Origin of the sequence: Microbacterium sp. NPDC055988 (assembly GCF_042269505.1) — a bacterium.
In the GTDB taxonomy this organism is placed as follows: domain Bacteria; phylum Actinomycetota; class Actinomycetes; order Actinomycetales; family Microbacteriaceae; genus Microbacterium.
On record NZ_JBHJXY010000001.1, the window covers coordinates 2379901 to 2435288 of the forward strand.

Consider the following 55388-nt stretch of genomic DNA (forward strand, 5'->3'; position numbering starts at 1 on the left):
GCGGCGTGGACCAGACCGGCACGGCGAGCGTCGAGGCCTCCACCCAGGGCATCACGATCGGGATCTCGGCGCCCAGCGAGGGACTGATCGGTGTCTCCGCCGACGGCAAAGTCGAGCGCTGGCGTGGGACGAGCGGCGCGGCACCCATCGTTGCCGGAGTCGCCGCTCTCATCCGCTCCGCACACCCCGACATCAAGGCGATCGACGTCATCAACCGCATCATCAAGACCGCGATCCCTGTGCCGGACGCCACCAAGCCGCAGGATCCGCTCTACGGCTACGGGTTGGTGGATGCCGCTGCCGCGATCTCTGCAGACATCGCCCCGGTGAGCGTGAACCCCATGGGCGACCTTGCGGAATGGGTGCGCTACTTCCGCCGCGCGGAGTCGGAACCGCAGCCCGTTCCCTCGATGACGCCGGTCGCCGTGCCGCCTCTGCCCGCCGCCGATGCGCCGAGCGAAGCTGCTTCACCGTTGCTTCCCAGCGCCGATTCACTGCGCTACGGTACCCTGCCGCTCATTGCGCTCACAGTGCCTGGTATCCTGGTAGCGCTTGGCGTCACCGCAGCTGCCCGGCGCATCCGATCGGCGCGCGTTTCCGTACGCCAAATCCCCGACTCCGAGGAGTAGTTCTTCTGTGCCTCAGAACAGCACTGTGCCCAAGATTCTGATCGTCGGCGGAGGGTACGCAGGTTTCTACACCGCGTGGAAGCTCGAGAAGCACCTCCGCAAGGGTGAGGCCGACGTGACCATGGTCGACCCGCTGCCTTACATGACGTACCAGCCGTTCCTGCCTGAAGTCGCCGCCGGTTCCATCGAGGCGCGTCACTCGGTCGTCGCGCACCGTCGTCACCTCAAGCGCACCCACGTCCTCACCGCCAAGGTGACGAACATCAACCACGCCCAGAAGGTCGCGACGATCACGCCGCCCGTCGGCGAGCCTTACGAGTTCGCGTACGACCAGATCGTCGTCACCGCGGGAGCCGTCTCCCGCACCTTCCCGATCCCCGGCATCGCCGACAACGCGATCGGGCTGAAGACGATCGAGGAAGCCGTCGCGATCCGCGACAAGGTCATGTCCAACTTCGACAAGGCCGCGGCTCTTCCCGCCGGTCCCGAGCGTGACCGTCTGCTGTCGGTCGTCGTCGTCGGTGGCGGTTTCGCGGGTATCGAGGTCTTCGCCGAGCTGCGCTCGCTCGCCTCGTCGCTCGTCGGCAAGTACCCGCAGCTCAGCTTCGAGGACACGCACTTCCACCTCATCGAGGCTATGGGGCGCATCATGCCCGAGGTCTCGCTGAAGACCAGCGAGTGGGTGCTGAAGGATCTCGCCAAGCGCGGTGCCAACGTTCACCTCGACACCCAGGTCACCGGCGCCATCGACGGTAACGTCGAGCTCTCCACGGGCGAGGTCATCCCGACCGATGTCATCGTGTGGACCGCGGGTGTCATGGCGAACCCGACCGTGGTTCGTGGCGGAGACCTCCCGGTCGAGGAGCGCGGTCGCATCCAGACCCGTGCCGACCTGCGCGTCGGCACGCCCGAGGCCTTCGTTGAAGGCGCGTGGGCTGCGGGCGACGTGTCGGCTGTCCCCGACCTCTCGGGCGGCGGCGTCGGCGGCTTCTGCGTGCCGAACGCCCAGCACGCTGTTCGCCAGGCCAAGCTCCTCGCGAAGAACCTGGTCGCCGTGCTCCGTGGGGAGAACCCGAAGGAGTACTTCCACAAGAACCTCGGTGCTGTCGCGGGTCTCGGCCTGTACAACGGCGTCTTCCAGTCCGGCAAGATCGCACTCAAGGGCTTCGTGGCCTGGGTCGCGCACCGCGGCTACCACGGCCTCGCGATGCCCACGTGGGAGCGCAAGTTCCGTGTGATCTGGGGCTGGTGGAACAACCTGTGGCTCGGCCGCGACCTGGTGAACCTCGAGACGGTGCAGAACCCCCGTTACGTCTTCGAGGAGTTCGCCGCACGTCCGCGTCCGGCAGCTCCCGCGGCGCCTGTCGCGGACGCCGCTCCTGCGGCGAAGGCTGCTCCGGCGGCATCGGCTGAGGCACCGGAGGCGACTGCCGCCGCGAAGAAGCCCGCGGCCAAGAAGCCGGCCGCGAAGAAGCCTGCGGCGAAGAAGCCCGCCGCCGAGAAGGCTCCTGAGCCGGCCGAGGTTGCCGCCAAGTAGCTGACTCTCGAATCGATGGATCGGCCCCGCGCGCTCTGCGCCGGGGCCGATCTTCGTTTCTTCGGGGCGGCTCCGAGGCGGAGCACAGGTGCGGCCGCTAACGTGGGGGCAGCAAGGGGAGTACTCCCGTCTGCAGCGTCGTCGTCATTACGAGCACGAGATCGTGCTCCGGCCCGCTGGCCCGCGAGGGTGGAGGAGACCTTGGCACCCGCATCGCGGGGTGCCGAGAAACCCCTGCCGTCGCTTCGACGTGGGAATCCCCGGTGGCCCGCACCACGAAAGGGACACCCATGGGAAAGCTCTCCCGCTTGATCGGACTCGCCACCGACGCGCTCGACAAGAGTGCCGGGTCCGGACGCAACGACCATTCGGCGGGCGGATCCCGCTCGACGGACTGGGGTGGAATGCTCCGCGGAGCCGTGGACGCGGTCCGAGGCCCGGCCGACGGCGCCCCGCGAGCCGAGCAGAGCGCACCGCCCGCGGCTGCAGACCCCTATGCGCCGCCGGTATCCGGCGCTCGGAGCGGTGCGGCCGGTTCCCCTCGTCCGAAGGATGCATACGCACCCCCGGCTGCGCAGACTACCCGCTCATCGAACGTGGCCTCCGACGCCGACCGGGCAGCGATCGCCCGGTATGACTACCTGCTGCAGACGGCCGACCCGCAGCGCGTCGAGCAGATCCACCGGGAGGCATTCGCCCGTCTGACTCCCGAGCAGCGCACGCTCGTCGAGGCACGGATGCGGCAGGAGCTCGAGCCGGGGGAGCGTCCGAGGTCTTCGTCGCCGGACGACCTCGCCCGTGCTGCCGGACGTGCCGAGGCCATGAAGCCGGGGCGGATGCGCGGACTCCTGTCGCGGGTGCGTGGTGCCGGCGTCGGTGGTGCTGCGGTCGCCGCGGGCGGCGCGGCGGTGGGACTCCTCGGTGTGGTCGCCGGCGGTGCCGTGCTCAGCACCGTGGCAGGCCCGCTCCTGGAGCAGGCGGCCGACATCGGCGTCGACTTCGGTGCGCTGGCGGAGGGCATCGACCTCGAGTCACTCGCCGCCGGAATCGATGTCGAGTCGATCGCCGGCGGGGCAGGCGACCTGATGGGCTCCGCGGGGGAGGCGGCGTCCGGACTCGGCGAGGCGGCCACCGGATGGGGCGAGCGGCTCGGAGACCTGGGCATCCCGGGCATCGGCGATCTCTTCGGACGCTGAGCGCGGATGTTCTACGCGACCGAGGCCGAACACGGCTTCAGCGGCCTCACCGGATTCGCGGCCGATGTGCTCACCTCCCTCGGCGACGTCGGGGTCGGTGTGCTCGTGTTCCTCGAGGTGCTGATCCCGCCGATCCCGAGCGAGGTGATCCTGCCGTTCGCGGGCTACCTCAGCCAGAGCGGAGAGCTGAACCTGGGCTGGCTCATCTTCTGGAGCACCCTGGCCTCCTGGCTGGGAGCGCTGCTGCTCTACGGTCTGGGAGCGGCGATCGGCATGCAGCGCGCGGTGCGACTGCTGGCGTCGACTCGACTGGTGAGTCGCACGGATCTGGAACGCGGCGCGGACTGGTTCACGCGCAGCGGGGGCTGGACGGTGCTCGTGGGCCGAATGGTCCCGGGCGTGCGCAGCCTCATCTCGATCCCCGCCGGGGCGTCGCGCATGAATCTCGTCACGTTCAGCATCTACACGATCGTCGGCAGCGGCGCCTGGAACACTCTGCTCCTCGGCGTCGGCGCGGCGCTCGGCACGCAGCACGAGCAGCTGGAGGAGTACCTGGGATACCTCGACTACGCCGTCTACACGGCGATCGCGATCGCGCTCGTGGTGCTGGTGGCTCGGCGGGTGCGTGAGGCGGCGGGAGAGCGGAGGGCGGTTGCGGACGGCGAGGAGTGAGAAGCCGGAGTGCCCCCGCTGGGACTCGAACCCAGACTGAAGCGATTTTAAGTCGCCTGCCTCTGCCATTGGGCTACGGGGGCCGCGTCGTCAGCCTATCGCCGAGCGGCGGCTGCGACCGGGTGCCGCGGGGGATGATCCGGAGTATGGCGAGGCCTTAGGGTGGGGGAGTGCTCGACCTCATCGACGAACTGAGCCCCGTTCAGGGTGCGCCCGCGATCGCCCCCGAGTGGGAAGATCCGGCCCGGTACTGGCCACGCCTCTCCGCCGCGACCGGACACTTGCCGGCGCCAGTCGGGGTGATCGATCGAGAGGCGCTCCGCTACAACGCGATGGACCTGCTGGTGCGCGCAGGCGGACTCCCCATCCGTGTCGCCTCCAAGTCGGTGCGAGTGCGGGCCGTGCTCGACGCAGTGCTGAAACTCCCCGGATTCCGCGGCATCCTCGCGTTCACGCTCGAAGAGGCGCTGTGGCTGGCCGAGACGCACGACGACATCATGCTCGGCTATCCGACGGTGGATCGCGCGGGTCTGGAACGGCTCTTCGCCGACGAGCAGGCGGCGCAGCGCATCACGCTGATGGTCGACGATCTCGTCCACCTCGATCTGATCGACAGCGTCGCCGGTCCCGCAGCCCGCCCCGAGATCCGGGTCGCGATCGACGTCGACGCGTCCTGGCGATCCTCGATCCTCGGCCACATCGGCGTGCGCCGCTCGGCCCTCTTCACGCCGGGTGAGGTCGCCGGCTTCGCCCGCAAGGTCGTCGCTCGGCCCGGGTTCCGGCTCGTCGGACTGCAGATGTACGACGCGCAGATCGCGGGTCAGGGCGACGATGCCGGGCCCGACGCGCCGCTGATCCGCATGGTGCAGGCGCGCTCGAGGAACGAATTGCGGGAGCGTCGGGCGGCCATCGTCGCCGCCGTGGGGGCGATCGCTCCGCTGGAGATCCTCAACGGCGGCGGCACCGGCTCGCTCGAGTTCACGGGCAGCGACGAATCACTCACCGAGGCGAGCGCGGGGAGCGGGCTGCTGGGCGGCCATCTGTTCGACGGATACCGGTCGTTCCGCCCCGCCCCGGCCTCGGCCTTCGCGTTCGATGTGGTGCGCCGGCCGGCCGACGACATCGCCACGGTGCTGGGCGGAGGGTGGATCGCCTCCGGCCCTGCGCTCCCCTCCCGTCAGCCGCGCCCGGTGTGGCCCGAGGGACTCCGCACGCTCGGGCGTGAGGCCGCCGGCGAGGTGCAGACGCCGCTGCAGGGGCCTGCCGCGACGTCGCTGGGAGTGGGGGATCGCGTCTGGTTCCGGCATGCGAAGAGCGGAGAGCCCGCGGAGCGCATCGAGCGCTATCACCTGGTGTCGGGGGAGCAGGTCATCGACGAGCTTCCCACCTACCGCGGCGAGGGAAAGGCGTTCCTGTGACGAGAATCGGCGGCTCCTGGCAGAACTGGGGCCGGTCGGCCTCGGTGCGTCCCGTGCGCGTCGAACGCCCACGCAGTCCCGAGGGTGTGCAGCGTGCGGTGATCGCCGCGGTGAAGCACGGTCTCAGCGTGAAGGCCGTGGGAGCGGGGCACAGCTTCACCGGCATCGCCGTCGCACCCGGCGTCCTGCTGGAACTCGACGACCTGCAGGGTCTCGTCTCGGCGGATGCGGCCAGCGGGCGGGTCACCCTGCTCGCGGGCACGAGGCTGCATCGCATCCCCGGCCTGCTCGCCCCCTACGGGCTGGCCATGGAGAACCTCGGCGACATCGACCGTCAGTCCATCGCCGGAGCGATCTCCACCGGAACCCATGGCACCGGCGCGCAGTTCGGCGGCCTGGCGACTCAGGTCGTCGGCATCACCATGGTCACGGCCGAAGGAGAACTCCTCCGCATCGATGATCAGCATCAGAGCGAACTGCTGCCGGCCGTCGCGCTCGGGCTCGGTGCGCTCGGCATCATCGTCGAGGTCACGCTGCAGTGCGTCCCGGCTTTCGTCATGCACGCCATCGATGAGCCCGCCCCTCTCGACGACGTGCTCGCCACGCTCGATGAGCGCGTGGCCGCGTCGGATCACTTCGAGTTCTACTGGTTCCCGCACACCGACGTCGCGCTGACGAAGCGTCAGACACGGCTGCCGGAGTCGACGGTGCGCAAACCGCTCCCCGTGGTCGGCAGATGGATCGATGAGACGCTCCTCTCCAATGGCGTCTATCGTGTCGTGTGTGCCGCGGGGCAGGTCATTCCGGCGATGACGCCTCCGTTCAGCAGACTGGCCGTCAAGCTCACCGGAGACCGTGAGTACACCGAGCTGTCGCATCGAGTGCTCATCCAGAGCCGGACGGTGCGGTTCCGTGAGATGGAGTATGCGCTGCCGGCCGAGAATGTCGTGCCGGCGTTCCAAGCCGTCCGCGCCCTCATCGTTCAGCGCGGGTGGCGCATCGAATTCCCGATCGAGGTGCGCTTCGCGGCGGAGGACGACCGGTGGCTGTCGACGGCGCATGGGCGCTCGAGCGCCTACATCGCGGTGCACCGGTATTGGCGCGCCGACCCGTCGGAATACTTCAACGCGGTGGAGGAGATCATGCTCGAGTTCGGTGGCCGCCCGCACTGGGGCAAGCTGCACACTCTGACGGACGAGACGCTCAGCGAGCGCTATCCGCGATTCGACGACTTCGTCGCGCTCCGCGACCGCCTGGATCCGGAGCGGCGCTTCACGAATCGCTATCTCGATCGGGTGCTCGGAGCCTGACACGGTCCGGGACCGCGGCCCCGGCATGCGCCCAGTCCACGTGCAGGGTGCGCGTCTAGGATGAGAGAAACACGAGGAAGGGTGGGCCTCTGATGGAATGGCTCGTGCCGGTACTGATCGTTGTCGGAGTGATCCTGCTCGCCGGCATCTATCTGTGGGCCACGTACAACTCGCTGGTGCAGCTGAAGGTCCGCGTCGACGAGGCGTGGAGCGGCATCACGGTGCAGCTGAAGCGACGAGCCGACCTCATCCCCAACCTCATCGAGACGGTCAAGGGGTACGCCTCCCACGAGAAGGCCGTCTTCGAGAACGTCACGCGTGCCCGCGCCGAGACGCTGTCCGCCGGCGGGCCCGGTGAGGCCGGAATCGCCGAGGGACACCTCCAGCAGGCGCTTCGCAGCCTCTTCGCTGTCGCCGAGGCGTATCCGCAGCTGCAGGCGAGCACGAACTTCCTCCAGGTGCAGCAGGCGTTGGTCGATACGGAAGACAAGATCCAGGCCGCGCGTCGCTTCTACAACGGCGGCGTTCGCGAGCTCAACACCAAGATCAAGGTCTTCCCGAACAACCTGTTCGCCAAGGGACTCGGCTTCACCGAGCGCGAGTTCTTCGAGGTCGCCGACAACAGCGCGATCTCCGAACCGCCCCGCGTGCAGTTCTGATCCGACGCGCGCTCACCAGGCGGTCAGCACCACGTCGTCCGCGGTGAACGACACGTCGCCGCGCACGGCCCACGTGTCGGTCCGATAGGTGGCCTCGCGCTTCTCACCGTCTTGACCGGTTCCGGTGACGGTCGCGATGAGGATCCCGCCTTCTGCGCTGAACACGGTGGTCGACAACGTCGTGGTCGGCAACTCCTCCACGCGGTACCGGATGTCGGTGACCGCGCGGAACTCCGTGCCCCAGGGGATGCGGATGCCGCAACCGTCGGGCGGGGCCGCAGCACCCGGTTCCGTACAGGTCGCGAGGTGCTCGTCGAGCTGCTTCTGAGCCGCGCCCGCCGCCTCGGCGCGGACGGACACGTCGACATCGACGGCTGTCTCGTCGCCGGGGAGCACGGTCACCGACTTCTCGCCGTTGAGCAACGCCACCGGCGCGGCGGTGACGGTGTAGGTCGCCGGCAGCAGCGCCGTCGCCTCGCCGGCGGGCAGGATCTGCTCCCCGACGGCGACGAATGTGCCGACCGATGGAGTGGCGCTCACGCTGCCCCGCCCGGAATCGTCCACGACCCATCGTCCGTCGATGGGGGAGAGCGTCACCTCTGCCGTGTGCTCTTCATCGGCCAGGCGGAAGGAGATCTCGGCCACCGCCGTCGCTCCCCCGATCGGGGCGCTGTCATCGCCCGTGACGGAGGTCACCTCCGCATCCTCGACGAGTGCCGTCGCGCCGGAGAACGCCTCCAGGGTCTCCGGTGAGACCACGGCGCCGGTCTTCTCCACCGCTGCCGGGTCACCGGATTCGAGCGCGCGCAGGTACGCGACAGCGGCCTCCTGCGCAGTGGCAGGACGACTCGTCGCCTGCAAGATCCACACACCGGTGACGACGGCCGCGACGACTCCCGCAACGCTGCCGATCAGCCACCAACGGCGCCGACTCATGGGGCGCTCTCTCTGGCGTGCACGTGGCGATGCACACTGCCACCCGCCCCGGTCAGCGCGCCGTGCAGCGCCGAGGTGGCATCGCCCCAACCCGAGATCGAGACCCGTTCCAGGCCCTGCCAGGCGGCTGCCAGGGCCAGTTCCGCGGCGACGGGCTCGGCATCGCCGGGCCGAGCCTGCGGCTCCCACCACGCGGACTGCACCTGCAGAGTGGAGCTGGCGCGGTCGGCCTTGAGATCGACGCGCGCCACGATGCGGTCGCCGACGAGCACGGGTAGCGAGTAGTAGCCGAACCGACGCTTCTCGGCCGGCACGTAGATCTCGATGCGGTAGTCGAGATCGAAGATGCGGAGCGCCCTGTCGCGGAACCACACAACCGGATCGAACGGCGTCAGAACGGCCGCGGTGTCGACCTTGCGCGGCAACACGGCGTCGCGATGCCGCCACGCGGGCAGCGGACGGCCGCCGCGCTCCCACCCGCGCACCTGGACAGGGAGCAGTTCGCCGGCGTCGACGAGCTCGCTGATCGAGCGAGCGACTGCGGTCCGGTCGCGGATCCGGTAGTAGTCGGCGAGGTCGGACTGCGTCGCGACACCGCTCGAGCGGGCCGCACGTCGCGTCAATTCCAGGATCGCCTCGTCGCGGGAGATCTCCCGCGATCGGATCCCGTCGGGGATCACCTGCTCGGCCAGCGCGTATGTGCGCTCGAAGCCCCTGCGGCCGCTGACGGCGACATCCCCTGTGCGCCAGAGGTGTTCGAGTGCGAGCTTGGCCTCGTCCCAGTCCCACCAGGTGCCGCGCTCTCGAGGCGCGTCGTCACGCAGGTCGGCGGGACGCAGCGGCCCCCTGGCGCGCAGCTCGTCCTGCACCCACTGCACCGTGCGCGCGTTGTTGCTCATCCACGAATCTTCACCCGCCCACTTCCGCCGGAAGTCGTCCATGCGGAATCGCCACAGCGGCCAGTCCGCGACCGGGATGAACGTCGCCTCGTGGGCGAGGTACTCGACGTAGTGGGTGGTGCGCGAGAGGAAGACCCTGTCGAGGAGCGCCGGGTCGTACGAGCCCAGACGTGAGAACAGGGGCAGGTAGTGCGAGCGTGCGAACACGTTCACCGAGTCGATCTGAAGCACGCCCAGGCGGTCCATCACCCGGTGCACGTGGCGCGCGGCGACGGAGGCGGGCCTCGCGCGGGTGAACCCCTGCGCTGCGAGGGCGATTCGCCGGGCCTGCGTCGAACTGAGGGTCTCGGTCACGTCGCCAGCGTATCGCCGGACGCCGACATCGCTCCCGCTCGGCGATGGATGCGTCGAACGGCATACCGCTTGACCGTAGACTTGGGCGATGAGCGAGGACCAGCGCCCCCGGCTGCGAGATCTCTTCCGTCCGCGCCCGGTCTCCACAGACCGCACCGTGACGACCGATGCCGATGAGGCGGTGCCCTTGCCGCTGCGGATCACAGCGAGCTATTCGTGGCGGCTGCTGATCATCGCGGCCGCGATCGGCGTCTTCATCTGGCTGGTGATGCTGCTGAAGCTCCTGGTCATCCCGCTGATGGTCGGCATCCTCATCACGGCGCTCCTGTGGCCGGCCTTCTCGTTCATGCTGCGACACGGACTCCCTCGCTGGCTGGCGATCGCCATCTCGCTCATCGGAACGGCCGCCATCGTGACCGGGCTGATGTGGCTGGTCGTCTGGCAGGTTCGTGCCCAGCTGCCCGACGTGCAGGCTCGCTCGACCGAGGCGTTCGACCAGTTCCAGGTCTGGCTGCATGAAGGCCCCCTGAACCTCTCCGACACCCAGATCGCCGACTACCTGCAGCAGGGCCTCGACTTCCTCAATGAGCAGACGCAGGCCCTCTGGACGGGTGCGCTGGCCATCGGAACGACGGTGGGACACGTCGCCACCGGCGCGCTGCTGTCGCTGTTCATCCTCATCTGCCTGCTCGCCGACGGCGCAGGCATCTGGCGGTGGACCGTCAAGATCTTCCCGCGCAAGGCCCGCCCGGCGGTCGACGGGGCCGCGCGAAACGGCTGGGCGACGATCGTGAATTACGCCCGCACGCAGTTGTTCGTGGCCACCATCGACGCGATCGGCATCGGCCTCGGGGCCTTCCTGCTGCAGGTGCCGCTCGCGCTTCCGGTCGCCGTCCTGGTGTTCCTCGGCTCCTTCATCCCGATCGTGGGTGCGGTCGCGACCGGCGCTGTCGCCGTGTTCCTCGCCCTCGTCTACAACGGACCGTGGATCGCGCTGTGGATGCTCGTGGTCGTGCTGGCGGTGCAGCAGATCGAGGGGCACATCCTGCAGCCGATCATGATGGGCTCTGCGGTGAAGGTCCACCCGCTCGCCGTCGTCCTCGTCGTGGCGGGCGGCGCGATGATCGCCGGCATCCCCGGGGCGCTCTTCGCCGTTCCGTTGGCCGCTTTCGTCAACGTCGCGGCCGTGACCATCAGCTCCGGCTCCTGGCGCACCGGCGTCGGGCCCAGCGGAGACCTTATCTGGAGCACAGTACCGCGCGAGCGGAGACGGAGGAATCGATGAGCGAAGTCCCCAGCCTGACCGAGTTCGAGCTAGCGGCTCAGAGTCTGGCTGAGGTGATCTCGCACACGCCGACGCTGCCGTCGCGAGCCCTCTCCGACATCCACGGAGGCACCGTCCTGCTGAAGATGGAGAATCTTCAGCGCACCGGCTCGTTCAAGATCCGCGGTGCCGCGTATCGCCTGTCGCGGCTGAGCGCCGAGGAGCGCTCGCGGGGCGTCGTCGCCGCATCCGCGGGCAACCACGCCCAGGGCGTCGCACTCGCGGCTCAGGCGCTCGGCATCCCCGCGACGATCTTCATGCCGCTGGGGGTTCCGGTTCCCAAGCTCCTCGCCACCCGCGGGTACGGCGCAGAGGTCGTGCTGGAGGGCGAGACCGTGGCCACCTCGCTGCGGCTCGCAGCGGAGTTCTCCGAGCGCACCGGTGCCGTGCTGATCCACCCGTTCGACCACCGGGACATCGTGATCGGGCAGGGGACCCTCGGGCTCGAACTGCTCGATGATGCGCCGGACGTCGACACCGTGGTCCTCGGCATCGGCGGTGGAGGGCTGATCGCCGGAGTCGCCGCCGCGGTGAAGGCGCGTGCCGCCGAGCTCGGGCGCACCGTGCGCGTCATCGGCGTCCAGGCCGAGAACGCCGCCGCTGTGCCCCCGTCTCTCGCTGCGGGGGAGCCCGTCGACATCGTCACGCGACCGACCATCGCCGACGGCATCCTGGTCGCCCGTCCCGGCGCCATCCCGTTCGACATCATCAAGGACCTCGTCGATGAGGTCGTCACCGTGTCCGACGACGATCTCGCGCGGGCGATCCTGATCCTGCTGGAGCAGGCGAAGGTCGTGGTGGAGCCTGCCGGCGCGGCGGGCGTCGCGGCGATCCTGGCGGGCAAGGTCTCCGGCACCGGCACGACCATGGCGGTGCTCTCGGGCGGCAACATCGATCCGCTGCTGCTGCAGCGCGTGGTCTCGCACGGGCTCGCGGCCTCCGGGCGGTACCTCACCATCCGGGTCCCGCTGCCCGACCGTCCCGGCCAGCTGGCCCGGGTATCCGAGCTCATCGCCGAGGCAGGGGCGAACGTCATCGAAGCGATGCACACCCGTCACGGTCACGGTCTTCAGATCAGCGAGGTCATCCTCGAGCTCAGCGTCGAGACGCGAGGGCCCGAGCACTCCGAGCACACGCTCGACACATTGCGTCGCGCAGGCTTCGAGCCCATCCTCATCGCCGACTGACCGTCGAAACCACGTAGAAGCGCCCCCACGTCCGAGAGGATGCGGGGGCGCTTCTACGTGGCACGTCAGCCCGAGTAGGTCTCGACGTTCACGATCTCGACGCTGATGGAACGCCCGTTCGGTGCTTCGTACGCCGACTTCTCGCCGACCTTGAGGCCGAGGATGGCCTGACCGAGGGGGCTGGCCTCGCTGTAGACGTCGAGGTCGCTGCCGACGGCGATCTCGCGGCTGCCGAGGAGGAAGACCTCTTCGCCCCCGGCGACGAGCGCAGTGACGACGGTGCCCGGCTCGACGATCCCGCGGCTGGCGGGAGCCTCGCCGACCTTGGCGGTCTTCAGCAGAGCTTCGAGAGTGCGGATGCGGGCCTCCTGCTTGCCCTGTTCATCCTTCGCGGCGTGATAGCCGCCGTTCTCCTTGAGGTCACCCTCTTCGCGGGCCGCCTCGATGCGCTTGGCGATCTCATCGCGACCGACGGTGGACAGGTGCTCCAGCTCGGCGACGAGCCGGTCATACGCTTCCTGCGTGAGGAAGGGAACCTGAGCATCGGTGGACATGACGAAGCTCCTTCTTTCGGGATCCCTCCGGCGTGCTGCGGGGGATATGCCAAGACGCCCCGGCACGGTGCCGGGGCGTCGTCTGTCTGGCACGAGTCTAGGCGACCCAGCAGGTGTTCACCAAACCTGTGGTCGCCTCCGCCACGGTGGGAATGGTGACCGATCGGGTCTGCGAGTGGCTGTCTCCGGCGGGGATCTCGACGATCTTCCAGCCGACCACGCCGAACTCCTCATCGAGTGCTTCGAGCGCGCACACGACCTCTCGACCCTGTACGCCGGTCACCTGGAAGCTCACTTCCACCGAGTACTCGTCGACCAGCGTGAAGCCCAGATCGTCGGCGTCCACGGAGGCCATCGACTGCGCGACCGTCATCCAGCTGAAGGCACCGACGACGAGCAGCGCGAGGCCGCCGCCGACGATCCACGGCCATCGACGTCGTCGCGTTCGGCCGTAGCGTTCGTCGAGCTGTTGTGCGGTCGTCACAGGTGGGTCTTCCCGGTCGTTAGGCTGGTGATACCAGGTTATGCGACCTGCGTACGAAAGGCCGATTCATGCGCGCTCTGACCGAGACCCCGATGCCGACACCGTCGATGACGGTGGATCCGGAGGCTGTCTCTCCCGGGTTCGTCGGCTTCGCCGTGATCGTGGTGATCGTGCTCGCCGTGATCCTGCTGATCTGGGACATGAATCGTCGGATCCGCCGCGTCCGATACCGCGATGAGGTGCGCGAGGAACTCGACGCCGAGGATGCCGCACGCGCCGCCGCCGGAGCACAAGCCGGCACGAGCGTCACGGGAGCAGCCGAGGTCGACGGTGTGAGTGCACGCGACGAGGACGAAGAACCGCCTGCACGCTGAGCGACGCCGAGTTCCGGAGCGCGCGACGGCGGGCCGACGGAGACTACGGCGCGCCCAGTGAGGGAGACAGCGGTGCCAGGGCGATGAGCAGGCACGCGGTCCAGTGGCAAAGGAACGCGAGCACCGTGCACACGTGGAAGATCTCGTGGAAGCCGAAATGGCCGGGCCACGGGTTCGGCTTCTTGAGCGCGTAGACGACCGCGCCTCCCGTGTACAGAAGCCCGCCGACGATCACCAGCACCATCATCGCGAAGTTCGCGTTCATCAGGTCGACGATGTACATCACCGCCGCCCAGCCGAGCAGCAGGTAGAGGGCGACGTAGAGCCAGCGTGGAGCGTGGATCCAGAAGACGCGGAAAAGGATGCCCACGAGCGTGCCGCCCCAGACCAGGGAGAGCAGCAGCACGCCCTTCTCCGGCGGCAGCGCGAGCACCGCCAACGGGGTGTACGTCCCGGCGATCAGCAGCAGGATGTTGGCATGGTCGATGCGTTTCAGGACCACCTTGATCTTGGGGGACCAGTCGAACCGGTGGTAGAGCGCGGAGTTCCCGAACAGCAGCAGGGACGTGGTCATGAACACGGCGGCAGCCCACTTCGCGGGCGCGCCCTGGGCGACGAGGATCAGGACGACACCTGCCACGATGGCCACCGGGAAAGTCGCGGCATGGATCCATCCGCGCCAGGTGGGTTTGATCTCGACCGCGGCGTCCACGGCGGCGGCTTCGAGGAGCGGCAGCTGGGGGACATCGGGACCGGAGTGTTCGGGTGTGCTCACGTGCTCACTCTAGGCCGAGGCGCATACCCCGATGAGCACATATCCTCAGCATCCGCACACGGTGGCGAAAGCCTCGGCACGGTAGCGTAGGGAGGTGATATCACGCGAGAATCCGGTGAGAGGGCCGCTGTATCGGCTCTACACCAGTCGGCTGCGTCGACACCTCGATCCCGCTTCCGTCCCGCACCACATCGCGATGATGATCGACGGCAACAGGCGATGGGCGCGCCAACTCGGGTTCGACAGTGCAGCCGAGGGCCACCGGGCCGGGGCCGCGAAGATGCGTGAGTTCCTCGGATGGTGCGACGAGCTGGGCGTGCGCGTCGTGTCGCTGTATCTGCTCTCCAGCGACAATCTGCGCAAACGCGACTCTGCGGAGCTCGCCGACCTCATCGAGATCATCGCCGAACTGGCAGAGGCGTTGTCGCAGGAGGGCAACTGGCGGGTCAAGCACGTCGGGCGCTCCGACATCCTCCCGCCCGAACTAGCCAGAGTGCTCGCCGATGCCGAGGCGCGCACCAAGGACCACAGCGGACTGCATGTGAATCTCGCCGTCGGATACGGCGGCCGCAACGAGATCGTCGACGCCGTTCGCAGCATCATCGCCAAGCACGAGGCCTCGGGTGGAACCCTCGAGGACCTCGCCGCCCACCTCACGCCCGAGATGATCGGCGAGCACCTGTACACCGGGGGACAGCCGGATCCGGATCTCGTCATCCGCACGAGCGGTGAGCAGCGACTCAGCGACTTCCTGCTCTGGCAGAGCGCGCACAGCGAGTTCTATTTCGTCGAGGCTCTCGGTCCGGACCTGCGACAGGTCGACTTCCTCCGCGCGATCCGCGACTACACGGATCGCGAACGTCGGTTCGGCCGCTGACCAGGGGCGAGACGCGCGGCACCGTGCCACAATGACGCAGTGAGCACTTTCCAGGACTACGTCGACACGTTCGACAATGAGTCCGGCTACCTGAACTGGGCGGCTTTCGGCCCGTTGTCTCCGTCGGTACGCGAAGAGATCTTCGCCGATGCCGACCTCCTGGGAAGCGGACGCCCGTCCTCCCTGTCCCTGGTCGCCGAGCGCGTCGGACAGGCCCAGGAGCTTGTCGCAGAGCTGCTCAGTGGCGACCCCGATGACGTCACGCTGCAGCCCTCGTCGACGCACGGACTCATGCACGCGCTGTATGGCATCTCCGGGGCGGTGATCGCGAGCACGGCGGAGTTTCCCAGCGTCAGCTTGACGCTCGACCGGGCTGCGACGGCATCGGACCGCGCGGTCACGCCTCGGTGGATCACCCCCGACGACGGGCGGGTGACCCCGGACGCGGTCGCCGAGGCGCTCGATGACGACGTCGTCGCGCTCGCGGTGAGCCACGTCGACTTCCGCACCGGGTACCGTGCCGACCTCGCTGCACTACGCGATGTCATCGGCCCTGACCGCCTGCTGGTGGTCGACGCGGTGCAGTCGTTCGGCGTCATCGACGTCGACTACACGGCCGCCGACGTCGTGGTCGGGCACGGCTACAAATGGCTGCGCGCGGGACGAGGCAGCGCGTTCGCCTGGTTCGCACCGCGCGCACGAGAGCGGATCGTCCCCGTGCTCTCCGGGATCACCGGAACCACGGCGACCGATCTGTTCGTCGATGAGCTGCCCGCACCGGCCGCATCCGCCAGGGCCTTCACGGTCAGTCAGCCGGACACCCTCGCTGCGGGACGGCTCGCGATCGGCGTGCGCGATGTCCGCGACGCCGGCGTCGCACACATCGAGGAGCAACTCGCAGTGCGCGTCGACACCGTGATCGAGATCGCCGATCGCCACGGGATCGACGTGACCTCGCCACGCGAGCGCTCCCAGCGTGCCGGCATCGTCGCGCTGGCGCCGGAAGAACCCGCGCGGCTCGCGGCGGCGCTGGCGAACGCCGGAATCGTCGTGACGGCACGCGGCTCCTCCGTGCGCATCGCCCCGCACGCGGGCACGGACGCGGCGACCCTCGAACGACTGGATGAGACGCTGCACGCATTCGGCAACGAGACGTTCATCAGCGTGTAACGAATCCTGGCGTGTCGAAATCGGGTTAATCCACTCAGCGGTCGTACGTTCTAGGCATCGGGCAAGGCGCCCGCTCGAGTCGGCCTCAGGTTCGCGGCTCGTGACCCCCTGGTCGACTCGTTCGAATAGCCGGGATTCCCCGGGTCGGGAGTGGGTCGTGACCACACGTACAGCGCAGCAGGCCACCAGCACCGCGCAGCAGTCCACCCGTAAGACGTCGAGCCGGGCATCGTCCGCCGATCCGGATCAGGATCTGCGTACGTATGTGCTCGATACCTCCGTCCTGCTGAGCGATCCGCAGGCGTTCTTCCGGTTCGCCGAGCACTCGGTCGTCGTCCCGGTCGTCGTGATCACGGAGCTGGAGGGCAAGCGCCACGACCCCGAGATCGGCTACTTCGCACGGCAGGCGCTGCGGCATCTCGACGACCTGCGCATCGAGCACGGACGCCTGGACTTCCCGGTCGAGGTCGGGGAGGGCGGCACACTCCGTGTCGAACTCGCGAACACCGACTCCTCGGTGCTCCCGGCCGGTATCCGGCTCAGCGACAACGACACCCGCATCCTCTCCGTCGCGATGCACCTCGCACAGGACGGCCAGGACGTCACGATCGTCTCGAAGGACCTGCCGATGCGTGTGAAGGCCGCATCGCTGGGACTCCGCGCCGAGGAGTACCTCGCTGAGCAGGCGGTGGACTCCGGATGGACCGGCATCTCGACCCTCGACCTCTCCGGCGACGACATCAGCGACCTCTACGAGAGCGAAGTCGGCATCAGCGAGCAGGCTCGAGGGCTCCCGGTCAACACAGGGCTGATCATCCACTCCGAGCGCGGTTCCGCTCTCGGGCGGGTCACGGGTGACGGCGAGTACCGCCTGGTTCGCGGCGACCGTGACATCTTCGGGATGCACGGACGCTCGGCCGAGCAGCGGATCGCGATCGACCTGCTGCTCGACCCGGAGGTCGGCATCGTCTCGCTCGGCGGTCGCGCGGGGACCGGCAAGTCGGCGCTCGCCCTGTGCGCGGGGCTCGAGGCCGTACTCGAGCGCCAGCAGCAGAAGAAGATCATCGTGTTCCGGCCGCTGTTCGCGGTCGGCGGCCAGGAGCTCGGCTACCTCCCCGGCGACCAGGGCGAGAAGATGGGCCCCTGGGGGCAAGCGGTGTTCGACACGCTCGGCTCGGTCGTCTCCGGCAACGTCATCGAAGAGGTCGTCGAGCGCGGACTGCTCGAAGTGCTGCCGCTCACGCACATCCGTGGACGCTCCCTGCACGATGCCTTCGTGATCGTCGACGAGGCGCAATCGCTCGAGCGGAACGTTCTGCTCACGGTGCTGAGCCGCATGGGGCAGAACTCGCGCGTCATCCTCACCCATGACGTCGGTCAGCGGGACAACCTCCGCGTCGGTCGGCACGACGGGATCGCCAGCGTGATCGAGACCCTGAAGGGGCACGACCTCTTCGGTCACGTCACCCTGACACGCTCCGAGCGCTCGGCCATCGCCGCCCTCGTCACCGAGCTCCTGGAGGGTGGAGAGCTCAGCTGACGGCGGAAACACCGGATGCCGCGAGGAACGAGTCCACGCGGCATCCGGTAGTCGGTCGGCCCGTGTGGGTCAGCCCGGGTGGGTCATCGACAGCAGGTCGAGCTTCTCGTCCAGCTGCTCCAGCGTGAGGTCACCGCGCTCGACGTAGCCGAGGTCGATGACGGCGTCGCGCACCGTGATGCCCTTGGCGACCGAGTGCTTGGCGATCTTCGCCGCCGCCTCGTAGCCGATGAGCTTGTTCAGCGGCGTGACGATCGACGGGCTCATGCCGGCGAAGGCCGCTGCGCGCTCGACGTTCGCCTGGAGGCCGTCGATCGTCTTGTCGGCGAGCACGCGCGAGGCGTTCGACAGCAGACGGATCGACTCGAGCACGGCAGTGCCCATGACCGGGATGGCGACGTTCAGCTCGAAGGAACCGGATGCTCCGGCCCAGGCGACCGTCGCGTCGTTGCCGATCACGCGTGCGCACACCATCAGCACGGCCTCGGGGACGACCGGGTTGACCTTGCCGGGCATGATCGAGGAGCCGGGCTGGAGGTCGGGGATGTGCAGCTCGCCGAGGCCCGTGTTGGGGCCGGAGCCCATCCACCGCAGATCGTTATTGATCTTGGTGAGCGAGACCGCGATCGTGCGCAGTGCGCCGGACGCTTCGACGAGGCCGTCGCGGTTGGCCTGTGCCTCGAAGTGATCCTTCGCCTCGGTGATGGGCAGCTCGGTCTCGGCCGCGAGGAGCGCGATGACCTTCTGCGGGAAGCCGAGGGGCGTGTTGATTCCGGTGCCGACGGCGGTGCCGCCCAGCGGAACCTCAGCGACGCGGGGGAGGGCCGACTGCACGCGCTCGATGCCGAGGCGCACCTGACGGGCGTAGCCGCCGAACTCCTGGCCGAGGGTCACGGGCGTGGCATCCATGAGGTGCGTGCGGCCGGACTTGACCGCGTCCTTCCACAGCTCGGCCTTCGCCTCGAGGGCGACGGCGAGGTGGTCGAGCGCCGGGATGAGGGTGTCGATGAGGGCCTGCGTCACGGCGATGTGCACCGACGTCGGGAACACGTCGTTCGACGACTGCGACGCGTTCACGTGGTCGTTGGGGTGGACGGTCGCGCCGAGGATGCGCGTCGCGAGCGTCGCCAGCACCTCGTTCATGTTCATGTTCGACGAGGTGCCGGAGCCGGTCTGGTAGGTGTCGACCGGGAACTCGCCGTCGTGCGCACCCGAGGCCACCTGGTCGGCGGCCTGGGCGATCGCGTCGGCGATGGCGCCGTCGAGGGTGCCGAGCTCCTTGTTGGCGAGTGCTGCCGCCTTCTTGATCCGCGCGAGGGCGGCGATCTGCGTCGACTCCAGCCCCTTGCCCGAGATCGGGAAGTTCTCCACGGCGCGCTGCGTCTGTGCCCCGTAGAGCGCGTTGACGGGCACCCGCACCTCACCCATGGTGTCGTGCTCGATCCGGTAGCCCTGCGCATTTTCGCCGCTGCGCTGGTCGGTGTCGGTCATTCAGAACCCTCCTTGGTTTCGGGGTCGATCCCCTTGGTGACGTCCTCGGTGTCGATTCCGACCGTGATGACGGGCACCGCCACGCCCTCGGCCAGACGGTAGTTGGCGCCGACGATGCCGAGACGGCCTTCGGCGACGGCATTGCTGATGATCTCGGACGACTGCAGCAGGTCGCGCACCGTGTTGCGCAGGTGCTCGATGCCGACCAGTTCGGAGTCGATGTCGGCGACCGTGCCGCCGCCGTTCTCTGCCAGGACCTTCCGTGCGGCGGGGACGATCGGGGCGATCAGCTTCCAGATGTGCGGCGGCAGAGGAGCGGCGTCGATCGCTGTGCCGTCGATCGCCGCGCGAACCGCGCCGCAGGAGTCGTGGGCGAGGACCACGATCAGAGGAACCTCGAGCACCGCCACCGCATACTCGAGGCTCGCGACGATCGACTCGCCCATCACCTGACCGGCGTTGCGGACGACGAACAGGTCACCGAGCCCGAGGTCGAAGATGATCTCCGCGGCGAGGCGCGAGTCCGAGCAGCCGAACAGGGTCGCGACGGGATGCTGCGCCGCGGCCAGGTCCTTGCGTCGGGCCACATCCTGGTTCGGGTGAAGTGGCTCGTCGGCGACGAAACGGCGGTTCCCCTCCTGCATCTGTTGCCAGGCTGCGGAGGGGGACAGGGGGTGAGTCATGAGGCCTCCGAGATGTCGCGGATCTGCGGGATGAGGGATTCGGCGAGCTCGGCGGTGGAGTCCGCCGAGCGTGCGCCGTAGAGCAGGATGTAGTCGTCGCCCGCCTGAGTGCCGATGGCGTAGGTGACATTGGCGTTCGACTCGGCGCTGGCGGGCTTGTAGACGTCCCACTCGAGTCCGCCGATGCGCACCGTGTCTGTGGGCGCGATGCCGTTCAGGCGCTGCGGAGCCCAGGATGCGTCGGCGTCGAAGGCCTGCGCGACCTTGACGAACCCGCGTTTGGTGTCGGATTTCGGGGCGAGAGTCACTTCCCAGACGACCGTGGCGCCGCCCTGCATCTCGGCGTCGTTCGCGCGCCAGAAGGTGCCGAGCTCGGGGATCAGGACGGGGCGTTCCATCGAGGACTCCACGCCTTCGGCCACGGCCGCGACGTCGAGCGGCTTGCGTTCCACCGGCTCGCCCCGCGGCACCGCGAAGATGATGACGGCGACGACGGCCACCGTGACCAGCAGCGCCGCGATGAGATTGCGGAAGGTCTGACTGGATCGGTAGGCCTTGCTGGAGGCCGCCTTGCGGGCGGCGGTCTCTTCCGGGGTCTCCGGGCGTCCGAGCTCGGCGATGATCGGAGGCTGCTTGCTCATGCGTCTCCGCCAGACGTCTCGTCGGATGCGGCGGCACGTGCGGCGTCCAGTCGGCGCTTCGCGCCGAGCAGCCATTCCTCGCAGCGAGCGGCCAGCGCTTCGCCGCGTTCCCAGAGCGCGAGCGAATGCTCGAGCGTCGGAGAGCCCTGCTCGAGCTCGGCGACGACCTTCACCAGCTCGTCACGGGCTGCCTCGAACGACAGCGTTTCCACGGGGATGTCGTTCAGCGCGCTCACTCCTCCATCCTACGTCGTGCGTCGCGCCGGCCCGGCTCAGTCGTTCTCAGGGATCTCGCCCTCGGAGCGGGCAGCCACCGAACCGCGATCGACCATGATCGTGAGGCTGCTGCCGGCCGGGGCATCCGCCGCATCGCGAAGGATCACGCCGCCGTCGAGGTGCGCGATCGCGTAGCCGCGAGCCAGCGTCGCCGCAGGGGAGAGCGCCCGCAGGGAGGCACGCAGCTCGCTGGTGCGACGGCCCGCGGTGTCGAGCTGTCGGGTGAGGCTGTCACGGCCACGCGCCAGCAGGAGCCACAGCTCCTGGGCGCGCGCGTCGATGATCGGGGCGGGGGAGCGGAGCACCGGTCGGGAGCGGAGCTGCTCGAGCTGCGCGATGTCGTGAGTGACGCGCTGGGTGAGGCGGGTCGTCGCGCGAGATCTCAGCTGCGCTATGAGCGCCCGCTGCTCTCCGACGTCGGGTACCACGCGCTTCGCCGCGTCCGTCGGGGTGGACGCTCGGAGATCTGCGACATCGTCGAGCAGGGGATGATCGTTCTCGTGTCCGATCGCGCTGACGACGGGAGTGGACGCCGCGGCCACCGCCCGGACCAGACGCTCGTCGCTGAAACCGAGGAGCGTCTGCGGGTCGCCGCCGCCGCGGGCGATGATGATGACGTCGACTTCGGGGTCGGCATCCAGCCGTGCGAGAGCGGCCAGGGTGTCCGGCACGCAGCGATCGCCCTGCACGGCGGCGTACTCGGTGCGGAAGCGCACCTGCGGCCAGCGCAGCTCGGCGTTGCGGTGCACGTCCTTCTCGGCGTCGGAGCGCTCGCCGGTGATCAGGCCGATCACATGGGGGAGGAACGGCAGGCGCTTCTTCCGGGCCGGATCGAACAGGCCCTCCTGGCGCAGCTGCACCCGGAGCTTCTCGAGGCGTTCGAGCTGATCGCCCAGCCCCACGTGCTTCATCGCCGAAACAGCGAAGCTGAAGTCGCCGGCCTTTACGAAGTAGTCGGCTTTGACCGCGACCACGACGTGATCGCCGATGCCGATGTCGGAGGGGATGCGGCCGCGCACGCTCGACCACACGCGGATCGAGATCTGCGCGTCCGATCGGGTGTCCTTCAGGCGCGCGAAGACGTTGCCGGCGCGCACGTTCCACGAGGTGATCTCGCCCTCGACCCAGACGGTGTTCCAGCGGGCGATGAAGTCGCGGATCGTCGCGTTGAGCCGCGTGACCGAGGTCGGGGCATCGGCTGTGGAATCGCGAGGGGCGACCGAATCGGCGGGCGGTGTCTCGCCCTGGCCCGTCGTCGCTTCGAAGACTGTCATCCGCTCCCGTTCCTGCCCCTGCGCTCTCCGGCCTCGCACAGCCGCGCGGCGGTAGAATCCAAGGGTGACTTCGACTGCCGTGCATCTCCCCGTCCCCCGTCTCCCGCGTGTGCGTGCGGCGGCCGGACGGCTTCAGGATAACCCGGTGGCCGGACACAAGCGGGTCCTGCTCGCCGCGCCGCGCGGATACTGCGCCGGCGTCGACCGAGCTGTCGTCGCCGTCGAGAAGGCGCTCGAACGCTACGGCGCCCCGGTCTATGTGCGCAAGCAGATCGTGCACAACATCCACGTCGTGACCGAGCTCGAGGAGAAGGGCGCGATCTTCGTCGAAGAGGTCGACGAGGTTCCCGAGGGCGCACACGTCGTCTTCAGCGCGCACGGCGTCTCGCCCGCGGTCGTGAACGCCGCATCCGATCGGGGACTGCATGCGATCGACGCGACCTGCCCGTTGGTCACCAAGGTGCACCGCGAGGCCGTGCGGTTCGCCCGGGACGACTTCGAGATCCTGCTCATCGGTCACGAGGGCCATGAAGAGGTCGAGGGAACGGCGGGCGAGGCCCCGGAGCACGTCACGGTCGTGAACTCTCCGGAAGAGGCCGACACCGTCGTCGTCAAGGATCCGAACAAGGTGGTCTGGCTCTCACAGACGACGCTCTCCGTCGACGAGACCATGGAGACGGTGAACCGGCTCCGCACGCGCTTCCCCGAGCTGCACAATCCGCCGTCCGACGACATCTGCTACGCCACGCAGAACCGCCAGGTCGCGATCAAGAAGGTCGCGGCCGGGGCCGACCTCGTGATCGTCGTGGGCTCGTCCAACTCCTCGAACAGCGTGCGTCTGGTCGAGGTCGCACTCGAGTATGGGGCGAAGGCGGCATATCGCGTCGACTATGCCGAGGAGATCCAGCAGGAGTGGCTCGACGGCGTCGAGACCGTCGGCGTGACCAGCGGGGCCTCCGTGCCGGAGGTGCTGGTGCGCGAGGTGCTCGAGGCGATCGGCGATGCCGGGTATCGCGATGTCGAAGAGGTCAAGACGGCGGAAGAAGACCTGATGTTCTCGCTGCCGAAGGAGCTTCGACACGATGCTTCCGGTCAGCGCGACGATCGGGCGCTCGGCGGTCGTGCCACTGGAGGAGGCGCGTAGCCTTGAGCGCCGCGGACGCGGAGCCGACCCTCATCGGGTCGGTGCAGCGTGCTCTGCGGCTGGTCGACATCGTCGCCAATTCGCCTCGCCCGCTTCCGGCGAAGATGCTGGCCGCGATCACGGGATTGACGCCGGGCACGACCTACAACCTCGTACGCACCCTCGTCCACGAGGGGTACCTCAGCTCGGAACCGGACGGGCTTGTGCTCGGCTCGCGGTTCCCCTCGTTCCAGCAGCAGATCGACTCGCGCGGGGTCTTCCTCGCCCGGGTTCGGGCCTCGCTCCGGGATGTGACGGAAGACCTGGGTGCGACCGCGTACCTCTCCCGCTTCGCGGACGGAGAGATGCACCTGGTCGACATCGTCGACGCGGTGCGCAACCCCCGTGTCGAACTCTGGGTGGGGTTGCAGTCGAGCGCCCATGCGACCGCACTGGGGAAGCAGATCCTCGCGGATCTGCCCGATGACGACCGGCTCGACTACCTCTCCCGGCATCGCCTGGAGGAGCTCACGCCGCGCACGATCAGCGATCGTCGCACACTCCTGACGCAGCTGGAGCATTCGCCGGGATGGGCCGTGGATCACGAGGAGTATGTGATCGGCGCGACCTGCGTCGCGGTGCCCGTCATCGCCCCCGGCGTCACCGCGTCGCTGGCGATCTCGCTGCCGGCTGACCGGGCCGTCGTGGACAGCGAGCTCGTCGCGACGCTGCAGCGAGCGGCGAGGCGGCTCTCGCTGCAACTCGGGGCCGACACCCTAGACGGCGGCTCGGACGGTGCGGAGTTCACTATCTGAAGTCTGACCCCTGGTGCTCGGGCACACGTTTTCCTATGATCGGGGGAGTAGCGGCATGCAACAGCGCTACAGATCACCTCAGGCGTCCCCAGCGCCGGTGATCAAACTGGATGAGAAGCGTCCCCAGCGCTTCACATCCGCGGCCCCGCGAAGTCCCCACTTCTCCGGGGCCGCTATCGTTTTCGGGGTCTCTCGCTGTGAGGCGTGCAGAGCCGGGGCGGTTAGCATGGCGTGATGACCGATCAGCGCCCGCAGTACGGCGAACTCGCCACCCCCGAGGAGCAACGGCGTGCCGCCGGCCTGCCGCCCCTCGACGAGGTCGTCGTCGTGTCGCCGATGCCGGCAACCGCGGGGCCGGCGGCGCCCGGGCCGAGCGCGAGCGCTCCCGCCGCACGTCCGCACCCGGTCGACCGCTTCGTGACGATCGGGTTGCTGGCCTACGGCCTGGTGAACATCATCATCACCGGGCTCTCGTATCTCGACCTGCCGACCGTGATGAACGAGACGATGAAGATCCTCGGCATCGAGGGGGAGTTCACCAACTTCGCCCAGGGGCGCACTTGGGGAGTGATCGCCGCCATCGCCCTCGCCGTCGGATGGTCGATCACCGCAGCGCTGTCGATCCGACGGCTGCGGCGTCGACGGATCACCTGGTGGGTGCCGATCGTGGGTGCGCTGGCGACCATGATCGTCGTGATTATCTGCATCTCGGTGCCGATGATGAACGACCCGGCATTCGTGGCCTACATGTCGACCGTCGCGCCGTAGACGTCGAATCGCACGGCTACTGTCGGAGGATGCCCCAGAACAGCTTCGGCGTCCATCTCTCCTACGCTTCGGTCGATCGTACTGACGGGACCGACCCTCGCCCCTCGGCCCGCGACATCCTCTCTCTGCTGCGCGTTCCCGCCGGCGTGCGTGATGCGACGGCCGAGTGGGATGGCCGGGAGGAGGCCGTGCTCGCGATTCCGGTGACGGATGATGGCCACGTGCTGACGCTCAGCGAGGATGACACGATCGAGTCGACCTTGTCGGCGAGCGAGCTGGAGGCAGCCTTCGAGGAGAAGGGCCTCACGCTCTGGCTCGACGTGGACGGGGACGTGGACGGAGACGTCGCGACCGGCTTCGATTCGGTGGAAGAACTGGTCGACGACCTCATCGACGATTCCGTCGAGATGGGCGGCGACGGATCGGAGGCTGCCGCGATCGATTCCGCGCTGTTCGCGGCACCGGCGGTGCAGGTCTCGGCGTTCTCGCACCGCGGACCCGCCGTCGCGAGGATCCTGGCGACGGCGCGCAGAATGACCGTCGATCACCGGGAGTCCGGCGACTGGTCCCTTCAGCAGTTCGAAACCTCGGAGCCGACTGGTGATTGGTCGACCTCTCCTGCGGAGGTGCCCGTGATCGAGCTGAACCGTGCGGAGGCCGCCGTGTGGTTCGAGGTGACCGTGGGCATCGGCGGTCCGGTTCCGTTCTGGACGGATGCGGAACGCGACACCGTGCCCGTGCTCGACATCGCGGCGATCGGTGTTCCCGAGACCGCGGAGATCTATCGCCGGCTCCTCACCGAGGGCGACGGGAGCCGCGATGACCTCCTGGAGATCGCCGCGGCCGTGAGGCTCGATGTGGACGCCGCCCATCGTGCACTGATCCCCGAGGCGCTGGGCGGCGTCATCGGTGCCGAGGCTCGGGAGCGCGCCTTCCTGGCTGCCTTCGGTGTCGCTCCGGACCTGATCGACGCCGCGTTCGGCGGTGCGACCGCTCCGGCGGTACGGCGATTCTTGCCCGTGGGATGGTGGACCGCGGTGCGGGAGTCGGCGATCGCCGGGGTCGGGGAGTTCACGCCTCTCAACCGTCGGGAACGGCCGCTCGCGCGGCTCGGCGATGCTCTCCGCCGCCGCCCGGTGGTCGGCCTGGCCCTGTCGTTCGGAGAGTTCGTCGTGGGGGCGTGGGTCACGTCTCGCGGGCGGGGTGCAGGCAGGACCCTCGGGCTGCTGCTGGTGGTCGATGCGTTGATCGATGCGTCGATCCTGATCACGCGGATCCGCCGAGGTCGTCGCTGACGGCTGTCCGGCTGGTCGGCGCAACCCCGCTGCGAAAGAGAGATGCCCCAGCCATTCGGCTGGGGCATCTCTCGTCGAAGTCGTGGCGGATCAGCTCTTCGACTGGCCGTAGGAGCCGAGCTGACGGGTCGACTCGACCACGCGGGCGGCCATCGCCGACTCGGCGATCTTGCCCCAGGCGCGCGGGTCGTACTGCTTCTTGTTGCCGACCTCGCCGTCGACCTTCAGCACGCCGTCGTAGTTCTTGAACATGTAGTCGGCGATCGCACGCGTGTAGGCGTACTGCGTGTCGGTGTCGATGTTCATCTTGATGACACCGTTCGCGACTGCGAGGGCGATCTCCTCGTCGGTCGAGCCGGAGCCGCCGTGGAAGACCAGGTCGAGCGGCTTGGCGCCTGTGTTGTACTTCGCGGCGACCTCGGCCTGGATCTCGCCGAGGAGCTCCGGGCGCAGCTTGACGCCACCGGGCTTGTAGACGCCGTGCACGTTGCCGAACGTGAGGGCGGCGATGTAGCGACCCTGCTCTCCGAGACCCAGCGCCTGCACGGCCTGGTCGACGTCTGCGAAGGTCGTGTAGAGAGCCTCGTTCGAGCCCTCGTGCTGCACGCCGTCCTCTTCGCCGCCGACGACGCCGATCTCGACCTCGAGGATGGCGTTGATGTTCTTCATGCGGGGGAGAAGGTCCTTCGCGATCTCGATGTTCTCCGCGAGGGGAACGGCCGAGCCGTCCCACATGTGGGACTGGAAGATCGGGTTGCGACCGGCCTTGACCTCTTCCTCGGACGCAGCGATCAGCGGCTCGACGAAGCCGGCGAGGGCGTCCTTCGGGCAGTGGTCCGTGTGCAGCGCGACGGTGATGGGGTAGTTCTTGGCGACTTCGGTGGCGAAGCGCGCGAAGGCGAGTGCGCCCGTGGCGCGTGCCTTCACCGTGTGGCCAGCGAAGTAGTCGGCTCCACCCGTGGTGACCTGGATGATGCCGTCGGAGCCGGCCTCGGTCAGCCCCTGGAGGACGGAGTTGATCGTCTGCGAGCTCGAGACGTTGAATGCGGGGTACGCGAAGCCGCCGGCCTTCGCGCGGTCGAGCATTTCGGCGTACTGATCCGGGGTGGCGACGGGCATGAGAACTCCTGCGATAGGTGAAGCCGGGACAGGTGCCACTCTATCGGGGCCACCGGAGTCGATCGAAGGCGGAGAGTCCCGGCCGTACCGCTGCTTGTGCCCAGACGTTAAGAATCGTGATTCCTTCGCGGGATGGAGGCCGAAAACCGGGCCGTTCGCTCGCGTCGATAGCTAGGCTGACCGCATGGTGAGTCTGACAGCGGATCTGAGCCCTCTTCGTCCCGACCGTAACCTCGCGATGGAGCTGGTGCGAGCGACGGAGGCTGCGGCCATCCGTGCGGTCCCCTTCATCGGGCGCGGGGCGAAGGAGGCGGCCGACGGGGCCGCCGTCGACGCGATGCGCGCATTCCTCGGGACGGTCGATTTCCAGGGCCGCGTGGTGATCGGTGAGGGCGAGAAGGACAACGCGCCCATGCTGTTCAACGGCGAGGTCGTCGGCACCGGACGTGGACCGCTGTGCGACATCGCGGTCGACCCCATCGACGGAACGTCCCTCACCGCAGCGGGTCGGCAGAACGCGCTGTCCGTGATCGCCGTGTCCGACCGCGGCACGATGCTGGACGCGTCCACCGTCTTCTACATGGACAAGCTCGTCACGGGGCCGGCGGGCGTCGGCGTCGTCGACATCCGGCTCCCCATCGGCGAGAACATCCGCAAGCTCGCCGGTGCGCTGGACAAGCCCGTCGACGAGATCGTCGTGTCGGTGCTGAATCGGCCACGCCACGAGCAGCTCATCCAGGAGATCCGCGACGCCGGCGCCGGCACGCGCCTGATGAGCGACGGCGACGTCGCGGGTGGGATCAACGCGGCTCGGCACGACGCCCGCACCGACATGTGCGTCGGCGTCGGCGGCAGCCCCGAGGGCATCGTCACGGCATGCGCCATCAAGGCGCTCGGCGGACACATCCAGGGACGTCTGTGGCCGCGTGACGACGATGAGCGTCAGCGCGGGATCGACGCCGGGCTCGAGATGGACAGGGTCTACGAGGCCGATGACCTCGTGCAGGGCAACAACACGATCTTCGTCGCGACCGGCGTCACCGACGGTCAGCTCGTTGCGGGCGTGCGCCGCGAGCGGGGCTACGTGTACACGGAGAGCGTCGTGCTCCGTGGAGCTTCCGGGACCCTCCGTCGCATCGCCTCGGAGCACCTCGTCTCGAAGTGGCTCTGATCTCGGGGCCTTTCTGAAGGCTTGTTCCCCCTCGACGATGACGGCATCGTTATCGAGCCGGTATGGGCTCAGGGCGGGGTGAGCCACGCTTTCCGGAGCGCCGTGTCACAATTGTCACTGGGTTTGTCGCCGTGGACGGAGCCGTCAGGCATCGCAGGCACAGGAGGGCGAACGGATGACAACGCAGCACACGAGTGGCTCGAAGGCCGCCGCGACGAAGATCATCACGACGAACACCGGACGGATTCTCCGAGTGAGCGCCGACGCTGAGTCGGGCGTCGCAGCCACCCCGTCCGTGACCACCCCGCCGGCGGCCGTCGCGGACCCTGCTCGCCGCGCTGACGTGCTGTTCCGCGTCCGCCGCGACGAGGGCCATGAGGTCAGCGCCTGGTGGATGATCGGAGCCTTCCTCGCCACCAGCGGCCTGGTCATCCTGCTGCTCAGCGGCGTCCCCGGCATCGCCTGAGGCGCTGTTCGACGCTTCGGTTCAACGCCACGCGGCTCGGCACGATGGTCGGCCGCCCGGCAGTGCGCGACGGTGGTGGCGCGACCGTGGCGGTGCCTAGATCTCGTCGAGACGAGTCCGCACCTCGCCCACATCCGCGCGCACCGATGCGGAGTCGATGCCGTCTGTGGCATCGTCGGCCTCAGTCGTCGGCTCACTCGCATCGCCGTCGAGGGTGATCAGCTCAGGAGCGGTGAAACGTCGCCCCGTGGTCGCGGTCGCCGACGGAACGGACGCGAGAGCCGCGGCATCGACGCCGGGGAACTGCCGGGCCGTGACGAGTACGCGCGTTTCGAGCGATCCGGCGAAGCGGTTGTAGCTGTCGACCGTGCGCTCCAGGGCGCGGCGCAGATCGTCGGCATGCCCGGCGAGAGTACCGAGCCGGTCATAGAGCTGCGTGCCGAGGGCCAGCAGTGTGCGTGCCTCGGTCGACACCTCCTGCTGGGTCCATGTGAACGCCACGGTCTTCAGGACGGCCCAGAGGTTCACAGGAGACGCGAGCGCCACTCGACGGCTGAACGCGTAGTCGAGCAACGTGGGGTCTTCGTCGATGGCCGCGGCGAGGAGGGACTCGCTCGGCAGGAAGCAGATCACGAACTCCGGACTCGCGTCGAGTCCCGCCCAGTACGCCTTCTTGGCCAGAGCGTCGATGTGCGCGCGGACGGCTTTGACGTGCTTCTGCATCAGGGAGCGCCGCTGTGGTTCCTGGGCGTCTCCCGTCGACAGTGCCGAAGCCTCGAGGTACGCGTCGAGGGGCACCTTGGCGTCGACGGCGATGGAGCTGCCGCCGGCGAGGCGGATGACCATGTCGGGTCGACCCTGACCGCGGTCGGACGAGATCGTCGCCTGCAGGTCGAAGTCGATATGACGCGTGAGCCCCGCCGCTTCCACCACGCGGCGCAGCTGCGTCTCGCCCCACACCCCGCGCGTGGCCGTCGAGCGCAGGGCGCCGGCCAGAGACTCCGTCGTCGCCCGGAGCGCCTCATCGGATTCCTGCGCGCGTCGCAGCTGCTCCTCCAACGTGCCGAACTGGGCATGGCGCTCGCGCTCGATCGCGGTGACCTTGGTCTGCATCTGCTGCAGGCTCTCCCGCACCGGCGCGAGCGCCGTCAGCACCGCGTTCTGCTGCTGCACGCGCTGCGCCTCGGCCCGCTGCTCGTTCCGGGCGTGCTCCACGGCATCGCGGTAGAGGTCGTACTGGCGGTCGCGGTCGTCGCGCGCGGCGGCCAGCTCGGCCTGAGCGCGCGCGAGGTCAGCGGCACCGCGCCCTGCGCGCAGGAACCAGCCGACGGCGACGCCCGCCGCGAGGGCGACGAGGAGGAGAACCACAACCAGAGCATCCATGTGTTCATGATGCGGCCGGCGTCGGACATTCCGAGGTCGCCGCGCACGGGAGCGGTGTGTCGACTCAGGCGACGGCGCGCTCCAGAGCAGGTGCGACGGGTGCGACGGGTGCGGTGACGCGCAGGCTCAGCGCATCGGCGAGCGCGAACACGTCGGCGGCACCCGCCCTGGCGGCCGCATCGATCACGATCTGCGCGCAGGCGCGGGCGTCGGCGAGGGCGTCGTGGTGCGCGAACTCCTCGAATCCGGCGGCGGCCGCGGCGACCGGCAGGCGATAGGAGTCGAGAACGTAGGTCTTCCGTGCGACCTGCAGGCTGCAAAGGGAGCGGTACGGCGGGCACAGCTGGCCCGTCGCCTCCGAAGCGCGGCGCAGCACGTTGAGATCGAATCCGGCGTTGTGGGCGACGAGCACGTCGGCTCCGGCAAAGGCGCACAGGCGGTCGAACTGGTCGACCCACGTGGCCGCGGACAGCACGTCCTCCGGCTGGATCCCGTGGATCCGCACGTTCCACTCCTGGAACTCGTCGTGGCCGGGCGGCGGCTGGATCAGCCATCCGGTGGTCGCGACGACCTCGCCGCCGCGCACACGGACCAGCCCGACGGAACAGGCAGAGGCGGGGCTGGAGTTCGCGGTCTCGAAGTCGATCGCAGTGAAGTCCAGTGGCACGTCTCCACTCTCGCCCCGAGGTCGGCGACCACGCGGGAGACTCGCCGTAGGCTGGCCGCATGGCTGAGGACATGGCGACGTCGTTCGGTGCGCAGGCCGCGGACTACGAGGTCGGACGACCCGAATACCCCTTCGACGCGGTGGCGTGGATGCTGGAGAAGATGCCGCACGGCACCCGCCGTATCGCCGATGTCGGCGCGGGCACAGGCAAGCTCACGCGGGTGTTGGCGGAAGCGCCGGATGCCGAGGTCGTCGCGATCGATCCGGATCCCGAGATGCTTGCGACCCTCCGTGGTGCGGTGCCGGGGGTGCCGACCTTCGTCGGGTCGGCGGAGCGGCTGCCCCTCCCGGATGAGAGTGTCGACGCGGTCGTCCTGGGGCAGGCCTGGCACTGGGTGGATCCCGCTGCCGGATCAGCCGAGATCGGTCGGGTCGTGCGCAGCGGGGGAGTGCTCGGCCTCATCTGGAACATCCGCGACGATCGCGTCGAGTGGGTGCGCCGGTTGACCGAAATCATGCACGGCAGCCACGCCGAGAACATGCTCGCCGAGGGAGATCCGGTCGTCGCTGCGCCGTTCGGCCCGCTCGAGCAGGAGCGCTGGGAGTGGGTCCGCCCGATCACCCGCGACAGCCTGCACCGCATGGCGGCATCACGCAGCTACATCATCACGGCGTCGGACGATGAGAAGGCCCGCATCCGGCGCGACCTCGACGAGCTGTTCGACGAGCTCGATCTGCACGACGACACCACTATCGACCTTCCGTACGTGACACGGGCCTACCGCGCCGTGCGCGGCTGATCGCCGAATCAGGCGATCAGCCTGTATCAGGCAGAACTCCGCTGCATCCGCCTGATCTCACGCGCTCGCCTGATCTCGCGCTCTGAGTGCGCGACTGAGGAGCAGGCTTCCGCAGGGTGGTGGGGGTGGGGCCAGGTAGACTCGTGCCCCGTGGCTCTCACTATCGGCATCGTCGGCCTGCCCAACGTCGGCAAGTCCACCCTCTTCAACGCACTCACCAAGAACGACGTGCTCGCAGCGAACTATCCGTTCGCCACGATCGAGCCCAACGTCGGCGTGGTGAACCTGCCCGACCCGCGACTCGACAAGCTCGCGGAGATCTTCGGCAGCGAGCGGATCCTCCCCGCGGCCGTGTCGTTCGTCGACATCGCCGGCATCGTGCGCGGCGCGAGCGAGGGTGAGGGGCTCGGCAACAAGTTCCTCGCGAACATCCGCGAGGCCGACGCCATCGCGCAGGTGGTTCGCGGCTTCGCCGACGACGACGTCGTGCACGTCGACGGCACGGTCAACCCGGCATCCGACATGGAGACGATCAACGCCGAGCTGATGCTCGCCGACCTCGAGACCGTCGACAAGGCGATCGCCCGGTACGAGAAGGAAGTCCGCGGCAAGAAGATCGAGCCCGTCGTTCTCGAGACAGCGAACGCCGCCAAGGATGCCCTGGAGCGTGGCGTGCTGCTGTCGGTCGCGGGCATCGACCTGACGCCGATCCGCGAACTGGGTCTGCTCACCGCGAAGCCCGTCATCTTCGTCTTCAACGTCGATGAGGCCGTGCTGACGAACGACGCCCGCAAGGCGGAGCTCGCCGCCCTCGTCGCGCCCGCCAAGGCCATCTTCCTCGACGCGAAGATCGAGTCCGAGCTCATCGACCTCGACCCGGAGGACGCCGCCGAGCTTCTCGCGTCGACCGGCCAGGACGAGTCCGGCCTCGACCAGCTCGCCCGCATCGGCTTCGACACCCTCGGCCTGCAGACCTACCTGACGGCCGGCCCCAAGGAGGCTCGCGCCTGGACGATCCCCAAGGGCTCGAAGGCGCCTCAGGCCGCCGGTGTCATCCACACCGACTTCGAGAAGGGCTTCATCAAGGCCGAGATCGTGTCGTTCGAGGACCTGGTCGAGACGGGCTCCGTCGTCGAGGCCCGCGCCAAGGGCAAGGCACGCCTGGAGGGCAAGGACTACGTCATGCAGGACGGCGATGTCGTGGAGTTCCGCTTCAACAACTGAAGTGGGGCACGGGGCGGCTCGAGGGAGGCTTCGTCCATGATCCAGGGCAACAGAGCGTGCTCAGCATCCGCAGCGACACGACGACGGTCGCCGAGATCTCCGCGATGCTCGGGCTTGAGCCTGACGACGGGGGCAACAAAGGCGATCTCACCCCCGCGGGCCGGGCCGGGCGGAACTTCGCGCCGCAGTATCTGACGTATCAGCGGAGTTCTGGTCGCTCATGGAAAGCGTCGATGAGCCGGGTGCCGACGATCAAACCGGCTTCTCCGCGCTCCGAGCGTTGGTGGTGAGGCTGGAACCCGCCGCACAGGCGCTCCGGGAATTGCGCCAGGGCGGTGAGACCGTGCTCTGGTGGTCCGGAGACTCCGACAGCACACAGGGCGGATTCGTGCTGGAGGCTGACCTGATCGACTCCCTAGCGAAGTTGGGGTGCTCCGTCTACGGGACCGCCTTTCTCACGGAGGACGAGGCCCAGCGCGCCTGATTGCACGGATCATCCGCACACCTCATGATGCTGACGCCCGCTCCCTGCGGACTCACTCTGGCGCAGGCAGAACTGCCGACCTGGTCCACGTTCGGGCTCAATGTCCTCCTCGTGCTCGTGGCCGCCCTTCTCGCCGTCCTCACGGCGGCGCTCCTCGTCCGCCGCCTGAGGGCACCTCGGGAGACGGAATCCGACGGGCGCACGGATCTCGGCGCGACATGAACGCTGTGCGGCCGGTCGATCCGCGGGGTGCCACGGGTGATGGAGCGGTGCCGCCGAAGGATCCGGGGCGACGCGACATCCTCGTGATCCGCATCTGCCTGATCATCGTCATCATCGGGCTCGTCGTGAGCGGGGTGACCGCCTTCCCGTTGCGTGAGGAGCTCATGCTCGGCCGCGACATCCTGAACGGCACCGGCCTGAGCGCGACGTTCCCCGACCTCGCCTTCTGGGTGCAGCGGGTCGCGGAAGGGCTCGAGGTCATCGGGGACGACTATCCGTTCCTGGCTTATGGCACGGATTGGTTGGCGTTCGCGCACCTGGCGATAGCGGTCGCCTTCGTCGGACCGCTCATCGATCCGGTGCGCAACGTGTGGGTCACCATCTGGGGTCTCATCATGTGCGCGGGCATCGTCCCGCTCGCCCTGATCGCGGGAGCCCTCCGCGGTCTGCCGATCGGCTGGCAGCTCATCGACATCTCGTTCGGCGTCGTAGCGGCCGTGCCTCTCACCGTCGCGCTCGTGCTGACGCGCCGACTCCAGAGGTCGGGTGCCATCGCCGCCTGAGACCCTGCGTCCGCGCACCACACCCACGGGTGACAGGATTGACGGATGACCGCAACACTCGTGGCCCAAGGGCTGGCCGGCGGGTACGGCCACCGCACCCTGTTCGACTCGCTCGACCTCACTGTCTCCGCGGGCGACGTCGTCGGCCTCGTAGGAGCCAACGGGGCGGGGAAGTCCACCCTCCTGAAGCTGCTGGCCGGCGTCGACGAGCCGCAGGCAGGCACGATCCGGCTTTCTCCGGCGGATGCGTTCGTGGGCTGGCTTCCGCAGGAGCACGAGCGCATCGTGGGCGAGAGCGTCGTCGACTACATCGCCCGCCGCACCGGGTGTGCCGCCGCGACGAGGGACATGGACGCGGCAGCGGCAGCGCTCGGTGACCCCTCGCTCGCGGCCCCGGGCACGGACCCCGCCGACACCTACTCGACGGCGCTGGATCGGTGGCTGGCCAGCGGCGCCGCAGACCTCGACGAGCGTCTCCCGGCGGTACTCGCCGACCTCGGACTCGACCTGGGCGATGAGCCTGCCGACACGATGATGACCTCGCTGTCGGGTGGCCAGGCCGCCCGCGTCGGGCTCGCAGCGTTGCTGCTCTCGCGCTTTGACATCGCCCTGCTCGATGAGCCGACCAACGATCTCGACCTCGACGGCATCGAGCGACTGGAGGCCTTCGTTCGTGGCCTTCGCGGCGGTGTCGTGGTGGTCAGCCATGACCGCGAGTTCCTCGCCCGCTGCGTGACCAGAGTCCTGGAGCTCGATCTCGCTCAGAACAGCAACCGGGTGTTCGGCGGCGGCTACGACTCCTACCTGGAGGAGCGGGCGACCGTTCGTCGGCACCAGCGCGAGAAATACGACGAGTTCGCCGACAAGAAGGCCGACCTCGTCGCCCGCGCCCGCACGCAGCGCGAGTGGTCCAGCCAGGGTGTGCGCAACGCGATGAAGAAGTCTCCCGACAACGACAAGATCAAACGCAAGGCCTCGGCCGAGTCCAGCGAGAAGCAGGCGCAGAAGGTGCGTCAGATGGAGAGCAGGATCGCCCGACTCGAAGAGGTCGAAGAGCCGCGCAAGGAGTGGCAGCTCGAGTTCACGATCGGCTCGGCCCCGCGTTCCAGCTCGGTCGTCTCGACACTGAGCTCGGCGGTGTTCCGGCAGGGATCCTTCCAGCTGGGACCCGTGTCGCTGCAGGTGAACGCGGGGGAGCGCATCGGCATCACGGGGCCCAACGGCGCGGGGAAGTCGACGCTGCTGCGCGGACTGCTGGGGCGGCAGCTCCCCGACGAGGGAACGGCGAGCCTCGGCGCGAGCGTGCAGATCGGCGAGATCGACCAGGCCCGTGCACTGCTGGTCGGTACGCAGCCGCTCGCGGTCGCCTTCGAGGAGCTCGTGCCCGAGCTGGCATCGGGCGAGGTGCGCACGCTCCTGGCGAAGTTCGGGCTCAAGGCCGATCACGTGACACGCGCCGTCGACGAGCTCTCGCCGGGCGAGCGCACACGCGCCGGTCTGGCGCTGCTGCAGGCACGCGGCATCAATCTTCTCGTGCTTGACGAGCCGACCAACCACCTCGACCTGCCCGCGATCGAGCAGCTGGAGCAGGCACTCGAGTCTTACGAAGGGACGCTGCTGCTCGTGACCCACGATCGACGGATGCTCGCGACGGTGCAGACCGACCGGCACTGGCGGGTGGAAGCCGGGCAGGTCGTCGAGGTATGACGAGCCTCGTCATCGACGGCGTCCCGCACGAGAGCCTGACCTCGAACGACGTGGCGAGCCTGCGAGAGCTGTTCGACGCCGAGTACCTCGCCGAGTTCGGAGCGTGGGATCCCGATCAGCCGTACGGCTACGCGCCCCACGACGTTCATCTCATCGCGCGCGCCGGCGACGAGGTGGTGGGCCACGTCGGCTGGGCGCGGCGGACCATCGGCGTCGGTACGGCGGAAGTCGTGGTCGCGGGAGTCGGTGGAGTGCTGGTCTCTCCGCGCGCACGAGGGGAGCGGGCGGGTGCTCTGCTCCTGGCACACGCGGCCCGGTCGATGACGGATGCGGACGACATCGATTTCGGCTACCTCGGCTGCCGCGAAGAGGTCGTCTCCTTCTACGAATCGTGCGGATGGAGCCGTATCTCGGTAGCCGAGCGCTCGATCGACCGCACCGGTCGGCCCACCATGCAGCCCCCTGGGCCGCCCATACTGACACTCGCTCTCGAGTCTCCACCGCGCCGGTGGCCCTCGGGCGCGATCGATCTTCGGGGGCGGGCCTGGTAGCCACGAGGTGCTGATCCGGGCGTCTCCGTCTCGCCAACGGCCCGCTCGGGATACGCTGGAGCACGGCGGCTCCGGTCGCGGTCCGGTCGCTGGCGTCCGCCGTGTACGTTCCGCCTGAGTTCCTGACACCGACGGCACGAGGAGATTGACGCCGATGACCGACACCCAGATCTTCGAGCCCGACGGCCGCGCGATCCCCTTCGTCGACGAGGGCGACGGTCCCGTCAAGCTCGCCCTGATCCAGGAGCGGGACCTTGCGGCCGACGTGCTCGGTGTCGTCGCGCACTACCTCGCCGAGGAGGCGGGCTTCCACGTGCTGCTGATTGGCCACCGGGCCGAGGTCAAGGGCGAAGAGGTCTCGCTCGACTCACGGGTCGAGGATGCGCTCGCCGTGATCGACCACGTCGGCCTCGGTGACACATGGATCGGCGGGCACGGGTTCGGGGGCACGGTCGCGCGGGCGTTCGCCGTCGCGCACGCCGACCGCGTGAACGGCCTGGCGCTGCTCGGCGTCGAAGAGGACGAGACCCCGCTCGCACCGGTGATGCCGGTGCTGATCATCCAGGGCACCAAGGACACCGCCACCCCGTTCGCGAACGGCGAGCGGCTGCAGGCGACCGCGCCCGAGCGCGCGAGCGTGAAGAGCATCGACGGAGCGGATCACCACTTCCCGATGACGCACCCGATCGAGACCGCGGTCGTGATCGAGGAGTACCTCGACTGGGACTGACCCCCTAGCGGCCCTGCCGCTTCTTGTAGGGCTTCGGCTGACCCTTCACCGCGGGGGTCCGGCCCTTGCCCTTCGAGGCCTTCGCCTTGCCGCCGGCGGGTGCGGGCGGGTTCTTCACCGGCGCAGGAGCCGCGGCGACCTCGGCCTTCGCCTCGACCAGCAAGAGCTCACCGACGTGTGTCAGCCGTGTCTGGCCTTCGCGGTGGACGATGGGATGGCCGACCTCGGCTTCGAGCTTGTCGATCGACGTGTACAGCGAGGCCAGCGGGATGCCGAGCTTCTCGGCCGCTCGCGGGAAATGAAGCTCCTCCGCGAGGACGACGAAACGGCGGAGCAGAGAGATCTTCACGGTGGCCCTTCGACTGTTCGCACGGGATTGCGAGCCACTCCAGGTTACGCGGTGGAAGCCGCCGGTCAGATGTCGCTGAAGTCGTTCGCGGGAACGTTGATCTGTGTCACCGTGTCACCGTCGAGCCGGAACAGGGTGTAGAGGATTCCGACGGATCCCGGATGGGTCAGCGACTCGGTTCCCGGTACCTCGCTCTCGCCCAGCCCGACGTATTCCGCGGTCGCGGGGTCATCGGTGTCGACGATCCCCCAAGCGCCCGCATCGAGGAGGTCTGCCCGGCTCGACCCCACCTGGAGACCCTCTGTGGTGGTCACGGGGATTCCGTCGACCTCGGCCGCGGTGACCGCCATCGAGGCGGGGCTCTCGCCTGCAGTGTCGGTGAGCACCCGCAGGCCGTCCCAGACGTAGGCCTGCATCTCGATGTCGTAGCCTTCCATCCCCTCGACGGGTTCGGGCTCCGGGAGTTCGCCCGTCGCATCCTCGAGCAGTGCGAGAAGCGCGTCCGGATCCGCGTACTCGGCCGTCGTGGTGCCCCCGTCGTCCGTGAAGGACACTCCGTCGATCATGACGACGAGCTGCGGGTCGACCTCGGGCTCCGCAGACGCGGATGCGGAAGGCGTGGCCGCGGGCGAAGCGGACGGGGCCGCCGTCGGGGAGCTGCAGCCGAGGAGCAGCAGTGCGGAGGCGGTGAGGATCAGAGCAGGCGCGAGACGACGTGGCATGAGTGGAGAGTAGCGTGCGTTCGCGTTCCCCCGTGGAGCGCGGTGTCGTCGAGATGAAATCGTGAGGACGAATGCTGCCGTGACGCGACGGATGCCGCGACCGAAGCGGCCGCGGCATCCGGAATCCTTTGGTCAGGCGACCTGAGGGAGCACCGCGAACGACACGGAGCCCTCGTCGTCCACGCCCGCGTCGAGGATCTTGTCATCGAGTGCGGCGACGGCGGACTCGTCGAGGAAGAGCCGGGTGCCGGCGACTTCGACCACCTGATCCTGCGGCTCCGGATCTGCGGCGACGAGCACGGCGAGACGCGCGCCGCCCTCCGCATTCTGAGGTTCGGACGAGTGGATGCGCAGTCCGGCATCCGGGGCGTCGGTCTGACGACTCACCAGAGTCGTCACGATGGCGGAGGCGTTGTCGGTGAGGGTGAGCACGAGACTCTCCTTCCGTTCGGGGCATGCCACGGTCGCGACATGTCCGGGCAACGATGCCGAACCCGCAGGACGACCTCAACCCCCTTGCGCCGATTCGGAGGAGGCTCTTACCCTCCTCACAGGTTCTTGCGAAGGAAGATCTGTTCCGTGCCGTCGCCATCCGGGATCCGCTCGTGCTCCACGTATCCGCACCGCTCGTACAGGCGGATGTTCGCCTCACTCAGGCTGCCGGTGAAGAGTTCGGCGACCTCCGCCGTGGATGCGCTCTCCGCGTGCTCGAGCAGCATCCGCCCCACTCCCTCGCCCTGCATGTCTGGGGCGATCGCGATCCGCCCGATCAGGAGCATCCCGTCTTTCTCCACGAATCGGATCGCGCCCACGAGGCGTCCGTCGATACGTGCCGTCAAGCCGGACTCCGAACGAAGCTCCGCCTCGAGCTCAGCGAGCGTCTGCGTCAGGGGAGGCATGTCGACGCTGCCGTAGATCGCCGCCTCCGACACGAAGGCTGCGCGCTGCACGGTCAGCACCTCGCCGGCGTCCGCCTCGCCGATGGGGGAGATGACGATCTCCCGATCCTTCTCGCCGTTCTGCTCTGTCACGATGCGGGGCCTCTCCTTGAGTCGGGTGTTCAGGTTGAGTCGGGTGTTCAGGTCCGGTCGCCACACTCGGGCTCGGGGCTTCCGGTGTCAACCCCCTCGGACCCGGCCGCAGACCTTCGTTATCCTCGCCGGCAGGAGGTCAACGAAATGGCTGAAAGCAAGACGAAGAAGACCGGTACCTCGACGAAGGGGGCCGTGAAGACCACTCGCCAGCAGAACGCGGAGAAGGGCTTCACCGCCTCGCCCACGCTCGCGGGCAATCTGCAGCGCGTGCTCGTCGACCTGCTCGAACTCGCCATCCAGGGCAAGCAGGCGCACTGGAACGTCGTGGGGCGCAACTTCCGCGACACGCACCGTCAGCTCGACGAGATCATCGACGATGCACGGGCGTTCAGCGACACGATCGCGGAGCGGATGCGCGCACTGCATGCGGTGCCCGACGGGCGCAGCGCGACCATCGCCAAGGCGACGTCGTTGCCCGAGTTCCCCGCGGGCGAGGTGTCGACGACCGAGACCATCGATCTGGTGACGGAACGTCTGGAAGCAGCGGTCGGCACAGTGCGAGACGTCCACGACGCCGTCGACGAGGAGGATCCGACCTCGGCGGACCTTCTGCACGCGATCATCGAACGCCTCGAGCAGTTCGCCTGGATGGTCAGCGCCGAGAACCGCAGCCCGGCCGGTCGCTGAGACTCCCTGCTCCCCGGGCCCGGTTCAGTTCGGCCCGGCTCCGGGGGTGCGGGGGCGACCGCGCATGATGCGCGGCAACGCGATCCACAGCGCCACGACCAGCACGAGCGCCGACACCAGCGCGACGAGGCCGGCCGTGCGGTTCACCGTGAAGTCGACGATCAGCATCGTGACCCCGATCGTCAGCGCGCCGATCACGATCAGATCGAGCCGGACGATGCGGGCGGCGATCCGCACGAGGTCGGGCTTGCGACGGTGGCCGAACAGAGCGCGGTGCATCCCCACGGGAGCCAGCGCGAGGATCGTCGCGACGGCGGCCAGAGCGACGAGCACGACGTAGAGATCGCGCTGGAACTCGTCCATGTCCGTGAATCGCGGCTGGAAGGCCACCGCGAGAAGGAAGCCGGTGAGGATCTGGGTCCCGGTCTGCATCACGCGGAGTTCCTGTAGTAGCTCTTCCCAGTTGCGATCCGCGCGTTCGTTCGCCGTCTCGTCTCGTCCGTCCCTGCGGTCATCGAGTTCGTGGTCGCCGCGTGGAGGATCCGATGTCATGATCTCAGTGTCGTGCCGACTCTCGCACGAAGTCCAGACTCTTGTCCCGATGGATCGAAAGAAGGCATCATGACGCTCCCTCCGATCAGCGACTGGTGGTCCGAACTCTCGGAGGAATCACGTCGCTCCGTGCTCGACGGCGACTCGCCGCACCTCGACGAGGACGTCCGGGAGGAGATCCGGGTGATCACCGGAGCGGTCGTCGGGATGGTGGAGAGCCTGACCGATGAAGATCTTGATTACGCCCGCGCGCACGCCGAGACGGCGTCGGACTGACGACACGTCCCAGAGCCCGGGCCGCGGAGGCTCACTCGGAGGCGTCGGGATTCCGGGTGGGCTGTTCCTCGCGAAGCCGCGGCTCGGTGCGACGCTCGGGTCGCGCCCCCGCCTTGTCGGCATAGAACGCGCGGATCCGGTCCATGTCGGCGGCGACGTCCCCGGTCAGGTCGATGGTGGGGCCGAGACCCGTCGTCATCGTCGTGCGATCGACGAAGCCGAGCGTGACCGGCATCCCCGTCTCCCGGGCGATGCGGTAGAAGCCCGACTTCCAGTACTCGTTGCCGCCACGGGTCCCGTCCGGGGTGACCACCAGACCGAAAACGGTTCCGGCGTGCACCTGGCCGACGACATCCTTGACCACGCGCGCCGGATCCGCCCGATCCACAGGGATCCCGCCGAGTCCGCGCATGAGCGGACCTCGCCACCCGCGGAAGAGGCTCTTCTTCCCGAGCCAGTGCACGTCGATGCCGAGGCGCCAGGCGATCGCGAGCATCAGGACGAAGTCCCAGTTGCTGGTGTGCGGGGCGCCGACGAGCACGGTCGGGCGCGTGGGCGCTGCCTCGCTCACGAGCGTCCATCTGCTGAACGCCCAGAACATGCGGGCGAGGAGTCGTTTGAGCATGGATCAACCGTAGGGGAGAACGGCTGTCGTCCCGCTGTCCGCAGCCTGCGCGCGGGTCCGGCGCCACTACCTCGGAGCAGGCGTACGATCGAGGGATGAAGAAATCGCCGGAGGACACTGTGCAGCAGGAGGCCCCCATCGGGCTGCAGCCGCTTCCGGGTGCCCTGGACCTGCTCGAAGGCGACGCCGCCGGTTACTGCAGCAACGGCGTCTGCCACTTCCCCGCCCCGAAGGCCGAGTAAGCAGCAGACGCCGTCGCGCGCGGACGCTGAAGTTCAGTGGCCGCCGTGGAATCCCTCGCCGGCATCGTCGGCGGGCTTGCGGACGAACGGGCTGAGCGCCACCGCTGCGAGAGAGATGATCGCGGCGATGAGGAACGCCATTCGGGCACCCGGAGCGCCGGCCGCCGCTCGTGACAGTCCATCGCCCTCGCCGGCATGCAGGATCGCCGAGTAGGTGACGGTGAGCAGAGCGACACCCGCCGCGCCGCCGACCTGCTGGAGCGTGTTCAGCACAGCGGAACCGTGCGAGTACAGCGACCGCTGCAGCGAGCCGAGCGAGGCGGAGAACAGCGGCGTGAACGACATCGCGAGCCCGACGGACATGGCCGCCTGCACGATGATGAGCACCCACCACACGGTGTGCTCTCCGACCGTCGAGTAGAAGAACAGCGCCGCCGACACGAGGATCGTGCCCGGGATCAGCAGCGGCCGCGTGCCGCGTGCGTCGTACACGCGACCCATGACCGGACCCAGCAGACCCATCAGCACCGAGCCGGGGAGCAGGATCAGACCGGACTCGAGGGCGTTCAGGCCCGCGACGTTCTGCAGGTACTGCGGCAGCAGCGTCAGCGTTCCGAACATCGACAGCGCCAGGATCGTCATGATGATCACCGAGAACGTGAAGTTGCTCGAGCGGAAGACGCGCAGGTCGAGCAGTGCGTCGTCGACGCGCTGCAGGATGAGCTGACGCCACACGAACAGCGCCAGCGACACCGCGCCGACGACCAGGGCGATGATGCCCGTGGTCTCGCCCGACCCGCCTTCGCCACCGAACTGGCTGAGGCCGAACACGATGCCGCCGAAGCCGAGCGCCGCGAGCGGGATGGAGAGCACATCGAGCGGGACGACGCGGGTCTCGCCGAGGTTCGTCATCCACTTCACGCCCATGAAGAGCGCGATGAGTGCGATCGGAAGGATGATCGCGAAGAGCGCGCGCCAGTTGAGCGTCTCGAGGACGGCGCCGGCGATGGTGGGGCCGATGGCCGGGGCGAGCGAGATGACCAGGCCGACGCGGCCCATCATGCGACCGCGGGACTGAGGCGGTACGACGTTCATGATCGTCGTCATCAGCAGCGGCATCATGATGCCGGTACCCGCGGCCTGGATGACGCGCCCGACGAGCAGCACCGAGAAGCCGGGGGCGACCAGCGCGACGAGCGTGCCGAGCGAGAAGGCGATCATCGCGGCGATGAAGACCTGACGCGTGGTGAACCGCTGCAGGATGAACCCGGTGGTCGGGATGACCACGGCCATGGTCAGCATGAAGGCGCTGGTGAGCCACTGGCCGAGTTCGGGCGGGATGCCGAGATCGGCGTTCAGATGCGGGATCGCGATCCCCATCGTGGTCTCGTTGAGGATGGCGACGAACGCGGCGACGAGCAGCAGCCAGATAACGCGCATGTCCTTGCGCGAGATCTCACCCGCTGCCGGTGCGGGGGTCGTCGAGATGGAGCCGGTATCGACGGCAGACATGGGCGGCCTCCTGGGCGAAGAAGAAACGGAGATATCGCGAGAGTTCGCAAGAGTCCTTCAGCGTAACGGCGGGCGCGGACATTTCATTCCGAACTCACAGAAATCCGCTGTGGGCGGATGTGCCGGCCCTCGACGTCGCCGGGCCTGAGTACGCTGGCGCCATGAGCATGGGCGGTGGACGAGGGGGAGGCGCGAGCTTCCGCGGGGTGGATGAAGACGCTCAGCGGCGCATGAACGCCGAAGCGCCGCGGATCAGCGGCCTCGGCTCGCGGGTGGTCTCGCTGTTCCGCGCCTACCGCGCGCGCATCTTCCTCACCGGGATCCTCGTGATCGTCGGTGCGGCCATCGCCGTCATCCCGCCGCTGATCGTGCAGCGCATCTTCGACGACGCCCTGTTCCCGGTCGCCGGCGGCGGACCGCACCTCGAGCTGCTGGCCTGGCTCGTCGCCGCGATGGTGGGGCTCTTCCTGCTCTCCGCCGTCCTCGGGGTCGCGCAGACGTGGCTCACCTCCACCGTCGGCAACAGTGTCACCGGCGACTTGCGGGTCAAGCTCTTCGAGCACCTCCAGGCCATGGAACTCGGATTCTTCACGCGCACGAAGACGGGGGTGATCCAGTCACGACTGCAGAACGACGTCGGCGGCGTCTCCGGTGTGCTGACCAACACCGTCACCAGCATCCTGGGCAACGTCGTGACGGTGATCGCCTCGCTCGTCGCGATGATCCTGATCGACTGGCGTCTCACGCTCATCGCCGTGATCATGATGCCGTTCCTCATCTTCGTCCAGCGCAAGGTGGGCCAGGTGCGAGCGCGGATCGCGGGGGAGACGCAGGAATCGCTGTCGGAGTTGACCTCGATCACGCAGGAGACGCTCAGCGTCTCGGGCATGCTGCTCTCCAAGGCGTTCAACCGCCAGCGCACGGAGTCGGAGCGCTATCAGGCCGAGAACCGCAATCAGGTCGTCCTGCAGGTGCGCCGAGCTATGAGCGGCCAGGGCTTCTTCGCGGTCGTGCAGGTGCTCATGGCCAGCGTGCCGGCGGTCATCTACCTCGTCTCGGGCTATCTGATCGCCGGCGGCACCGGGGCGATCACGGCGGGGACGGTCGTCGCGTTCACCACCGTGCAGGCGCGGCTCCTCATGCCGCTGATGGGCCTCATGCGGGTCTCGCTCGATCTGCAGACGTCTTCGGCGTTGTTCGCGCGCATCTTCGAGTACCTCGACCTCGTGCCCGAGATCCAGGATGCTCCGGATGCGATCACCGTCGACGAGGCACCGGGGCCCAAGGGGAGGCTCGAGTTCACCGATGTGGTCTTCCGCTACCCGGACGCCTCCGCTGATGCCCGACCGACGCTGGACGGTGTCTCGTTCGTCGCCGAGCCCGGGCAGCACGTGGCGTTCGTCGGTCCCTCCGGTGCGGGCAAGACGACGATCCTCTACCTCGCGCCGCGGCTGTACGAGGCGAAGGGCGGCGCCGTGCTCTTCGCGGGCGCCGACGTGCGCACACTCACCCAGGAGTCGATCATCGACAACGTGGGCATCGTGTCGCAGGAGACCTACCTGTTCCACGCGACTATCCGTGAGAACCTCCGCTATGCCAAGCCGGATGCGACGGAGCAGGAACTGATCGCCGCGTGCACCGCGGCCAACATCCACCACATCATCGCCGGGTTCGAGCAGGGGTACGACACCGTCGTCGGCGAGCGCGGGTACCGGCTCTCGGGCGGGGAGAAGCAGCGCATCGCGATCGCGCGCGTGCTGCTGAAGGATCCGCCGGTGCTGCTCCTCGACGAGGCGACCTCTGCGCTCGACACCGTGTCGGAGCGAGTCGTGCAAGAGGCGCTCGACGAGGCGGCGAAGGGGCGCACCACGCTGTCGATCGCGCACCGCCTGTCCACGGTGATGGGTGCGGACATGATTCACGTGCTCGAGGCCGGACGCATCGTCGAATCGGGAACCCACTCCGAGCTGCTCGCGCGGGGAGGTCTGTATGCGGAGCTCGCCGCTCAGCAGGTCGCGGCATCGCGCGTGCTCGACACCGAGGCTGCGGTCGAGGAGGCGGTGACCGGGGGAGTCGGTGCGGCGCTCACCGAACGCCGCGCGGACCGCGCTCCCGCGGACTCCGCCGGTGCCGATGCCGTCGCGGCGATCACCGCTGCCGTTCCTCTGCTCGCCGAGCCGCGCCCCGATGAACGGGTCTACCCGCCCGAACCCTGAACCGCTCCGGGAGTCAGTGCACGGACAGCCCGCCGTCGACGAACAGGGAGTGGCCGGTGACATAGCCCGAACCGGCTCCGGCGAGGAAGACGGCCGCGCCTGCGAAGTCGCTCGGGAGCCCGTTGCGGCCGATCATCGTGCGGGCGGCCAACTCGGCGATCTTTGCCGGGTCCTGCTGCAGACGGGCGTTCAACGGTGTCAGGACGAAACCCGGTACCAGCGTGTTGCTGGTCACTCCGGTCCCTCCCCATGCTTCTGCCTCGGAGCGCATCAGCGACTCCACCGCGCCCTTCGAGGCGCCGTAGACGCCGCTGCCGACGAAGGCACGGTGAGCCTGCTGGGAGCTGATGTGGATCAGCCTGCCGTAGCCGCGCTCCGCCATGCCCGGCGCATACCGCTGACCGAGGAGGAACGGCGCGAGGGCGTTGACCGTCATCGTCGCGTCCCAGTCGTCCTCCGTGATCTCCGCAAACGGCGGACGGATGTTGATGCCCGCGGAGTTGACGAGGATGTCGGGCTCACCGAACGGCTCTACAGCGGCCTCCGCGAGGGCACGGATGCCCGACCGCGTACTGAGGTCGCCGACCACTCCGGCGACGCGGCACCCGTGCGCGCGGAGCTCCTCGACGGTCTCCTCGATTCGGGCCTCGCCGCGCGCGACCACCACGGTCGCGGCACCGGACCGGGCGAGTGCCGTGGCGATGCCCCGGCCGATACCGGAGCTGCCGCCGGTGACGACCGCGGTGCGGCCTTCGAGCGAGAAGAGGGAGGAGAGGTAGTCGTTCATGCGGTCATCCGTGTCGTTCGTCCAGCGGTCTGGTTGGTCCAGATTGCGGTGTCACCACGAGAGTGCGGCGGCGAGGGTGGGGTCGGGGGTGGCGTCGGTGAACTCGGACATCGCTCGCAGCTCTGCGATGAACGCATCGACCTCGGCGGTGTATGCCGGGTTGGCGTGGCTGCTCGCGATGTCGAGCAGGGACGGCATGTCCATGGCGAGTATGAGTTCGAGTCGGGCGATGACCGAGTCCCGGGCGCCCGCGTCGTGCAGAATCCGGATGCCGCCGCGCAGCGCCGCGAGGTAGTCCCTCAGCACGGGCAGCTGCGCCTTGCCCTGCGTGATCGAGGTGCCGTCGGCGCGGAGCCGCCACTGCACGACGACGTCGGGGATCACGTCGAAGGCCCGCGCCCGGGTGTACATGATCTGGGCGACCACCTGGTCCTCGTACGCGACCCCTTCGGGGAAGCGGAGGTCCTGCCAGAACTCGGTGCGACTCACCTTGGACCAGGCGACGATGTTCGACACCGCCCGAGGGTGCGCCGCAAGAGTCGTGCCGAGGCGCTCCGGCGAGGTCGCCGCCGCGACCCAGGGCTGCACGCGCCCGGCGACGTATGCCGCTCCCTGCGCACGGGAGCGCACGTAGGCACCGGCGACGAAGTCGCTTCCGGTCTCAGCGAGAGTGCCCGTCATCCGGGCGAGCGCGTGGGGGAGAAGCTCGTCGTCACCGTCGAGGAAACCCAGGTAAGGGGTATCGACGAGATCGAGGCCGATGTTGCGCGCGGCACCGAGCCCGCGGGATGCCGGGTGACGGATGGTCGTGAATCGATCGTCGTCGTCGGCCGCCGCGGTGAAGATCGCGCCCGTGTCGTCGGTCGAACCGTCGTCGACGAGGATGGCGCGCCATCGCGACTCGGTCTGGGAGCGCAGCGAGTCGAGTGCGGCGGGGGCGAAGGCGGCGATGTCGCGTCCGGGGACGATCACGGTCACGATCGGGGCGGCGGCGGTCACCAGCCGAGTCTATGGCCGTACATCAGCCCCGCGCCGCGCGCACGGACTCTGCGACGACGGCAGCCAGGCGCTCGGGTGCGTCGTCAGGCAGCTCCCCCCGACCGAAGGTGAACCGGACGGATGTCTGGGCCACCTCGGCGGGTACGCCGCACGCGAGGAGCACGTGCGAAGGCTCATTGCTCCCGGCGGCGCACGCCGAGCCGCTCGACGAGATGACACCGCGACGCTCCAGCTCCAGCAGCACCGCTTCTCCGCTGGTGCCGGCGAACGTGAAGCTCGCCGTCCCCGGCAGACGGCGCTCGGGGTCGCCGGTGAGTGCGGCCTTCGGGACGTTGTTCAGCACGTGGGAGATGAACCGTGCAGTGGCAGAACCGACCCGCGCAGCCACGGTCGCCCGCTCCTGTTCCGCGAGTTCCAGCGCGGTCGCGAGCCCCACGGCCCCGGCGACGTTCTCGGTTCCCGAGCGTCTCCCTCGTTCCTGGCCGCCACCGTGCAGCAGAGGTTCGATAGGGACGCGCCCCCGCACGGCCAGAGCGCCGATCCCCTTGGGGGCGCCGAGCTTGTGCCCGGCGATCGACACGGCGTCGGCGCCGAGCTCGTGCAGGGGAAGCCACCCGGCCGACTGCACGGCGTCGAGGTGCAGCGGCACGCGGGCGGCGCGGGTGACCGCCGACAGCGCCGCCGCATCCTGCACGGTCCCGATCTCGTTGTTCGCGTGCCCCACCGAGACCAGTGCGGTGTCGGGGCGGACCGCCGCGGCGACGGCATCCGGAGTGATCCGCCCGCCGGCATCGACCGGCAGCAGTGTCACGTCGACGGAGTGGAAGCGTCTGAGGTACTCGGCCGACTCCAGGATCGACTCGTGCTCGATGGGGGAGACCACCAGGTGTCGTCGCCCGGCCTCGAGAGCGCTCTCGACGATGCCCTTGACTGCGAGGTTGTTCGCCTCGGTACCGCCTGCGGTGAACACGACGTCACCGGCACGCATCCCCAGAACACGCGCAACTCGCGCGCGGGCATCGTCGAGAGCGCTCGCCGCAGCCTCTCCCGCGGTGTGGTGGCTGGACGGGTTGCCGAACACGTCCGTCAGATACGGGTGCATCGCCTCGAGCGCCTCCGGTCGCACCGGAGATGTCGCGGCATGGTCGAGGTAGAGCACGCTGTTCAGTCGATCCGCAGGTCCAGGCCGAGGTCGAGCGCGCGTGCCGAGTGGGTCAGCGCGCCCACCGAGATCACGTCCACACCGGTGCGCGCGATTTCTCCGACGGTGTCCAGGTTCACACCTCCCGAGGCTTCGACCGTGGCGCGGTCGCCGATCAGGGCGACGCCTTCGCGCAGGTCGTCGAACGAGAAGTTGTCGAGCAGCACGGTGTGCGCGCCACCGTCGAGGACGGCGGGGATCTGGTCGAGACGGTCGACCTCGACCACGACGTGAGTGGTGTGGGGCAAGCGCGACAGGGCGTCGCGCAGCGCCGACGCGAGGTCGAGGCCGGAGCGGGTGAGCACCGCGAGATGGTTGTCCTTGGCCATCACGGCATCGGACAGCGAGTATCGGTGGTTGCTGCCCCCGCCGGAGAGGACGGCGTGCCGCTCGAACGCACGCAGGCCCGGCGTCGTCTTGCGGGTGTCGGCGATGCGTGCGCGTGTGCCGTCGACAGCCGCGACATAGGCTGCCGTGAGCGTCGCGATGCCGCTCATCCGCTGGGTGAAGTTGAGCGCGACACGCTCCGCCGTGAGGATGCTGCGCGCCGACCCGGAGACCGAGGCGAGCACGTCGCCCGCGGTGAACTCATCGCCGTCGCCGACGTGCAGGTCGACGGTCAGAGTCGGATCGGTGAGCGCGAACGCGGCGGTGAAGACCTCGCCGCCGCTGAAGACTCCCGCCTCGCGGGCGACGAGGTCGGCGGTGGCCGTCGCTTCGGCGGGGAGCAGCGTCATGCTGGTGAGGTCCCCCCACGGGGCGTCCTCCTCGAGGGCTGCTCCGACGACGCGGGTGAGGGTGGAACGGGTGAGCATCAGACGGTCTCCAGGATCGACGAGCGGGTTCGGGGCGGGGCGGCATCTGCGGGAGCTCCGGCATCGACCCTGTGGTGGGCGCCGACCGAGACGGTGCGGTCTGAGGCTGCTGCGGCAGTGGCTTCGGCGAGGAGCAGCAGGTTCGCGTCCTCGTGCGCGGTGGTCGTCGTCGGCTTCGATGCGGATGCGGCCCATTTGCGCACGGTGGCCAGCGCATGTGCGAGGCCGTCGTCGGTGCGGAGCAGCCCGACTTCGTCCCACATCAGCTGCTGCAGTGCCGCACGGCTGAAAGTGGGGGCAACCGGCCCGCGGTCCTCCACCCGATGCCGCTCGGTGGCAGCGCGTGTGGGTGCCGGCGCGAGGCGCCAGGGCAGCGTCAGGGCTGCTGCGGCTCTCGCGCCGAAGACGGCTCCTTCGAGCAGCGAGTTGGAGGCCAGGCGGTTCGCCCCGTGCACGCCGGTGCGGGCGACCTCGCCGACGGCGAAGAGCCCCGGGATCGTGGTGCGTCCGTCGAGGTCGGTGACGATGCCACCCATGAGGTAGTGCGCCGCCGGTGTGACCGGGATCGGTTCGCGCGACCAGTCGAATCCACGCTCCCGCGTCACCCGATCGATGGTCGGGAAGCGCGCGGCCAGGGTTTCGGCGCCGAGCATCCTGGCGTCCAACCCCACCGGCCGTCCCTGCGCGGACGCCTGCCGGGCGATTGCCCGGGAGACGACATCGCGAGGGGCGAGTTCGCCGTCGGGATGACTGTCGAAGGTGAAGCGTCGACCGGAGTCGTCGAGCAGCGTCGCACCCTCACCGCGCACGGCTTCCGAGATGAGGAACGCCGGACCCGACGCGAGGATCGTCGGATGGAACTGCACGAACTCCAAGTCGGCCACGGCCGCTCCCGCGCGCAAGGCCGCGGCGATGCCGTCGCCCGTCGTGCCGGCAGGATTGGTCGTGTGTGCGTAGAGATGGCCCGCGCCGCCCGTCGCGAGGATCACCGCGTCGGCGTGGAGCTCGTCGTTCTCCGTGCCCCGCAGCAGGCGTATGCCGCGCACCGCGCCCTCGGCCACGACCAGTTCGGTGAGCAGAGCATGCTCGATCACGGTGATCGCCGTGCCCCGCACCGCAGCGATCAACACCGTCGAGATCGCTGCACCGGTGGCGTCCCCGCCTGCGTGCACGATGCGTGCGTGGCGGTGAGCCGCCTCGCGTCCGAGCTGCAGCGCCCCCTCGGCCGTCCGATCGAACCCGACGCCGCGGGCGATCAGCTCCGCGATCCGCTCCGCACCTTCGGCCACCAGCACGTCGACCGCCGCGGGATCCGAGAGTCCGGCACCGGCGCCCATCGTGTCGGCGGCGTGCTGCTGTGCAGAGTCGTCGGGTCCGTAGATGCCCGCGACGCCGCCCTGAGCGAGCCCGGTGGATCCGTCGCCGAGCGCTCCCTTGGTGACGAGCGTCACCGCGTGCCCGGCTTCGTCCGCATGGAGCGCCGCCGTGAGACCGGCGATGCCCGAACCGACGACCAGGATGTTCATCGTGTGGCCGCACTCACCGGGGGCTTCGCGGCGAGCATCCGCTCCAGTGCCAGGCGGGCGGGATCGGCGACGTCGCCGGCGACCGTGATCCGGTTCGGCGTGCGACCGGCGACGAGCTCCTCGAGCACCCAGGCCAGGTAGCCCGGGTGGATGCGGTACATCGTGGAGCAGGGGCACACGACCGGGTCCAGGCAGAAGATCTCGTGCTGCGGGTACTGGGCTGCGAGTCGGCGCACGAGGTTGATCTCGGTCCCGATGGCGAACGTCGTCGGTTCGGTCGCGGAGTCGATCGCGCGACGGATGTATTCGGTCGAGCCGGCTTCGTCCGCCGCATCGACGACCTCCATCGGGCACTCCGGGTGCACGATGACCCGCACCCCGGGGTGGTCGGCACGCGCCTGATCGATCTGCCCGACGGTGAAGCGGCGGTGCACGGAGCAGAAGCCGTGCCACAGGATCACCCGGGAATCGACCAGCTCAGCAGCCGAAGAGCCGCCGAGCGCTCGCCGCGGGTTCCACATCGGCATCTGCTCGAGCGGCACGCCCATCGCCTTGGCGGTGTTGCGCCCCAGATGCTGATCGGGGAAGAACAGCACGCGCCGCCCGCGCTCGAACGCCCACTCGAGCACGGTCTGGGCGTTGGACGAGGTGCACACGATCCCGCCGTGGCGTCCGACGAAGCCTTTGATCGCCGCCGAGGAGTTCATGTACGTGACGGGGATCACGGGCACGCGGCCGTCCGCGTCGGGGGTGTCGAGGTCGCCGAGGACGTCGGCGAGCTGCTCCCAGCACTCCTCGACCTGGTCGATGTCGGCCATGTCGGCCATCGAGCATCCGGCTGCGAGGTTCGGCAGGATCACGGCCTGCTCGGGCTGCGAGAGCAGATCGGCGGTCTCGGCCATGAAGTGCACGCCGCAGAACACGATCGCCTCGGCATCGGCCCTGCCCTTGGCGGCCGTCGCGAGCTGGAAGGAGTCTCCGACGTAGTCCGCGTGCCGGACGACCTCTTCCCGCTGGTAGAAGTGGCCCAGGATCACGACGCGGTCGCCGAGTGTGGCCTTCGCTGCGCGGATGCGCGCGTCGAGCTCGTCCTCGGACGCCTCTCGATATGCGACGGGGAGCTCACCCTGACGGGGGGATCCCGTGGGGATCACGTCGCCCATCGAGGAGCCGGGGCCGTATCCGGGGCGGGAGTCGAAGTCCCAAGGGCCGGCAGCCAGGTCGGTGGCGCAGGTCGGGTCGGTGGACGCGCCGGCGACGATCGCCTGGATCGCGTGGTCCACCGAGGCATCCAGCGGCGGGACGGTGGGAGCGGGGACGAAGGTGATGCTCATCGGGTGCTCGTTTCTTCGGGTCCGAGGGGGCCGCGGTCGGCCAGCTCGACATCGGTGTTGTCGCGGTACAGACGTGCAGGACGGTGGTTACCCGTGCGGAAGTGGTCGGTGGGGAGCAGGTTGCCCGCGGATTCCACCTGGCGGCGGAAGTTGGCGGGGTCGAGGCTCTTGCCGAGGATCGACTCATACGCCTCACGCAGTTCGGCCAGGGTGAACTCGGCGGGCAGGAAGCCTCGCGCGACCCGGCTGTAGCCGACCTTGTTGCGCAGGCGCCACAGGGCGTACTCGACGATCTTCGCGTGGTCGAAGGCCAGCTGCGGCAGCTGATCGATGTCGAACCAGCGCACGTTCTCGGGGGCGCGGCCGGATGCTCGATGGGCGGCTATCTGTGCGGTCACGTCATCCTGACGCAGAAGCGCCCAGTAGACGATCGAGACGACCCGGGTGGGGGAGCGGTCGACGGCGCCGAAGGCGTAGAGCTGCTCCAGGTAGCTGGGGGCGAGTCCGGTCGTCTCGGCGAGCGTGCGCGCAGCGGCGTCGACAGGAGACTCGGTCGCCGTGAGCCAGCCACCGGGAAGTGCCCACTGGTCGGCGAACGGCTCACGGGTGCGCAGGACGAGGGGCAGCGCGAGGACCGCACGTGCGTCTTCGGTGCGACGCAGCGTGAGGATGACCGTCGAGACGGCCACTCGGATCTCTCCGCTTCGAGTCATAGACACCTTAACCTCCGTGATCGATCTTAGTGTCATGGAGACCCTTAGTGCGCGCATATGACGGATCTCATCGTTGAGTCCGAAACGTTATCTGGGGCGCTCCGGGAGGGTTGTCTACCCGCAGGTGGGTTTGTTAGGTTACTGTCCTAACAAACCCCCTCCGGGAAGAGGCGATCCGCACCTCCCCGGGCCCACGAACCCCACAGTCGGGGTTCCGCTCCATCCGGAGCGATCCCTCCTGCAGTGCAGCACCGAGAGGAAACAAGAGAAATGATCCGAAACGGAAAGCGCAGAATCGCGCTCACCGCGATCGCCGGAGCATCCGTCCTCGCCATGGGCCTGACCGCCTGCGGCACCGGCGGCGGCGGCGACGACAACGCCGACAGCGACCGCGCCCTTCGCGTCTGGGCCGGCAGCCAGACGCCGATCGCCGCGAACTACAACCCGTTCGCCCCGACCGTGCTCCACGGCGCGCTCGGCCCCATCTACGAGCCGTTGTTCTTCTACAACAAGACGGCTGACACCGAGCCCGTCGGCCTGATCGGCGACACCTTCGAGTACAACGAGGACGGCACGGTGATCACGATCGCCATCAAGCCCGACCTCAAGTGGAGCGACGGCGAGCCCCTCACCGCGGAGGACGTCGCGTTCTCGTTCAAGTACGAGGCGAACAATCCCGAGGGCAACGGCCTGGTCTCCGCTGAGGCCACCGACGACACCACCGTCGTGCTGACGTACTCGTCCGCGCAGTACACGACCGAGTTCCAGCGCCTCGGCTCGACCTACATCCTCCCCAAGCACATCTGGGCGGACGTCAAGGACTTCGCGAACTTCACCAACGAGGAGCCCGTCGGCTCCGGCGCATACGTCGTCGAGAAGACGACCAGCGAGTCGTACACCATCGTCGCGAACGAGAACTTCCGCGACGCCGACAAGCTCGGGGTCAAGAAGGTCCAGTACATCGCGGTCGACAACAACCAGACCGCGCAGGACCTGCTCGCGGCCGGCGAGCTCGACTGGACCGGTATGTTCATCCCGAACCCCGACGACGTGACGGGCAACGGGAAGATCGACTGGATCAACACGCCGCAGGACCCGACCGTGCTGTACACCTGCTCGAACGCAGAGCTCGGCTGCACCGGTCCCCAGACCGACGTCGCCGTGCGTCAGGCCCTCAACCTGGCGATCGACCGCGCCACCATCAAGGACAAGGCGTTCGTCGGGCTCACCGGTGACATCTCGCCCACGTACGCTCTGCTGCCGCGCGACGAGAAGTGGGTCGCGGACCCCGCCAACGAGGTCAGCCCGCAGGAGGCGAACGTCGCCGAGGCCGACGCGATCCTCGAGGCCGCCGGCTACACGAAGGACGGCGACTTCTACGCGAAGGGCGGCGTGCCGCTCGAGCTCACGCTGACCTCGGTCGACGGCTGGACGGACTACAACGACGCCGCCAAGCTGATCGCCGAGCAGGCGGCCGCAGCCGGCATCAAGATCAACGTCTCGACCGTGCAGTGGCAGGAGTTCTCCGACTCCCGTCAGGGTGGAGAGTTCCAGCTCATCGTCGGCGGCATGATCGGCACGTCGGTGGCAGACCCGTTCCAGATCTACCGCGACTGGTTCGGCGGCACCGCTGTGCAGTCGACGAGCCCCGTCGGCACCGAGGTCCCGGCCGGACGCTGGAACTTCAGCCGTTACAACAACCCGACGGTCGATGCTGCGGTGCAGGCTGCGATCAGCACCGATGACGAGGCGGAGAAGAAGGAGCTCTACGGCACGATCCAGACCGAGATCGTCCGTGACCTGCCGTACATCCCGCTCGTGATCAACGCGACCCAGACGTTCTACAACACGAAGGACTTCACGGGTTGGCCGACGGAGGAGGACCTCTACGCCTTCCCGCCGTCCTGGGGTGCGATCGCGGCAGGCTACGTCCTGACGCAGCTGCAGCCGGCCAAGTAGTCGAGAGGAGACGGGAAGCAGGAAGTCAGGAAAGAGTGACATGAAGTTCTATGCACGAAGAATCGGGTTCTACGCGTTCACGCTGTGGGCCGCGATCTCTCTCAACTTCCTGCTTCCCCGTCTCATGCCGGGGAACCCCGCCGACATCATGATCGCCAAGATGCAGCGGGCCGGCGGCGAGATCTCCGAGACGACGATCCGCAACATCAAGCTCCTGCTCGGTGGCGACGACTCCTCGCTCTGGGACCAGTACCTCGCGTACTGGGGCCGCATGTTCCGCGGTGACCTCGGGATCTCGGTCACGAAGTACCCGACGCCGGTGACCGAGCTCATCGCCGGAGCGCTGCCCTGGACCCTCGTCCTGGTCGGCACGGCGACGGTCATCTCGTTCGTCCTCGGCGTCGCCCTCGGCGCGTGGGCCGGATGGAAGCGGGGCACCTGGGTCGACCACGTCATCCCCGCGACCACCGTGCTGCAGTCCATCCCGTACT

Annotated in this window: 60 protein-coding genes and 1 tRNA gene (2 of these 61 only partly in view); 33 read left to right on the forward strand and 28 right to left on the reverse strand. The window is 68.6% G+C overall.

Features of this window, described 5'->3' with window-relative positions; all coding sequences use genetic code 11:
- From ACFC14_RS11370 to ACFC14_RS11385, 4 genes are all read left to right on the forward strand, one after another.
- Positions 1-629, forward strand: partial view of a S8 family serine peptidase gene (locus tag ACFC14_RS11370; RefSeq protein ID WP_376104344.1) — the final stretch only. The gene continues 679 nt to the left of window position 1, outside the view; 629 of the gene's 1308 nt are visible here — the last part of the coding sequence; the start codon falls outside the window, past its left edge; the stop codon is at positions 627-629.
- Positions 630-654: 25 nt separating this feature from the next.
- Positions 655-2166 (forward strand): NAD(P)/FAD-dependent oxidoreductase, encoded by a 1512-nt coding sequence (locus tag ACFC14_RS11375; RefSeq protein ID WP_376104346.1) that lies wholly within the window; start codon positions 655-657, stop codon positions 2164-2166.
- 290 nt (positions 2167-2456) lie between these two features.
- Complete coding sequence (locus tag ACFC14_RS11380) at positions 2457-3362, forward strand: cation-transporting ATPase (protein ID WP_376104349.1); 906 nt, start codon at positions 2457-2459, stop codon at positions 3360-3362.
- A gap of 6 nt (positions 3363-3368) precedes the next feature.
- A complete protein-coding gene (locus ACFC14_RS11385) occupies positions 3369-4034 on the forward strand; it encodes a DedA family protein (protein ID WP_376104352.1) in 666 nt (221 codons plus the stop codon).
- Positions 4035-4044: 10 nt separating this feature from the next.
- Here the strand turns inward: ACFC14_RS11385 and ACFC14_RS11390 are convergent.
- Positions 4045-4117: transfer RNA gene (locus tag ACFC14_RS11390), tRNA-Leu, on the reverse strand.
- 87 nt (positions 4118-4204) lie between these two features.
- On the opposite strand from ACFC14_RS11390, the gene ACFC14_RS11395 reads away from it, so the two are divergent.
- From ACFC14_RS11395 to ACFC14_RS11405, 3 genes are all read left to right on the forward strand, one after another.
- Positions 4205-5452: an alanine racemase gene (locus ACFC14_RS11395; protein WP_376104353.1), complete on the forward strand. Its 1248-nt coding sequence runs from the start codon at positions 4205-4207 to the stop codon at positions 5450-5452.
- On the forward strand, positions 5449-6762 hold the full coding sequence (locus ACFC14_RS11400) for a D-arabinono-1,4-lactone oxidase (protein ID WP_376104356.1): 1314 nt from the start codon (positions 5449-5451) through the stop codon (positions 6760-6762). The genes ACFC14_RS11395 and ACFC14_RS11400 overlap by 4 nt, the downstream gene beginning before the upstream one ends.
- Before the next feature lie 92 nt (positions 6763-6854).
- On the forward strand, positions 6855-7421 hold the full coding sequence (locus ACFC14_RS11405) for a LemA family protein (RefSeq protein ID WP_136043511.1): 567 nt from the start codon (positions 6855-6857) through the stop codon (positions 7419-7421).
- Between the two features lie 12 nt (positions 7422-7433).
- Here the strand turns inward: ACFC14_RS11405 and ACFC14_RS11410 are convergent, their stop codons facing one another.
- Positions 7434-8357 carry a hypothetical protein gene (locus tag ACFC14_RS11410; RefSeq protein WP_376104359.1) on the reverse strand — a complete coding sequence of 308 codons (924 nt, stop codon included), beginning with the start codon at positions 8355-8357 and terminating at the stop codon, positions 7434-7436.
- A complete protein-coding gene (locus tag ACFC14_RS11415) occupies positions 8354-9610 on the reverse strand; it encodes a winged helix-turn-helix domain-containing protein (RefSeq protein WP_376104362.1) in 1257 nt (418 codons plus the stop codon). The genes ACFC14_RS11410 and ACFC14_RS11415 overlap by 4 nt, the downstream gene beginning before the upstream one ends.
- Before the next feature lie 88 nt (positions 9611-9698).
- Here ACFC14_RS11415 and ACFC14_RS11420 point away from each other — a divergent pair, with 88 nt between their 5' ends.
- Together ACFC14_RS11420 and ilvA are read left to right on the forward strand one after the other, a co-directional pair.
- Complete coding sequence (locus tag ACFC14_RS11420; RefSeq protein ID WP_205820410.1) at positions 9699-10895, forward strand: AI-2E family transporter; 1197 nt, start codon at positions 9699-9701, stop codon at positions 10893-10895.
- Complete coding sequence (gene ilvA, locus ACFC14_RS11425) at positions 10892-12121, forward strand: threonine ammonia-lyase (RefSeq protein ID WP_376104366.1); 1230 nt, start codon at positions 10892-10894, stop codon at positions 12119-12121. The genes ACFC14_RS11420 and ilvA overlap by 4 nt, the downstream gene beginning before the upstream one ends.
- 65 nt (positions 12122-12186) lie before the next feature.
- Here ilvA and greA read toward each other — a convergent pair whose 3' ends face one another.
- Together greA and ACFC14_RS11435 are read right to left on the reverse strand one after the other, a co-directional pair.
- Positions 12187-12675 carry a transcription elongation factor GreA gene (greA, locus tag ACFC14_RS11430; protein WP_136043515.1) on the reverse strand — a complete coding sequence of 163 codons (489 nt, stop codon included), beginning with the start codon at positions 12673-12675 and terminating at the stop codon, positions 12187-12189.
- 97 nt (positions 12676-12772) lie between these two features.
- On the reverse strand, positions 12773-13159 hold the full coding sequence (locus tag ACFC14_RS11435) for a DUF4307 domain-containing protein (RefSeq protein WP_376104369.1): 387 nt from the start codon (positions 13157-13159) through the stop codon (positions 12773-12775).
- A 68-nt stretch (positions 13160-13227) separates the two neighbouring features.
- On the opposite strand from ACFC14_RS11435, the gene ACFC14_RS11440 reads away from it, so the two are divergent.
- Positions 13228-13533: a hypothetical protein gene (locus ACFC14_RS11440; protein ID WP_376104372.1), complete on the forward strand. Its 306-nt coding sequence runs from the start codon at positions 13228-13230 to the stop codon at positions 13531-13533.
- Positions 13534-13576: 43 nt separating this feature from the next.
- On the opposite strand, the gene ACFC14_RS11445 is transcribed toward ACFC14_RS11440, so the two are convergent.
- Entirely contained in the window at positions 13577-14308 is a 732-nt protein-coding gene (locus tag ACFC14_RS11445) for a hemolysin III family protein (RefSeq protein ID WP_376104375.1), read from the reverse strand.
- Positions 14309-14405: 97 nt separating this feature from the next.
- Between ACFC14_RS11445 and ACFC14_RS11450 the strand changes: the two genes are divergently transcribed.
- The 3 genes from ACFC14_RS11450 to ACFC14_RS11460 all read left to right on the forward strand — a co-directional run bounded on the left by ACFC14_RS11450 (position 14406) and on the right by ACFC14_RS11460 (position 17895).
- Positions 14406-15185, forward strand: a complete 780-nt coding sequence (locus ACFC14_RS11450; protein ID WP_376107177.1) for an isoprenyl transferase — start codon at positions 14406-14408, stop codon at positions 15183-15185.
- Positions 15186-15224: 39 nt separating this feature from the next.
- Positions 15225-16355, forward strand: coding sequence for an aminotransferase class V-fold PLP-dependent enzyme (locus tag ACFC14_RS11455; RefSeq protein WP_376104378.1), 1131 nt, complete (start codon positions 15225-15227; stop codon positions 16353-16355).
- A 157-nt stretch (positions 16356-16512) separates the two neighbouring features.
- Positions 16513-17895, forward strand: coding sequence for a PhoH family protein (locus ACFC14_RS11460; RefSeq protein WP_376104381.1), 1383 nt, complete (start codon positions 16513-16515; stop codon positions 17893-17895).
- 69 nt (positions 17896-17964) lie between these two features.
- Here the strand turns inward: ACFC14_RS11460 and ACFC14_RS11465 are convergent, their stop codons facing one another.
- The 5 genes from ACFC14_RS11465 to xseA are packed head-to-tail and all read right to left on the reverse strand — an operon-like array spanning position 17965 to position 22260.
- Positions 17965-19386, reverse strand: a complete 1422-nt coding sequence (locus ACFC14_RS11465; protein WP_376104383.1) for a class II fumarate hydratase — start codon at positions 19384-19386, stop codon at positions 17965-17967.
- Positions 19383-20069 carry a carbonic anhydrase gene (locus ACFC14_RS11470; protein WP_136043522.1) on the reverse strand — a complete coding sequence of 229 codons (687 nt, stop codon included), beginning with the start codon at positions 20067-20069 and terminating at the stop codon, positions 19383-19385. Before ACFC14_RS11470 ends, ACFC14_RS11465 begins: the two co-directional genes overlap by 4 nt.
- Positions 20066-20710: a DUF4245 family protein gene (locus tag ACFC14_RS11475; RefSeq protein ID WP_376104386.1), complete on the reverse strand. Its 645-nt coding sequence runs from the start codon at positions 20708-20710 to the stop codon at positions 20066-20068. Before ACFC14_RS11475 ends, ACFC14_RS11470 begins: the two co-directional genes overlap by 4 nt.
- Positions 20707-20946, reverse strand: coding sequence for an exodeoxyribonuclease VII small subunit (locus ACFC14_RS11480; protein WP_376104389.1), 240 nt, complete (start codon positions 20944-20946; stop codon positions 20707-20709). Before ACFC14_RS11480 ends, ACFC14_RS11475 begins: the two co-directional genes overlap by 4 nt.
- Positions 20947-20982: 36 nt before the next feature.
- A complete protein-coding gene (gene xseA, locus ACFC14_RS11485) occupies positions 20983-22260 on the reverse strand; it encodes an exodeoxyribonuclease VII large subunit (RefSeq protein WP_376104392.1) in 1278 nt (425 codons plus the stop codon).
- A 64-nt stretch (positions 22261-22324) separates the two neighbouring features.
- Here xseA and ACFC14_RS11490 point away from each other — a divergent pair, with 64 nt between their 5' ends.
- The 4 genes from ACFC14_RS11490 to ACFC14_RS11505 all read left to right on the forward strand — a co-directional run bounded on the left by ACFC14_RS11490 (position 22325) and on the right by ACFC14_RS11505 (position 26261).
- Positions 22325-23404, forward strand: a complete 1080-nt coding sequence (locus ACFC14_RS11490) for a 4-hydroxy-3-methylbut-2-enyl diphosphate reductase (RefSeq protein WP_205820412.1) — start codon at positions 22325-22327, stop codon at positions 23402-23404.
- Positions 23405-23406: 2 nt separating this feature from the next.
- Positions 23407-24198, forward strand: coding sequence for an IclR family transcriptional regulator (locus ACFC14_RS11495; protein WP_376104395.1), 792 nt, complete (start codon positions 23407-23409; stop codon positions 24196-24198).
- A 234-nt stretch (positions 24199-24432) separates the two neighbouring features.
- Positions 24433-24966 (forward strand): DUF6264 family protein, encoded by a 534-nt coding sequence (locus ACFC14_RS11500; RefSeq protein WP_376104398.1) that lies wholly within the window; start codon positions 24433-24435, stop codon positions 24964-24966.
- A 29-nt stretch (positions 24967-24995) separates the two neighbouring features.
- The gene (locus tag ACFC14_RS11505) at positions 24996-26261 is read left to right on the forward strand and encodes a hypothetical protein (protein ID WP_376104401.1); all 1266 of its coding nucleotides are present in this window, start codon (positions 24996-24998) and stop codon (positions 26259-26261) included.
- 90 nt (positions 26262-26351) lie between these two features.
- Here ACFC14_RS11505 and fbaA read toward each other — a convergent pair whose 3' ends face one another.
- Positions 26352-27380, reverse strand: a complete 1029-nt coding sequence (gene fbaA / locus ACFC14_RS11510) for a class II fructose-bisphosphate aldolase (RefSeq protein WP_136043528.1) — start codon at positions 27378-27380, stop codon at positions 26352-26354.
- 184 nt (positions 27381-27564) lie between these two features.
- Here fbaA and glpX point away from each other — a divergent pair, with 184 nt between their 5' ends.
- Together glpX and ACFC14_RS11520 are read left to right on the forward strand one after the other, a co-directional pair.
- Positions 27565-28551 carry a class II fructose-bisphosphatase gene (gene glpX / locus ACFC14_RS11515; protein ID WP_136043529.1) on the forward strand — a complete coding sequence of 329 codons (987 nt, stop codon included), beginning with the start codon at positions 27565-27567 and terminating at the stop codon, positions 28549-28551.
- 175 nt (positions 28552-28726) lie between these two features.
- Positions 28727-29017, forward strand: coding sequence for a hypothetical protein (locus tag ACFC14_RS11520; RefSeq protein WP_376104405.1), 291 nt, complete (start codon positions 28727-28729; stop codon positions 29015-29017).
- A 96-nt stretch (positions 29018-29113) separates the two neighbouring features.
- Here the strand turns inward: ACFC14_RS11520 and ACFC14_RS11525 are convergent, their stop codons facing one another.
- Both ACFC14_RS11525 and ACFC14_RS11530 read right to left on the reverse strand, forming a co-directional pair.
- Positions 29114-30400, reverse strand: a complete 1287-nt coding sequence (locus ACFC14_RS11525; protein ID WP_376104407.1) for a DNA recombination protein RmuC — start codon at positions 30398-30400, stop codon at positions 29114-29116.
- Positions 30401-30464: 64 nt separating this feature from the next.
- Entirely contained in the window at positions 30465-31067 is a 603-nt protein-coding gene (locus ACFC14_RS11530) for an exonuclease domain-containing protein (protein WP_376104410.1), read from the reverse strand.
- A gap of 59 nt (positions 31068-31126) precedes the next feature.
- Here ACFC14_RS11530 and ACFC14_RS11535 point away from each other — a divergent pair, with 59 nt between their 5' ends.
- The 8 genes from ACFC14_RS11535 to ACFC14_RS11570 all read left to right on the forward strand — a co-directional run bounded on the left by ACFC14_RS11535 (position 31127) and on the right by ACFC14_RS11570 (position 37348).
- Positions 31127-31867 (forward strand): class I SAM-dependent methyltransferase, encoded by a 741-nt coding sequence (locus ACFC14_RS11535; protein ID WP_376104413.1) that lies wholly within the window; start codon positions 31127-31129, stop codon positions 31865-31867.
- Between the two features lie 150 nt (positions 31868-32017).
- A complete protein-coding gene (gene ychF / locus ACFC14_RS11540; protein WP_376104416.1) occupies positions 32018-33091 on the forward strand; it encodes a redox-regulated ATPase YchF in 1074 nt (357 codons plus the stop codon).
- Positions 33092-33311: 220 nt separating this feature from the next.
- On the forward strand, positions 33312-33575 hold the full coding sequence (locus ACFC14_RS11545) for a hypothetical protein (RefSeq protein ID WP_376104419.1): 264 nt from the start codon (positions 33312-33314) through the stop codon (positions 33573-33575).
- 24 nt (positions 33576-33599) lie between these two features.
- Entirely contained in the window at positions 33600-33797 is a 198-nt protein-coding gene (locus ACFC14_RS11550) for a hypothetical protein (protein ID WP_376104422.1), read from the forward strand.
- Positions 33794-34360 (forward strand): hypothetical protein, encoded by a 567-nt coding sequence (locus ACFC14_RS11555; RefSeq protein WP_376104425.1) that lies wholly within the window; start codon positions 33794-33796, stop codon positions 34358-34360. The genes ACFC14_RS11550 and ACFC14_RS11555 overlap by 4 nt, the downstream gene beginning before the upstream one ends.
- 45 nt (positions 34361-34405) lie before the next feature.
- On the forward strand, positions 34406-36067 hold the full coding sequence (locus ACFC14_RS11560) for an ABC-F family ATP-binding cassette domain-containing protein (RefSeq protein ID WP_376104427.1): 1662 nt from the start codon (positions 34406-34408) through the stop codon (positions 36065-36067).
- Positions 36064-36618 carry a GNAT family N-acetyltransferase gene (locus ACFC14_RS11565; RefSeq protein ID WP_376104430.1) on the forward strand — a complete coding sequence of 185 codons (555 nt, stop codon included), beginning with the start codon at positions 36064-36066 and terminating at the stop codon, positions 36616-36618. The genes ACFC14_RS11560 and ACFC14_RS11565 overlap by 4 nt, the downstream gene beginning before the upstream one ends.
- A 154-nt stretch (positions 36619-36772) precedes the next feature.
- Complete coding sequence (locus ACFC14_RS11570; RefSeq protein WP_376104433.1) at positions 36773-37348, forward strand: alpha/beta fold hydrolase; 576 nt, start codon at positions 36773-36775, stop codon at positions 37346-37348.
- A gap of 4 nt (positions 37349-37352) precedes the next feature.
- Here ACFC14_RS11570 and ACFC14_RS11575 read toward each other — a convergent pair whose 3' ends face one another.
- The 4 genes from ACFC14_RS11575 to ACFC14_RS11590 all read right to left on the reverse strand — a co-directional run bounded on the left by ACFC14_RS11575 (position 37353) and on the right by ACFC14_RS11590 (position 39450).
- Entirely contained in the window at positions 37353-37697 is a 345-nt protein-coding gene (locus tag ACFC14_RS11575; protein WP_376104435.1) for a LysR family transcriptional regulator, read from the reverse strand.
- Between the two features lie 65 nt (positions 37698-37762).
- Positions 37763-38419, reverse strand: a complete 657-nt coding sequence (locus tag ACFC14_RS11580; RefSeq protein ID WP_376104438.1) for a hypothetical protein — start codon at positions 38417-38419, stop codon at positions 37763-37765.
- Positions 38420-38551: 132 nt separating this feature from the next.
- Positions 38552-38851, reverse strand: coding sequence for a Fe-S cluster assembly protein HesB (locus ACFC14_RS11585; protein ID WP_376104441.1), 300 nt, complete (start codon positions 38849-38851; stop codon positions 38552-38554).
- 116 nt (positions 38852-38967) lie between these two features.
- Entirely contained in the window at positions 38968-39450 is a 483-nt protein-coding gene (locus ACFC14_RS11590; protein WP_376104444.1) for a GNAT family N-acetyltransferase, read from the reverse strand.
- A gap of 147 nt (positions 39451-39597) precedes the next feature.
- On the opposite strand from ACFC14_RS11590, the gene ACFC14_RS11595 reads away from it, so the two are divergent.
- Positions 39598-40140 carry a Dps family protein gene (locus ACFC14_RS11595; protein ID WP_136043542.1) on the forward strand — a complete coding sequence of 181 codons (543 nt, stop codon included), beginning with the start codon at positions 39598-39600 and terminating at the stop codon, positions 40138-40140.
- 24 nt (positions 40141-40164) lie between these two features.
- On the opposite strand, the gene ACFC14_RS11600 is transcribed toward ACFC14_RS11595, so the two are convergent.
- Positions 40165-40692 carry a DUF6328 family protein gene (locus ACFC14_RS11600; protein WP_376104447.1) on the reverse strand — a complete coding sequence of 176 codons (528 nt, stop codon included), beginning with the start codon at positions 40690-40692 and terminating at the stop codon, positions 40165-40167.
- A gap of 69 nt (positions 40693-40761) precedes the next feature.
- On the opposite strand from ACFC14_RS11600, the gene ACFC14_RS11605 reads away from it, so the two are divergent.
- Positions 40762-40968: a hypothetical protein gene (locus ACFC14_RS11605; RefSeq protein WP_376104449.1), complete on the forward strand. Its 207-nt coding sequence runs from the start codon at positions 40762-40764 to the stop codon at positions 40966-40968.
- Positions 40969-40999: 31 nt separating this feature from the next.
- Here ACFC14_RS11605 and ACFC14_RS11610 read toward each other — a convergent pair whose 3' ends face one another.
- Positions 41000-41593, reverse strand: coding sequence for a 1-acyl-sn-glycerol-3-phosphate acyltransferase (locus tag ACFC14_RS11610; RefSeq protein ID WP_376104452.1), 594 nt, complete (start codon positions 41591-41593; stop codon positions 41000-41002).
- Between the two features lie 95 nt (positions 41594-41688).
- On the opposite strand from ACFC14_RS11610, the gene ACFC14_RS11615 reads away from it, so the two are divergent.
- Entirely contained in the window at positions 41689-41835 is a 147-nt protein-coding gene (locus ACFC14_RS11615) for a hypothetical protein (RefSeq protein WP_376104454.1), read from the forward strand.
- 33 nt (positions 41836-41868) lie between these two features.
- On the opposite strand, the gene ACFC14_RS11620 is transcribed toward ACFC14_RS11615, so the two are convergent.
- Positions 41869-43347, reverse strand: a complete 1479-nt coding sequence (locus tag ACFC14_RS11620) for an MDR family MFS transporter (protein WP_376104457.1) — start codon at positions 43345-43347, stop codon at positions 41869-41871.
- A 167-nt stretch (positions 43348-43514) separates the two neighbouring features.
- Between ACFC14_RS11620 and ACFC14_RS11625 the strand changes: the two genes are divergently transcribed.
- Positions 43515-45563, forward strand: a complete 2049-nt coding sequence (locus ACFC14_RS11625) for an ABC transporter ATP-binding protein (protein ID WP_376107180.1) — start codon at positions 43515-43517, stop codon at positions 45561-45563.
- 13 nt (positions 45564-45576) lie between these two features.
- Here the strand turns inward: ACFC14_RS11625 and ACFC14_RS11630 are convergent, their stop codons facing one another.
- Genes ACFC14_RS11630 through ACFC14_RS11660 form a run of 7 tightly spaced genes read right to left on the reverse strand, consistent with a single transcriptional unit; the run spans position 45577 to position 52938 of the window.
- Positions 45577-46350 carry an SDR family NAD(P)-dependent oxidoreductase gene (locus ACFC14_RS11630; protein ID WP_376104460.1) on the reverse strand — a complete coding sequence of 258 codons (774 nt, stop codon included), beginning with the start codon at positions 46348-46350 and terminating at the stop codon, positions 45577-45579.
- Between the two features lie 51 nt (positions 46351-46401).
- Complete coding sequence (locus tag ACFC14_RS11635; protein WP_376104463.1) at positions 46402-47349, reverse strand: glycosyltransferase family 2 protein; 948 nt, start codon at positions 47347-47349, stop codon at positions 46402-46404.
- 22 nt (positions 47350-47371) lie between these two features.
- Positions 47372-48508, reverse strand: coding sequence for a cysteine desulfurase family protein (locus ACFC14_RS11640; RefSeq protein ID WP_376104466.1), 1137 nt, complete (start codon positions 48506-48508; stop codon positions 47372-47374).
- 5 nt (positions 48509-48513) lie between these two features.
- Positions 48514-49365 (reverse strand): carboxylating nicotinate-nucleotide diphosphorylase, encoded by an 852-nt coding sequence (gene nadC, locus ACFC14_RS11645; RefSeq protein WP_376104469.1) that lies wholly within the window; start codon positions 49363-49365, stop codon positions 48514-48516.
- Positions 49365-50891: an L-aspartate oxidase gene (nadB, locus tag ACFC14_RS11650; protein WP_376104472.1), complete on the reverse strand. Its 1527-nt coding sequence runs from the start codon at positions 50889-50891 to the stop codon at positions 49365-49367. Before nadB ends, nadC begins: the two co-directional genes overlap by 1 nt.
- Positions 50888-52225: a quinolinate synthase NadA gene (gene nadA, locus ACFC14_RS11655; RefSeq protein WP_376104474.1), complete on the reverse strand. Its 1338-nt coding sequence runs from the start codon at positions 52223-52225 to the stop codon at positions 50888-50890. The genes nadB and nadA overlap by 4 nt, the downstream gene beginning before the upstream one ends.
- Positions 52222-52938: an NUDIX domain-containing protein gene (locus ACFC14_RS11660; RefSeq protein ID WP_376104477.1), complete on the reverse strand. Its 717-nt coding sequence runs from the start codon at positions 52936-52938 to the stop codon at positions 52222-52224. The genes nadA and ACFC14_RS11660 overlap by 4 nt, the downstream gene beginning before the upstream one ends.
- Before the next feature lie 270 nt (positions 52939-53208).
- Here ACFC14_RS11660 and ACFC14_RS11665 point away from each other — a divergent pair, with 270 nt between their 5' ends.
- Positions 53209-54897: an ABC transporter substrate-binding protein gene (locus ACFC14_RS11665; RefSeq protein ID WP_376104480.1), complete on the forward strand. Its 1689-nt coding sequence runs from the start codon at positions 53209-53211 to the stop codon at positions 54895-54897.
- A gap of 40 nt (positions 54898-54937) precedes the next feature.
- On the forward strand, positions 54938-55388 hold the start of the coding sequence (locus ACFC14_RS11670) for an ABC transporter permease (RefSeq protein WP_376104483.1). 545 nt of this gene lie beyond the right edge of the window; the window shows 451 of its 996 coding nt (coding positions 1-451); its start codon is at positions 54938-54940; its stop codon lies beyond the right edge, outside the window.

Coding starts and splice junctions, on each gene's coding strand:
- ACFC14_RS11380 (WP_376104349.1), top strand. CDS start 2,457: ATGGGAAAGCTCTCCCGCTTGATCGGACTCGCCACCGACGCGCTCGAC.
- ACFC14_RS11385 (WP_376104352.1), top strand. CDS start 3,369: ATGTTCTACGCGACCGAGGCCGAACACGGCTTCAGCGGCCTCACCGGA.
- ACFC14_RS11405 (WP_136043511.1), top strand. CDS start 6,855: ATGGAATGGCTCGTGCCGGTACTGATCGTTGTCGGAGTGATCCTGCTC.
- ACFC14_RS11410 (WP_376104359.1), bottom strand. CDS start 8,357: ATGAGTCGGCGCCGTTGGTGGCTGATCGGCAGCGTTGCGGGAGTCGTC.
- ACFC14_RS11420 (WP_205820410.1), top strand. CDS start 9,699: ATGAGCGAGGACCAGCGCCCCCGGCTGCGAGATCTCTTCCGTCCGCGC.
- ilvA (WP_376104366.1), top strand. CDS start 10,892: ATGAGCGAAGTCCCCAGCCTGACCGAGTTCGAGCTAGCGGCTCAGAGT.
- greA (WP_136043515.1), bottom strand. CDS start 12,675: ATGTCCACCGATGCTCAGGTTCCCTTCCTCACGCAGGAAGCGTATGAC.
- ACFC14_RS11440 (WP_376104372.1), top strand. CDS start 13,228: ATGCGCGCTCTGACCGAGACCCCGATGCCGACACCGTCGATGACGGTG.
- ACFC14_RS11465 (WP_376104383.1), bottom strand. CDS start 19,386: ATGACCGACACCGACCAGCGCAGCGGCGAAAATGCGCAGGGCTACCGG.
- ACFC14_RS11470 (WP_136043522.1), bottom strand. CDS start 20,069: ATGACTCACCCCCTGTCCCCCTCCGCAGCCTGGCAACAGATGCAGGAG.
- ACFC14_RS11475 (WP_376104386.1), bottom strand. CDS start 20,710: ATGAGCAAGCAGCCTCCGATCATCGCCGAGCTCGGACGCCCGGAGACC.
- xseA (WP_376104392.1), bottom strand. CDS start 22,260: ATGACAGTCTTCGAAGCGACGACGGGCCAGGGCGAGACACCGCCCGCC.
- ACFC14_RS11500 (WP_376104398.1), top strand. CDS start 24,433: ATGACCGATCAGCGCCCGCAGTACGGCGAACTCGCCACCCCCGAGGAG.
- ACFC14_RS11505 (WP_376104401.1), top strand. CDS start 24,996: ATGCCCCAGAACAGCTTCGGCGTCCATCTCTCCTACGCTTCGGTCGAT.
- fbaA (WP_136043528.1), bottom strand. CDS start 27,380: ATGCCCGTCGCCACCCCGGATCAGTACGCCGAAATGCTCGACCGCGCG.
- glpX (WP_136043529.1), top strand. CDS start 27,565: ATGGTGAGTCTGACAGCGGATCTGAGCCCTCTTCGTCCCGACCGTAAC.
- ACFC14_RS11520 (WP_376104405.1), top strand. CDS start 28,727: ATGACAACGCAGCACACGAGTGGCTCGAAGGCCGCCGCGACGAAGATC.
- ACFC14_RS11525 (WP_376104407.1), bottom strand. CDS start 30,400: ATGGATGCTCTGGTTGTGGTTCTCCTCCTCGTCGCCCTCGCGGCGGGC.
- ACFC14_RS11535 (WP_376104413.1), top strand. CDS start 31,127: ATGGCTGAGGACATGGCGACGTCGTTCGGTGCGCAGGCCGCGGACTAC.
- ACFC14_RS11545 (WP_376104419.1), top strand. CDS start 33,312: ATGGAAAGCGTCGATGAGCCGGGTGCCGACGATCAAACCGGCTTCTCC.
- ACFC14_RS11550 (WP_376104422.1), top strand. CDS start 33,600: ATGATGCTGACGCCCGCTCCCTGCGGACTCACTCTGGCGCAGGCAGAA.
- ACFC14_RS11555 (WP_376104425.1), top strand. CDS start 33,794: ATGAACGCTGTGCGGCCGGTCGATCCGCGGGGTGCCACGGGTGATGGA.
- ACFC14_RS11560 (WP_376104427.1), top strand. CDS start 34,406: ATGACCGCAACACTCGTGGCCCAAGGGCTGGCCGGCGGGTACGGCCAC.
- ACFC14_RS11565 (WP_376104430.1), top strand. CDS start 36,064: ATGACGAGCCTCGTCATCGACGGCGTCCCGCACGAGAGCCTGACCTCG.
- ACFC14_RS11570 (WP_376104433.1), top strand. CDS start 36,773: ATGACCGACACCCAGATCTTCGAGCCCGACGGCCGCGCGATCCCCTTC.
- ACFC14_RS11580 (WP_376104438.1), bottom strand. CDS start 38,419: ATGCCACGTCGTCTCGCGCCTGCTCTGATCCTCACCGCCTCCGCACTG.
- ACFC14_RS11595 (WP_136043542.1), top strand. CDS start 39,598: ATGGCTGAAAGCAAGACGAAGAAGACCGGTACCTCGACGAAGGGGGCC.
- ACFC14_RS11600 (WP_376104447.1), bottom strand. CDS start 40,692: ATGACATCGGATCCTCCACGCGGCGACCACGAACTCGATGACCGCAGG.
- ACFC14_RS11605 (WP_376104449.1), top strand. CDS start 40,762: ATGACGCTCCCTCCGATCAGCGACTGGTGGTCCGAACTCTCGGAGGAA.
- ACFC14_RS11610 (WP_376104452.1), bottom strand. CDS start 41,593: ATGCTCAAACGACTCCTCGCCCGCATGTTCTGGGCGTTCAGCAGATGG.
- ACFC14_RS11615 (WP_376104454.1), top strand. CDS start 41,689: ATGAAGAAATCGCCGGAGGACACTGTGCAGCAGGAGGCCCCCATCGGG.
- ACFC14_RS11620 (WP_376104457.1), bottom strand. CDS start 43,347: ATGTCTGCCGTCGATACCGGCTCCATCTCGACGACCCCCGCACCGGCA.
- ACFC14_RS11625 (WP_376107180.1), top strand. CDS start 43,515: ATGGGCGGTGGACGAGGGGGAGGCGCGAGCTTCCGCGGGGTGGATGAA.
- ACFC14_RS11630 (WP_376104460.1), bottom strand. CDS start 46,350: ATGAACGACTACCTCTCCTCCCTCTTCTCGCTCGAAGGCCGCACCGCG.
- nadC (WP_376104469.1), bottom strand. CDS start 49,365: ATGCTCACCCGTTCCACCCTCACCCGCGTCGTCGGAGCAGCCCTCGAG.
- nadB (WP_376104472.1), bottom strand. CDS start 50,891: ATGAACATCCTGGTCGTCGGTTCGGGCATCGCCGGTCTCACGGCGGCG.
- nadA (WP_376104474.1), bottom strand. CDS start 52,225: ATGAGCATCACCTTCGTCCCCGCTCCCACCGTCCCGCCGCTGGATGCC.
- ACFC14_RS11660 (WP_376104477.1), bottom strand. CDS start 52,938: ATGACTCGAAGCGGAGAGATCCGAGTGGCCGTCTCGACGGTCATCCTC.
- ACFC14_RS11665 (WP_376104480.1), top strand. CDS start 53,209: ATGATCCGAAACGGAAAGCGCAGAATCGCGCTCACCGCGATCGCCGGA.